The 57,671-nt window shown below is 71.5% G+C and carries 41 protein-coding genes and 1 pseudogene (2 of these 42 running past the window's edge); 21 read left to right on the top strand and 21 right to left on the bottom strand.

Going from position 1 to position 57,671, the window contains the following annotated elements; genetic code table 11:
* Together glyA and AB0B50_RS12190 are read left to right on the top strand one after the other, a co-directional pair.
* A protein-coding gene (gene glyA / locus AB0B50_RS12195) for a serine hydroxymethyltransferase (protein WP_362329043.1) crosses the window boundary here: on the top strand, window positions 1-548 show its 3' end. The gene continues 715 nt to the left of window position 1, outside the view; only the last 548 of its 1,263 coding nucleotides appear in the window; the start codon falls outside the window, past its left edge; the stop codon is at window positions 546-548.
* A gap of 176 nt (window positions 549-724) precedes the next feature.
* Window positions 725-2,095: an L-serine ammonia-lyase gene (locus AB0B50_RS12190; RefSeq protein WP_362329041.1), complete on the top strand. Its 1,371-nt coding sequence runs from the start codon at window positions 725-727 to the stop codon at window positions 2,093-2,095.
* Here AB0B50_RS12190 and AB0B50_RS12185 read toward each other — a convergent pair.
* Window positions 2,082-2,780 (bottom strand): GNAT family N-acetyltransferase, encoded by a 699-nt coding sequence (locus AB0B50_RS12185; RefSeq protein ID WP_362329039.1) that lies wholly within the window; start codon window positions 2,778-2,780, stop codon window positions 2,082-2,084. The two genes, AB0B50_RS12190 and AB0B50_RS12185, sit on opposite strands and share 14 nt — an antisense overlap.
* 81 nt (window positions 2,781-2,861) lie before the next feature.
* Here AB0B50_RS12185 and AB0B50_RS12180 point away from each other — a divergent pair, with 81 nt between their 5' ends.
* On the top strand, window positions 2,862-3,074 hold the full coding sequence (locus tag AB0B50_RS12180) for an EF-hand domain-containing protein (RefSeq protein WP_362329037.1): 213 nt from the start codon (window positions 2,862-2,864) through the stop codon (window positions 3,072-3,074).
* A 69-nt stretch (window positions 3,075-3,143) separates the two neighbouring features.
* On the opposite strand, the gene AB0B50_RS12175 is transcribed toward AB0B50_RS12180, so the two are convergent.
* Window positions 3,144-3,914: an ATP-binding cassette domain-containing protein gene (locus tag AB0B50_RS12175; protein ID WP_362329188.1), complete on the bottom strand. Its 771-nt coding sequence runs from the start codon at window positions 3,912-3,914 to the stop codon at window positions 3,144-3,146.
* 89 nt (window positions 3,915-4,003) lie between these two features.
* On the bottom strand, window positions 4,004-5,779 hold the full coding sequence (gene leuA, locus AB0B50_RS12170) for a 2-isopropylmalate synthase (protein ID WP_362329035.1): 1,776 nt from the start codon (window positions 5,777-5,779) through the stop codon (window positions 4,004-4,006).
* A gap of 304 nt (window positions 5,780-6,083) precedes the next feature.
* Here leuA and AB0B50_RS12165 point away from each other — a divergent pair, with 304 nt between their 5' ends.
* Window positions 6,084-6,776, top strand: a complete 693-nt coding sequence (locus AB0B50_RS12165; protein ID WP_362329033.1) for an FCD domain-containing protein — start codon at window positions 6,084-6,086, stop codon at window positions 6,774-6,776.
* 38 nt (window positions 6,777-6,814) lie between these two features.
* Here AB0B50_RS12165 and bla read toward each other — a convergent pair whose 3' ends face one another.
* Complete coding sequence (gene bla, locus AB0B50_RS12160) at window positions 6,815-7,768, bottom strand: class A beta-lactamase (protein WP_362329031.1); 954 nt, start codon at window positions 7,766-7,768, stop codon at window positions 6,815-6,817.
* A 92-nt stretch (window positions 7,769-7,860) separates the two neighbouring features.
* Complete coding sequence (locus AB0B50_RS12155) at window positions 7,861-8,511, bottom strand: MerR family transcriptional regulator (protein ID WP_362329186.1); 651 nt, start codon at window positions 8,509-8,511, stop codon at window positions 7,861-7,863.
* Between the two features lie 128 nt (window positions 8,512-8,639).
* On the opposite strand from AB0B50_RS12155, the gene AB0B50_RS12150 reads away from it, so the two are divergent.
* Together AB0B50_RS12150 and AB0B50_RS12145 are read left to right on the top strand one after the other, a co-directional pair.
* A complete protein-coding gene (locus tag AB0B50_RS12150) occupies window positions 8,640-9,608 on the top strand; it encodes a hypothetical protein (RefSeq protein ID WP_362329029.1) in 969 nt (322 codons plus the stop codon).
* Window positions 9,605-10,021: pseudogene (locus AB0B50_RS12145) on the top strand (ABA4-like family protein); the annotation flags it as partial. The gene AB0B50_RS12150 and the pseudogene AB0B50_RS12145, both read left to right, overlap by 4 nt.
* 185 nt (window positions 10,022-10,206) lie before the next feature.
* On the opposite strand, the gene AB0B50_RS12140 reads toward AB0B50_RS12145, so the two are convergent.
* The 7 genes from AB0B50_RS12140 to AB0B50_RS12110 all read right to left on the bottom strand — a co-directional run bounded on the left by AB0B50_RS12140 (window position 10,207) and on the right by AB0B50_RS12110 (window position 17,774).
* Window positions 10,207-10,761, bottom strand: coding sequence for a glycoside hydrolase family 25 protein (locus tag AB0B50_RS12140; protein WP_362329027.1), 555 nt, complete (start codon window positions 10,759-10,761; stop codon window positions 10,207-10,209).
* 96 nt (window positions 10,762-10,857) lie between these two features.
* Window positions 10,858-12,057 carry a YncE family protein gene (locus AB0B50_RS12135; RefSeq protein ID WP_362329025.1) on the bottom strand — a complete coding sequence of 400 codons (1,200 nt, stop codon included), beginning with the start codon at window positions 12,055-12,057 and terminating at the stop codon, window positions 10,858-10,860.
* On the bottom strand, window positions 12,057-12,851 hold the full coding sequence (locus tag AB0B50_RS12130) for a polysaccharide deacetylase family protein (RefSeq protein ID WP_362329184.1): 795 nt from the start codon (window positions 12,849-12,851) through the stop codon (window positions 12,057-12,059). The genes AB0B50_RS12135 and AB0B50_RS12130 overlap by 1 nt, the downstream gene beginning before the upstream one ends.
* A gap of 672 nt (window positions 12,852-13,523) precedes the next feature.
* The gene (locus AB0B50_RS12125; RefSeq protein ID WP_362329023.1) at window positions 13,524-14,027 is read right to left on the bottom strand and encodes an ATP-binding protein; all 504 of its coding nucleotides are present in this window, start codon (window positions 14,025-14,027) and stop codon (window positions 13,524-13,526) included.
* A 274-nt stretch (window positions 14,028-14,301) separates the two neighbouring features.
* Complete coding sequence (locus tag AB0B50_RS12120; RefSeq protein ID WP_362329021.1) at window positions 14,302-15,069, bottom strand: enoyl-CoA hydratase-related protein; 768 nt, start codon at window positions 15,067-15,069, stop codon at window positions 14,302-14,304.
* Between the two features lie 91 nt (window positions 15,070-15,160).
* Complete coding sequence (locus tag AB0B50_RS12115; RefSeq protein WP_362329019.1) at window positions 15,161-16,405, bottom strand: Ig-like domain-containing protein; 1,245 nt, start codon at window positions 16,403-16,405, stop codon at window positions 15,161-15,163.
* Window positions 16,406-16,634: 229 nt separating this feature from the next.
* Window positions 16,635-17,774 (bottom strand): Ig-like domain-containing protein, encoded by a 1,140-nt coding sequence (locus AB0B50_RS12110; protein WP_362329017.1) that lies wholly within the window; start codon window positions 17,772-17,774, stop codon window positions 16,635-16,637.
* Between the two features lie 226 nt (window positions 17,775-18,000).
* Here AB0B50_RS12110 and glgX point away from each other — a divergent pair, with 226 nt between their 5' ends.
* The 3 genes from glgX to AB0B50_RS12095 all read left to right on the top strand — a co-directional run bounded on the left by glgX (window position 18,001) and on the right by AB0B50_RS12095 (window position 22,919).
* Window positions 18,001-20,292 (top strand): glycogen debranching protein GlgX, encoded by a 2,292-nt coding sequence (gene glgX, locus AB0B50_RS12105; protein ID WP_362329015.1) that lies wholly within the window; start codon window positions 18,001-18,003, stop codon window positions 20,290-20,292.
* A gap of 156 nt (window positions 20,293-20,448) precedes the next feature.
* Window positions 20,449-21,402 (top strand): LysR family transcriptional regulator, encoded by a 954-nt coding sequence (locus AB0B50_RS12100; protein WP_362329013.1) that lies wholly within the window; start codon window positions 20,449-20,451, stop codon window positions 21,400-21,402.
* Window positions 21,403-21,548: 146 nt separating this feature from the next.
* Entirely contained in the window at window positions 21,549-22,919 is a 1,371-nt protein-coding gene (locus AB0B50_RS12095; RefSeq protein WP_362329011.1) for a carbohydrate-binding protein, read from the top strand.
* Window positions 22,920-22,975: 56 nt separating this feature from the next.
* Here AB0B50_RS12095 and AB0B50_RS12090 read toward each other — a convergent pair whose 3' ends face one another.
* From AB0B50_RS12090 to AB0B50_RS12075, 4 genes are read right to left on the bottom strand one after another with little or no spacing between them, the layout of a single operon-like run.
* The gene (locus AB0B50_RS12090; RefSeq protein ID WP_362329009.1) at window positions 22,976-23,614 is read right to left on the bottom strand and encodes a response regulator transcription factor; all 639 of its coding nucleotides are present in this window, start codon (window positions 23,612-23,614) and stop codon (window positions 22,976-22,978) included.
* Window positions 23,604-24,890: a sensor histidine kinase gene (locus AB0B50_RS12085; protein ID WP_362329007.1), complete on the bottom strand. Its 1,287-nt coding sequence runs from the start codon at window positions 24,888-24,890 to the stop codon at window positions 23,604-23,606. The genes AB0B50_RS12090 and AB0B50_RS12085 overlap by 11 nt, the downstream gene beginning before the upstream one ends.
* Before the next feature lie 19 nt (window positions 24,891-24,909).
* Entirely contained in the window at window positions 24,910-25,689 is a 780-nt protein-coding gene (locus tag AB0B50_RS12080) for an ABC transporter permease (protein ID WP_362329005.1), read from the bottom strand.
* Window positions 25,686-26,588 (bottom strand): ABC transporter ATP-binding protein, encoded by a 903-nt coding sequence (locus AB0B50_RS12075; RefSeq protein ID WP_362329003.1) that lies wholly within the window; start codon window positions 26,586-26,588, stop codon window positions 25,686-25,688. Before AB0B50_RS12075 ends, AB0B50_RS12080 begins: the two co-directional genes overlap by 4 nt.
* Before the next feature lie 176 nt (window positions 26,589-26,764).
* Here AB0B50_RS12075 and AB0B50_RS12070 point away from each other — a divergent pair, with 176 nt between their 5' ends.
* The 5 genes from AB0B50_RS12070 (at window position 26,765) to AB0B50_RS12050 (ending at window position 35,679) form a co-directional block, all read left to right on the top strand.
* A complete protein-coding gene (locus tag AB0B50_RS12070) occupies window positions 26,765-28,633 on the top strand; it encodes an ABC transporter ATP-binding protein (protein ID WP_362329001.1) in 1,869 nt (622 codons plus the stop codon).
* Window positions 28,630-30,573 (top strand): ABC transporter ATP-binding protein, encoded by a 1,944-nt coding sequence (locus AB0B50_RS12065; protein ID WP_362328999.1) that lies wholly within the window; start codon window positions 28,630-28,632, stop codon window positions 30,571-30,573. The genes AB0B50_RS12070 and AB0B50_RS12065 overlap by 4 nt, the downstream gene beginning before the upstream one ends.
* A 4-nt stretch (window positions 30,574-30,577) precedes the next feature.
* The gene (locus AB0B50_RS12060) at window positions 30,578-31,336 is read left to right on the top strand and encodes a hotdog fold domain-containing protein (RefSeq protein WP_362328997.1); all 759 of its coding nucleotides are present in this window, start codon (window positions 30,578-30,580) and stop codon (window positions 31,334-31,336) included.
* 368 nt (window positions 31,337-31,704) lie between these two features.
* Window positions 31,705-33,756 (top strand): M4 family metallopeptidase, encoded by a 2,052-nt coding sequence (locus AB0B50_RS12055; RefSeq protein ID WP_362328995.1) that lies wholly within the window; start codon window positions 31,705-31,707, stop codon window positions 33,754-33,756.
* Between the two features lie 294 nt (window positions 33,757-34,050).
* Window positions 34,051-35,679: a M4 family metallopeptidase gene (locus AB0B50_RS12050; RefSeq protein WP_362328993.1), complete on the top strand. Its 1,629-nt coding sequence runs from the start codon at window positions 34,051-34,053 to the stop codon at window positions 35,677-35,679.
* A gap of 51 nt (window positions 35,680-35,730) precedes the next feature.
* Here AB0B50_RS12050 and glgP read toward each other — a convergent pair whose 3' ends face one another.
* Both glgP and AB0B50_RS12040 read right to left on the bottom strand, forming a co-directional pair.
* Window positions 35,731-38,358 carry an alpha-glucan family phosphorylase gene (gene glgP, locus AB0B50_RS12045; protein WP_362328991.1) on the bottom strand — a complete coding sequence of 876 codons (2,628 nt, stop codon included), beginning with the start codon at window positions 38,356-38,358 and terminating at the stop codon, window positions 35,731-35,733.
* 181 nt (window positions 38,359-38,539) lie between these two features.
* A complete protein-coding gene (locus AB0B50_RS12040; RefSeq protein ID WP_362328989.1) occupies window positions 38,540-38,812 on the bottom strand; it encodes an IPT/TIG domain-containing protein in 273 nt (90 codons plus the stop codon).
* A gap of 1,389 nt (window positions 38,813-40,201) precedes the next feature.
* Between AB0B50_RS12040 and AB0B50_RS12035 the strand changes: the two genes are divergently transcribed.
* The 7 genes from AB0B50_RS12035 to glgB all read left to right on the top strand — a co-directional run bounded on the left by AB0B50_RS12035 (window position 40,202) and on the right by glgB (window position 54,726).
* The gene (locus AB0B50_RS12035) at window positions 40,202-42,820 is read left to right on the top strand and encodes a serine/threonine-protein kinase (protein ID WP_362328987.1); all 2,619 of its coding nucleotides are present in this window, start codon (window positions 40,202-40,204) and stop codon (window positions 42,818-42,820) included.
* Window positions 42,821-42,906: 86 nt separating this feature from the next.
* Window positions 42,907-45,279: a PQQ-binding-like beta-propeller repeat protein gene (locus AB0B50_RS12030; RefSeq protein WP_362328985.1), complete on the top strand. Its 2,373-nt coding sequence runs from the start codon at window positions 42,907-42,909 to the stop codon at window positions 45,277-45,279.
* Window positions 45,280-45,524: 245 nt separating this feature from the next.
* Entirely contained in the window at window positions 45,525-46,739 is a 1,215-nt protein-coding gene (locus tag AB0B50_RS12025; protein ID WP_362328983.1) for a S8 family peptidase, read from the top strand.
* Window positions 46,740-46,979: 240 nt separating this feature from the next.
* The gene (locus AB0B50_RS12020) at window positions 46,980-49,001 is read left to right on the top strand and encodes an alpha-1,4-glucan--maltose-1-phosphate maltosyltransferase (protein ID WP_362328981.1); all 2,022 of its coding nucleotides are present in this window, start codon (window positions 46,980-46,982) and stop codon (window positions 48,999-49,001) included.
* Complete coding sequence (gene treS / locus AB0B50_RS12015; RefSeq protein WP_362328980.1) at window positions 48,998-50,716, top strand: maltose alpha-D-glucosyltransferase; 1,719 nt, start codon at window positions 48,998-49,000, stop codon at window positions 50,714-50,716. The genes AB0B50_RS12020 and treS overlap by 4 nt, the downstream gene beginning before the upstream one ends.
* Window positions 50,717-50,860: 144 nt before the next feature.
* Window positions 50,861-52,303: a maltokinase gene (locus AB0B50_RS12010; protein ID WP_362328978.1), complete on the top strand. Its 1,443-nt coding sequence runs from the start codon at window positions 50,861-50,863 to the stop codon at window positions 52,301-52,303.
* A gap of 26 nt (window positions 52,304-52,329) precedes the next feature.
* Window positions 52,330-54,726 (top strand): 1,4-alpha-glucan branching enzyme, encoded by a 2,397-nt coding sequence (gene glgB, locus AB0B50_RS12005; protein WP_362328976.1) that lies wholly within the window; start codon window positions 52,330-52,332, stop codon window positions 54,724-54,726.
* On the opposite strand, the gene AB0B50_RS12000 is transcribed toward glgB, so the two are convergent.
* The 3 genes from AB0B50_RS12000 to AB0B50_RS11990 form a co-directional block, all read right to left on the bottom strand.
* Window positions 54,701-56,950 carry an AAA family ATPase gene (locus AB0B50_RS12000; protein WP_362328974.1) on the bottom strand — a complete coding sequence of 750 codons (2,250 nt, stop codon included), beginning with the start codon at window positions 56,948-56,950 and terminating at the stop codon, window positions 54,701-54,703. The genes glgB and AB0B50_RS12000 overlap by 26 nt on opposite strands.
* A gap of 189 nt (window positions 56,951-57,139) precedes the next feature.
* Window positions 57,140-57,490 carry a thioredoxin gene (gene trxA, locus AB0B50_RS11995; protein ID WP_362328972.1) on the bottom strand — a complete coding sequence of 117 codons (351 nt, stop codon included), beginning with the start codon at window positions 57,488-57,490 and terminating at the stop codon, window positions 57,140-57,142.
* A protein-coding gene (locus AB0B50_RS11990) for a MerR family transcriptional regulator (RefSeq protein WP_362328970.1) crosses the window boundary here: on the bottom strand, window positions 57,487-57,671 show its end. Its footprint extends 208 nt past the window's final position; the window shows 185 of its 393 coding nt (coding positions 209-393); the start codon falls outside the window, past its right edge — the gene reads right to left on this strand; the stop codon is at window positions 57,487-57,489. The genes trxA and AB0B50_RS11990 overlap by 4 nt, the downstream gene beginning before the upstream one ends.

Below are 57,671 nucleotides of genomic sequence, written 5' to 3'. Positions count from 1 at the left end.
TCCTGGCCCGCAACAAGGACTTCGCGAAGAAGCTGAACTCCGCGGTCTTCCCCGGCTTCCAGGGCGGCCCGCTGGAGCACGTGATCGCGGCCAAGGCCGTCTCCTTCAAGGTCGCGGCCTCGGACGACTTCAAGGAGCGCCAGCAGCGCACCCTGGACGGCGCCCGCATCCTGGCCGAGCGCCTGGTGCAGGACGACGCGAAGGCCGTCGGCGTGGACGTCCTGTCGGGCGGCACGGACGTGCACCTGGTCCTGGTCGACCTGCGCAACAGCGAGCTCGACGGCCAGCAGGCCGAGGACCGCCTCCACGAGGTCGGCATCACGGTCAACCGCAACGCGGTCCCGAACGACCCGCGTCCCCCGATGGTCACCTCGGGCCTGCGGATCGGCACCCCGGCGCTCGCCACGCGCGGCTTCGAGGCCGACGACTTCCGCGAGGTCGCCGACATCATCGCCGAGACCCTCAAGCCGGGCTTCGACGCCCAGGCCCTGAAGGCCCGCGTGACCGCTCTGGCCGACAAGCACCCGCTGTACCCCGGCCTGAAGTAGTTTCGTACGCTTTTGTTCGTACGTACGAAACGTCGGGGCACCCCGCACACTGGACAGTGAGGACAGTGCGCGGGGTGCCCCGCACCGCGTACCGCTTCTTGTAGTTCCTGCACCGCCTTGTACCTCTGCACCACCCGGCAGACAACGGCGTCTACCAACCACCCTTGGAGTGTTCCGTGGCCATCTCGGTCTTCGACCTGTTCTCGATCGGCATCGGCCCGTCCAGCTCCCACACGGTCGGTCCGATGCGCGCCGCCCGCATGTTCGCGAGCCGCCTCAAGAACGAGGGCCTGATGGCCCACACCACGGCGATACGGGCCGAGCTGTACGGCTCGCTCGGCGCCACGGGCCACGGGCACGGCACCCCCAAGGCCGTCCTGCTCGGCCTGGAGGGCGAGTCGCCCCGCACGGTGAACGTCGAATCCGCCGACGACCGCGTCGAGGAGATCAAGAACAGCGGCCGCATCAACCTCCTCGGCATGCACGAGATCGACTTCGATTTCGACGAGGACCTGATCCTGCACCGCCGCAAGGCCCTGCCGTACCACGCCAACGGCATGACGATCTTCGCGTACGACCGTGAGGGCGCCCTCGTCCTGGAGAAGACGTACTACTCGGTGGGCGGCGGCTTCGTCGTCGACGAGGACGCCGTCGAGGGCGAGAACCCGATCGTGCCCGACGACACGGTCCTCAAGCACCCCTTCCGCACGGGTGACGAGCTGCTGCGCCTGGCCTCCGAGACCGGGCTCTCCATCTCCGCGCTGATGCTGGAGAACGAGAAGGCCTGGCGCACCGAGGAGGAGATCCGCGCGGGCCTCCTCGACATCTGGGGCGTCATGCAGTCCTGCGTCTCGCGCGGCATGTCCCGCGAGGGCATCCTGCCCGGCGGCCTCAAGGTCCGCCGCCGCGCGGCCAATTCGGCACGGCAGCTGCGCGCCGAGGGCGACCCGCAGGCCCGCGCCATGGAGTGGATCACGCTCTACGCCATGGCCGTGAACGAGGAGAACGCCGCGGGCGGCCGCGTCGTGACGGCCCCCACGAACGGCGCCGCGGGCATCATCCCGGCGGTCCTGCACTACTACATGAACTTTGTGCCCGGCGCCGACGAGGAGGGCGTGGTCCGCTTCCTGCTCGCGGCCGGCGCGATCGGCATGCTCTTCAAGGAGAACGCCTCGATCTCCGGCGCCGAGGTCGGCTGCCAGGGCGAGGTCGGCTCCGCCTGCTCCATGGCCGCGGGCGCGCTGGCCGAGGTCATGGGCGGCTCCCCCTCCCAGGTCGAGAACGCCGCCGAGATCGGCATGGAGCACAACCTCGGCCTGACCTGCGACCCGGTCGGCGGCCTCGTCCAGATCCCGTGCATCGAGCGCAACGGCATGGCGGCGGTCAAGGCCGTCACCGCCGCGAAGATGGCGATGCGCGGCGACGGCTCCCACAAGGTGTCCCTGGACAAGGTCATCAAGACCATGAAGGACACGGGCGCCGACATGAGCGTCAAGTACAAGGAGACGGCGCGGGGCGGGCTCGCGGTGAACATCATCGAGTGCTGACGGCGCGCCCCTGGTCGTAGCGGGGCTCGGGCGCGAGGAACAGCGCCTCCGAGCCCACCGGGCGGAACCCCGCCGCCTGGAAGACCCGGACGCTGCGTGCGTTGCCCGGCGACTGCTGTGCCCACACCAGGTCGCCGTCCGGTACGAGATGCCGGGCCGCGCTCGCCAGCGCGCGGCCGAGTCCCCGGTGGCGTACGTCCTCCTCGACCTCGATCGCGGCCTCCCAGCGGCCCGCGACGCCTCGGCCGATGACCAGCACGCCGCCGCCGGCGGACGCCCATACGCGCACGTCGTCCCGGCGCACGCGGGCCCGGGAGACGCGGGGGTGGTCCGGGTCGTCGATCTCGCGCAGGGCGAGGGCGGGGTCGGGGGCGCCGGGCAGGGCGGTGGCGACCGTCAGCAGGTCGATGGTGTCGGTCGTGCGGCCCGTACGGTCCAGGAAGGCGCTGTGGAAGCGCGGGTTCATGGTGGCCGAGAGGGCGTCGCAGTCGAGCGAGGCGAGCGCGGCGCGCACCCACTCGGGGTCCTCGTCGGTGAAGACGACGGAGTGCGCTGTGAAGGCGATCACGCCCGCGTCGCGGTGGCTGGGCTGCGGCACGACGGTCGTACTGCCGTCCGGCGGAGGGAAGTCGCCGCGGGCCGCCGCCTCCAGGAGGGCGCCCAGCGCATCAGAGGTGCTGGCCATGGACGTACTCCTTGTGATCCGGTCATCGAACGGCCGTTACCCTAACCCCCGTCAGTAGTGCACCAAGAAGGGGTGGATCCGGTGGCGGACATCGAGGAAGCGCGCAAGACGTTCGAGCAGTTCGACGCGGACGGCGACGGCTTCATCACGGCGGCCGAGTGGAAGAGCGCCATGGCCAGGATGGGCGACTTCTACCAGACCGAGGCGGTGGCCGAGGCCGTGATCAGCGCGAAGGACACCAACGCCGACAAGCGTCTCTCCTTCGACGAGTTCTGGGCGAGCCTGAACAAGTAGGCGGAGAGGGAGGGGCCCGGCGCACATGGTGCGCCGGGCCCCTTTCGCGTTCTCGTCCGTCCCGTCCCCTCAGCGGCGGGCGCGCACGCTCCACCGCCCGTCCGTGCGCTCCAGGCGCACGGGGTGGTCGAAGCACTTGCTGACCTGGTCGCTGGTGAGTACGTCGTCGACGGCGCCGGAGGCGAGCGCGCGCCCTTCGCGCAGGAGCAGCGCGTGCGTCGTGCCCGCGGGCAGCTCCTCCAGGTGGTGGGTGACCAGGACGGTGGCGAGCTCCGGGTGGGTCTCGCGCAGGGTGTCCAGGCTGTCGAGGAGGCGTTCGCGCCCGGCGAGGTCGAGTCCGGTGGCCGGTTCGTCGAGCAGGACGAGGCGCGGACTCGGCATCAGGGAGCGCGCGATCAGGGTGCGGCCGCGCTCGCCCTGGGACAGCGTGGGCCAGCGCGCGTCCGCGCGGTGCGCGAGGCCGAGCAGGGCGATCAGCCGGTCGGCCTGCTCCTCCTGCTGCGCGGTCGGGCGCCACCGCGGCACCGGTTCGATGCTGTTGGTGAGCCCGGTCAGGACGACCGCGCGGACCGTCAGCGGCGAGCGCGGCGCATGGCGCGGGTTCACATGACCGACGTACGCGCGCAGTTCGCGCAGGTCGACGCTGCCCAGGCGGCGGCCGAGCACCTCGACCGTGCCGTGCGTGGGGTGGGTGACGGCGCCGCAGAGGCTGAGCAGGGTCGACTTGCCCGCGCCGTTCGCGCCGAGCAGTGCCCAGTGCTCGCCGGGGCGGACGGTGAGGCTCACCTCGTCGAGGATGGGGCGCCCCTCGCGTACGACGGTGACGTCGTCCGCCTGCAGGACGGGGACGGGGACGGGAACGGGGACGGCGACGGGAACTGGGGCGGGGTGGGTGCCGGGGGCAGCGCCGGGCTGCGGGGTCGCGTGGGTCACCCGGTGGCCCCCGCCCTGTTCACGGCGGCGAGCACGGCCTGCACGGAGGCGGTCAGGACCGAGGTGTCCAGACCCGCGCCCCAGAGGTCGACGCCGCCGACGCGGCAGCGCGCGTAGGCCACGGCCTCGCTGCCGCCGCCCTCGCCGACCGCGTGCTCGGCGTAGTCGAGGATGTCGACGGCGATCCCGGCGGCGGCCAGCGCGTCGACGAAGGCGGACAGCGGGCCGTTGCCCGCGCCCTCGAAGTCCCCTGCCCTGTCCCCCACGTGGAGGGTGCAGACGAAACGGTGCGCGCCGTCGGGCGCCCGGTCGGTGGTCCAGGAGCTCAAGCCCACGTCGCCGTCCCGCCCCGGCGCGACGTACGTCGCGCGGAACAGCTCGTACAGCTCCTTCGCGCTCGCCTCCTGACCGCTGTCGTCGGTGGCCTCCTGCACCACGCGCGAGAAGTCGGGGCGCAGGCCCTGGGGCAGGTCGATGCCGTGCCGCTCCCGCAGCAGGTACGCCATTCCGCCCTTGCCCGACTGGGAGTTGACGCGGATGACGGCCTCGTAGGTGCGGCCGATGTCGGCGGGGTCGATGGGCAGATACGGCACCTCCCACGGCGCCTCGTTCTCCGGGACCCCCGACTCGGCGGCCCTGCGGGCGTGGTGGGCGAAGCCCTTGCTGATGGCATCCTGGTGGGTGCCGGAGAACGCGGTGTGCACGAGGTCGCCCGCGTAGGGGTGGCGGGGGTGCACGGGCAGCCGGTTGCAGTGCTCGACGACCTCGCGCACGGCGTCGATGTCGGAGAAGTCGACCATGGGGTCGACGCCTTGGGCGTAGAGGTTCAGGGCGAGCGTCACCAGGTCCACGTTGCCGGTCCGCTCGCCGTTGCCGAACAGACAGCCCTCGACGCGCTGGGCTCCTGCCAGGACGGCGAGTTCGGCGCAGGCCACGCCGGTGCCGCGGTCGTTGTGGGGGTGGACGGAGAGGATGACGCAGTCGCGCCGGGCGAGGTTCTTGTGCATGTACTCGATCTGGTCGGCGTACACGTTCGGGGTCGCGATCTCGACGGTCGCCGGCAGGTTGTGCGTGACGGGCCGGTCGGGGCTCGCGTCCCACAACTCGGTGAGCCCGTCGCAGACTTCGAGCACGTAGTCGGGCTCGGTCAGGTTGAACGTCTCGGGCGCGAACTGGAAGCGGATGTCGGCGCCGGGCCTCGCGTCGGCGAGCCGCGCCATGTGCGCCGCGGCCTCCTTGACGACGCCGTACACCTCGGCGCGCGACCGCCCGAGCACGACGTCGCGCCAGACGGGCGAGGTGGGGATGTACAGGTGCACGACGGCGCGCGGCAGCCCCTCGATCGACTCGAAGGTGCGGTCGATCAGCTCGGGCCTGGCGGGTGTGAACACGACGACGGTCACATCGTCCGGCAGCGCCCCGCCGCCGCTCGCGCTCAGCTCCGCCAGGTGCCGGACGAACTCGAAGTCGGTCCTGCCGGCCGACGGATAGCCGACCTCGATCTCCTTGAAGCCCATCGAGACCAGCAGATCGAAGAAGCGCCGTTTGCGGCCGGTGTCCATGGGCTCGGCGAGCGCCTGGTTCCCGTCCCGCAGATCGACGGGCACCCACAGCGGCGCCCGCTCGATCCTGGCTCCGGGCCAACTCCGCTCCTGGACGGGGATGTTCACCCGCTCCCGGTAGGGCCGGTAGCGGTGGTGGGGCATGGGGCCGGGGCGCTGGGGATTCCAGTGGTACGTGTTGTCGTACGCGGGGGACGTCGCGGTGGTCATGCGGTTCTGCTCCTGGGCTCGGTCGGGAGACCGGCAGCACGGCATCCCGCGGCGGGGTGCCGGTCGCTTCAGGCCCCGCCACGGCAGCCGAGGAGAAGGAGACCGCGGAAGATCACGGGGGTCACAGTAGCCACACCTCAGCTCCTCAGACAAGTACTCCTCAGACATGTACTCCTCTGAGGAGTACTCCTCAGACAGGTAACTCTGAGACACTGCGGACAGTTGTCAGACGAGCGCCGCTCAGACAAGCAACCCGTCCGACAAGCGCCCCTCAGACAAGCGCCCCTCCCCCGAAAGGCCCCCGATGCCGCTCGGCTCCGTACGCCCCAGCCCCCTCGTCGAACAAGCCGCCGCCCGCCTGCGTGAGCAGATCACCGGCGGTCACTGGCCCGTCGGCACGAAGCTGCCCGGCGAGACGACGCTCGCCAAGGAGCTCGGCGTGGGGCGTTCCACGCTGCGCGAGGCCCTGCGCGCGCTGGCCGGGGCCGGGCTCGTGCGGCCCCGGCAGGGCGCCGGCGTCTTCGTCGTCGCCACGGAACCTGTCGCGGACTGGCCGACCCGGCTGCGGCGCGCGGCGGTCACCGACGTGTACGAGGTGCGGATGCTGGTGGAGGTGCAGGCGGCCAGGCTCGCCGCCCTGCGCCGCACCGACGAGGACGTCGCGGCGATGCGGGCCGCGCTCGACGGCCGCAAGGCGGCCGCCGCCGGGGCCGACGCGGAGTTCGTGGACGCCGACATCGCCCTGCACGCGGCGGTCGTGGCGGCGGCTCGCAACCCCGTACTCACCGATCTGTTCGCGGAGTTCATGCCCGCGCTGCGCCAGGGCCTGATCGACCTGCTGGAACTCACCGACGTGCGCGCCGAGGAGGAGAACCACGGCGACGTCGCGCACACCGCGCTCGTGCGTGCCGTCGAGGCGATGGACGCGGAGGAGGCGGCGCGGGTGGCGCAGGCCGAACTCCAGGAGACGCTGCGGATGTTGCTCACCCAGGACTGAGCCGCGGCCCGCGCCACGCTCCCCCGGCGCGAACCGCGCTACGCGAGCTCGCCCGCCACCGCCTTCGCCGCCGCCGCGATCAGCGCGTCCTTCGGCGGATCGTCGCGCCCAGGGCGGTCGGTCATGACGGCCAGGACGAGCGGGTCGGAGCCGGGCGGCCAGATCAGGGCGATGTCGTTGGCCCTGCCCCAGTTGCCGGTGCCGGTCTTGTCCGCCACCGTCCAGCCCTTGGGGAGACCGGCCCGGACACGGGTCGCGCCGACGGCCGCGGCATTGCGCAGCAGCCAGTCCTTGAGCAGGTCCCGCTTGGCCGCGGGCAGCGCGTCGCCGAGGACGAGCTCGCGGTAGTCGGCGGCGATCGCCCGCGGCGTGGTGGTGTCCCGCGGGTCCTTGGGGCGTACGTCGTTCAGCTCGGGTTCGTAGTTGTCCATGCGGCTGACGGTGTCGCCGAGCCCGCGCAGATAGGCGGTCAGCCGCGCGGGGCCGCCGATGTCGCGCATCAGCAGGTTGCCCGCGGTGCCGTCACTGTGGCGGACGGCGGCGTCGCACAGCTGCCTGATCGTCATGCCGGTCGCGATGTGCTTCTCGGTGACCGGCGAGATGGAGTCGACGTCGGCCGCGGTGTACGTGACGCGCTTGTCCAGATGTCCGAGCGGTTTGTGGTGCAGGACGGCCGCCGCGGCGAGCGCCTTGAAGGTGGAGCAGAACGCGAAGCGTTCGTCCGCGCGGTGCGTCAGCGTGGCGCCGCTTCCGGTCGCGAGGGCGAACACGCCGAGGCGGGCGCCGTGTTCGCGCTCCAGGGCGGCGAACCGCTTCGCGAGGCGCGCGCTGTCCGCGGGCGGCGTGGGGCGGGCGGAGCCGCGACCCGACGCCGAGGACGGGTCGGAGTCCGGCCGGTCCGGGCGGTCGTCGGCACCGCACCCGGCCAGCGGCAGCAGCGCGGCCGCCGCCAGCAGGGCACGACGGGACAGATCATGGGTGCGGGCGGTCAACGGCGGCCTCCGACCGGTGGGCGTACGGACAAACTGCATGCAACCCACCGAGAACGCGCCACGTCAAGATCCTCCGCCCCGGATCAGGCCACTCACGCGCAGCCCTCGGCTCCTCCCCCGCCCCCGTAGAGCCGCGCCGAGGCATCCACGTGCGCGAGCCTGCGCATCGCGTTGAACACCGCCTCGCCGAGCACCGTGCCGACCACCACGCTTTCCACGAGGTCCTCGACCGCGACGCGCCGGTCCACGTATCCGAGGTCGGCGCGGGCGACGAGTTCGGCGGCATCGGCGTACTCGTCGAGGAGCTCCGTGAACGCCCCGTGCCCGATCCGGGACATGGCGGCCAGTGCTCGCGCCAGCTCATCGGCGGCCGCGTTCGAATCATGCGTGCGCCAGCCGCGCCGCGCGATCAGCTCCTCGACGGCGGCGTGCGCGGCGGCCGCCTCGGCGTCGTCCTCCACCTCGCCCTGCGCGCCGAGCCGGCTCGCGGTGGTGCCGAGCACCTTGTGCAGCGGGCGGCCCGGGTCGTCGACGGCGCCGAGCACCTCCGCGATCGCGGCCACCTTCAGACCGCCCACTTCCAGGAGCGCGCGGATCAGGCGCAGCCTGCGCTCGTGCTCCTCGCCGTAGTGCGCCTGGTTGGGGCTGGTCAACTCGCCCTGCGACAGCAGCCCTTCGCGTACGTAGTACTTGATCGTCGGCACCGGCACGCCGGTCCTGCGGCTCAACTCGCCAATGCGCACGGCCTGTCCACGCTCCCGCTCTTCGGTGACCACTTGCCAACCCCTCACCCCATCATAGATAGTCCCACTATCGGATAGCGGACAGCGCCGCTATCCATTCCGGCAGGGGCAACTCAAGGGGGATACTCATGTCCTTTTGGCGTTCATGGCACCGCCCGCTGGTGCTGTTCTCCGCGTCGATGGCCGCCCTGGCCGTCGTCTCCGCGGTCGGACTCGTGGTCGACGACCGGGTCCTCGTGGGGGCGCGGATCTGGTTCAAGCCGTTCAAGTTCTCGGTCTCGTTCATCGCGTACGGGCTCTCGCTGGCCTGGATGCTGTCGCTGCTCGACCGCGGGCGGCGCGCCGGCTGGTGGGCGGGCACGGTGGTCGCGGCGACGAGCGCGATCGAGATGGTGATCATCACCAGCCAGGTGGTGTGGGGAAAGCGCAGCCACTTCAACCACGGAACGCCGCTCGACGAAGCGCTGTTCGACGCGATGGCCGTGACCGTCGTCGTCCTCTGGCTCGCCACGCTCGTCATCGCCGTCCTGCTGCTGCGCGCCAGGATCGCCGACCGCGCGTCCGCGTGGACGATGCGCTGCGGCGTCGCCCTCGCGCTCGCCGGGGCAGCCGTCGGGTTCCTGATGACCCGGCCGGCCCCCGGCCAGGTGCGCGGCGAGTCCCCCGTGGTCGGTGCGCACAGCGTGGGCGTGCCGGACGGCGGGCCCTCGATGCCGCTGACCGGCTGGTCCACCACCGGCGGCGACCTGCGGATCCCGCACTTCTTCGGCATGCACGCGCTGCAGCTGCTCCCACTGCTGCTCATGGCCCTGATGGCGCTCGCGCCCCGCTACGCCCGCCTCGCCGACGGCCGGGTGCGGGCGCGGCTCGTCCTGGTGGCGTCGGGAACGTACGCGGCTGCCTTCACCCTGACCCTCTGGCAGGCCCTGCGCGGCCAGCCGTTGATCCACCCGGACGCGGCGACGCTGACGGCCGCGGGCCTGATCACCGCGGCCGCGGCGGCGGGAACGTACGGCGCACTGCGCCTGCCCACCCCGACAACTCCCCCTCAGGGCAAGGACCTTGAGACCACCCCTCAGAAGGGGCTCACGCCGTGACCGGATTCCTCTTCGAGCTCACCTTCTGGCTGGCGGCGCCGGTCTGGCTCCTCATGATCTTCGCGCCGGGCTGGGGCCCCACGGCTCGGATCGCCGCCTCGCCCCTGACCGTCGTACCGGTCCTGGCCCTCTACGTCACGATGGCGCTGCCCGTCCTCCCCGAACTCTGGGCGGCGGTCAGCGCCCCCGACATCGACGCCTTCCGCGACCTGCTGACGCTCGCCAACGGCGCGGGGGCGATCTGGGCACAGGTGATCGCCTGGGACCTACTGCTGGGCCAGTGGATGTACCGCGAGGGACGACGCCTCGGCGTACATCCACTGGTGATGGGGCCACTGCTGGTCTTCACGATCCTGCTCTCGCCGTTCGCTCTGCTGTTGTTCTTGTTGCTGCGGGCAGCACGCACACGGCGATCTCGAAGCGGAGCCTGCGTCCGCGGCCTCGTCTGTTCCAACTGCAACTCCTACGGCCTCGCCTGGTACGAGGCCCTCCCTCCCCACCTCCGCACCTTCGATCTGCTGAACGAGTACCTCGCCCGACCGCCCGCGCGGCGGCTCCGCGAGGAACCGCCCGCGACCGAGTCGGGATAGCCCAACGGTCAGTCGATCGTCGCCCACTCCCGCAGCGCGTCCTCGCTCTCGAAGTCGGCCACGTTCTTGTCCAGCGGCGTCGACGTGTACTGGTGGATCGTCCACTTCGCCTTGATACGGGGCTTGCCCGCCGTCACGTAGTCGGCGATCCATAGTCCGTCACCCGCGTACGAGGTCACGTCTCGGTTCAACCAGAAGTCGCGGTTCGCGTACAACAGAACCCGGTGCGAGGGCCTCAGCCGCTTCACCTCGCGGATGAAGCGGTCCTTCTCCGCGTTCGACGCGGCCGTGTGATCCCCCGTCCACTCCCAGTCCACCGCCAGCAAGTCCCCCGCCTTCTCCGGGGCCTTGCTCACGAAGTACTCCGCCTGGGCCGTGATGTTGCCCGGCCACAGGAAGTGGTAGAAGCCGACCACGCAGCCGCCGTCACGGGCCAGTTTCGTCTGGGCGGTCAGTCTCGGGTTGATGTACGAACGGCCCTCCGTCGCCTTGATGATGACGAAGGAGAGGCCGTCCGTGTCGAACGTCGACTGGTACGAGCTGACATCTATGCCACGGATCATGGGGCCTCCAGGCGTGGGGTAAGGAGGGGTGGCAAGTCCCGAACTGCCCCTTTGGTGCCCCGTGTCAGCGACCGCCAACCGTCAACCATCCATCGTTCAACGGAAGATCCCCGTGTGCCCGAGGGAGTAGCGGCCCGGCTGCGGATAGACCGCAAGGCCGTGCGGCCCTTCGCCCACGGGGATGCGGGCCAGCTGGACTCCGGTGCGGGTGCCGATGGCGTACACCTCGGAGTCGTAACGCCCGGACAGCCAGAGGGTGTTGCCGTCCGCCGAGACGCCGCCCATGTCGGGGCTGCCGCCCTGGGGCAGTTTCCACTTCTTGGTGAGCTTGTTCTTCGGGAAGTCGAAGACGGAGACGGTACCCTCGCCGCGGTTGGAGACGTACATCTCCTTGGAGTCCCGGCTGACGTACAGGCCGTGGCAGCCCTTGCCGGTGGGGAGCAGCTTGGGCGTCGTGAATGTGTCGCCGTCCAGGACCCACATGCCGTGGGCCATCATGTCGGCGATGTAGAAGGTCTTGCCGTCCGGGGACATCTTCACGTCCTGCGGCATGGCGCCCTCGAAGGGGATCTTCTGCTGGCCGACGATCTTCATCTTCTCCGTGTCGACCTTGAGGAGTTCGCCGGAGAACTCGCAGGAGACGATGAAGTAGCGGCCGTCCATGGAGAAGTCGGCGTGGTTGACGCCCGCGCAGGTGACGGGGACGGTCTTCACGCGGTTCATGGTCTTGGGGTCGCGGAAGACGAGTTCGCGGTCCATGGAGGCCATGACGACGGCGTACTTGCCGTTCGGCGTGAAGTAGAGGTTGTAGGGGTCGGAGACCTCGACGGTGCGGCCGGTCTTGCCGGTGACGGGGTCGAGGGCGGTGAGACTGTCGCCGAGGTCGTTGTTGATCCAGAGCGTCTTCATGTCCCAGGAGGGGACGACGTGCTGGGGCTGGTCGCCGACGGGGATGGTCTCGATGACCTTGAACGTCTTGGGGTCGATGACGGAGACCGTGTCGGACTCGGTGTTGGGGACGTAGACGCGCGGCAGGAACTTCTTGGCGACGGGCTGCAGGGCGTTCGGGCGGTCGGCGGCGTAGGCGTCCTTGGGGTCGAGGACGGGCGGCATGCCGGGCAGGCCGGGGGCGGCCTTGGGTTTGGCGGGTTTGCGGATGCCTTCGGTGCCGAGGGCTTCGTTGGCGCGCTGGTCGGTGCCGCAGCCGGCGAGGACGGCGAGGACGGCACCGGCGGCGAGCAGGGTCGCGGTGCGCCTGGTGAGGTTGTTGAGGGCGGGGGCCGGGATGAGGGACATCAGGTCAGCAGCTCCGTGGTCGTGACGGCGCGCAGGCCGCGGCGTTCCAGTTCTTGCAGGACGGCGGGGAGCGCGGCGACCGTGTCCGCGTACCCGAAGTGCAGGCTCACCACGGATCCTGCGCGGATCTCGGCGGCGAGCTTGCGGGTGACGGCGGGGGCGCCGGGCGAGGTGAAGTCGAGGGAGTCGACGTCGTACGAGAGGACGTGGGGGTAGCCCGCGCGGCGGGCGAGGCGTTCGACGAGGGGGGTCGCCGTCTGCGTGCGGGAGGGGCGGAACCAGGTGCCGATGGAGCCGGTGAGGCGGCGCAGGCGGTGCGCGCAGCCGGTGATCTCGGCGTAGGCGTCGGCCTCGGACATGGCATTGATGTCGAGGTGGTGGTGGGTGTGGTTGCCGAGGTCGTGGCCGCCGTCGAGGATGCGGCGGGCCATGTCGGGGTGCTCGTCGAGCCACCGTCCGACGGCGAGCACGGTGACCTTGGCGCCCGCCTTCTCCGCCTCGGCGAGGAGGGCCTTCGCGGTGGCGGGGTCGCCCTGGCCGTGGAAGGTGAGGGCGACCTGGGGTCGGGTGCGGGGGCCGTGGGTGACCTGGGCGGGCTGCCCGGCGAAGCGGCGGGGCGCGGGGGCATGCCTGGCGGTGGCGAAGGGCTTGGGTGCGGCGGCCTTGTCGCGCGCGGGGGCGGGGCGCACGGCGCTGTCGGCCTCGCCGCCTCCGGAGGAACAGCCTGTGGCCGGCGCGCCGAGGAGCGCCGTGCCCGCGCCGACGGCGGCCAGCGCGGACCCGGCGCGCAGGATCCGTCGGCGTGTGGCCGCGTGGGGGGCGGTCGCGTGGAGGGAGGGGACTGCGACCGAGACGGGCACGGCAGCCGAAGCGGGGACGGCGACCGAGACGGGGACGGCAGCCACGGCGGAGGCGGCGGCCACGGCGGGCACGGCGACCGGGGCGGAGGCGGCAGCCGCGGCGGAGGCCGAGGCGAAGGCGGCGGCCGGGAGGGCGGAGGCGGCAGCCGCGGCGGAGGCCGGAGTGGAAGCCGCAGTCGAGGTGGGGCCCGTCACGTGCTCAGTCACGCGACCATTTAATAGGCGAATAGCCCGATTCATGGAGATTGACCTGATTCAGGACGCCCGCGCGTCCGAAGGCACCAGCCCTCCCACTCCACCTCTCAAGCCTTGCTTATCGCCTGCCACAAGCTCCGCTTAACCAGCGTTTACCAGGCAGGTGTCCCATCTCACCAAGGATTCACCTCTAAAGTGCGATGGTTTATACCGCTATGCCCGGATAGGGACTTTTGGATCGGTGGCCCCCGTCTGCCATAGTCGGGGACACGACCCCCATTGACCCGGGCTCAGGTCGTCATCAGCGGCTGTGGATCACACCCCAAACATCCACCGCGCTTCACGAAAGCCCCCTCGCGCCGGACCTCGGCCGCCGGGGGCTTTCGCGTGGGCGGGACGGGGAGAGCGGCCTCAGCGGTCCGCGACCCGCATTTCGAACCACGTCGTCTTGCCGCGCGGCAGCAGGTCCACGCCCCAGCGGTCGGAGAGCTTGTCGACGAGGAAGAGGCCTCGGCCGCTCAGGTCCATCTCCTGGACCGGCATCAGGCACGGCAACCCCCGCGAGGGATCGCGCACCTCGACGCGGATCCAGCCGCGCCGCCGCTGCATGCGCAGTCCGAAGACGCGGGCGCCGGTGTGCCGCACGGCGTTGCCGACGAGTTCGGAGACGAGGAGGACGACGTCCTCGGTGAGCTTCGGCGACAGTCCCCAGTGACGGAGGACCACGACCTGGGCGAGGCGGCGCGCGATGGCGGCGGACTCCGGGCGCGACGGCAGCGGGACCTCCGCGTCCGTCGGATTCCCGAACAACTCGAGCGCCTTGAGCGCGTGTTCGTCCTCTACCGCCGGCGACCAGCGCGCCGCGGTCGCACTCCCGTGCCTCCGCGGCCGTTCGTCGCCCTCCAGCCCCGCCATGCCCTCCATCATGGCCGCCCAGAGCGCTCTCCGGGGCCGTTCCGGCGGAATGAGCCCCCCGGAACCTACCGTTCCGGGGGGTGGGTTTGTCATATGCCACTGGCAGATAAGGCCTCAAGAAGCTGCCCTGACCTGCGGTAACCACCCGCGCACAGGTGATCACCTAACGCCTCGCACCCGGCAGGGTTAAGGTTCTCTTAAGTCGGCCATAATCCGCCCCTTCGAGGGACGTCCACGCTGACGCTCGTTCAACTGAACGCCCAGGGAAGGCAGTTCAGAGGAACTTCGCCTTGCCCGGACCCTCCTCGACGAAGCTCCGCATGCCCCGCTCGCGGTCCTCGGTCGCGAACAGGCCCGCGAACCACGAGCGTTCGATGGTGAGGCCGGTGTCGAGGTCGGTCTCCAGGCCCGCGTCGATGGACTCCTTGGCCGCGCGCAGCGCGATGGCCGGGCCCTGCGCGAGGCGCGCGGCCCACGCGTGCGCCTGCTCGTACACCTCGGCAGCCGGCACGACGCGGTCCACCAGGCCGATGGCGAGCGCCTCGTCGGCCTTCACCTGGCGCCCGGTGAAGATGAGGTCCTTGGCCTTGGAGGGGCCGACCAGGCGGGCCAGGCGCTGGGTGCCGCCCGCGCCGGGGATCACGCCGAGCAGGATCTCCGGCTGGCCGAGCTTGGCGTTGTCCGCGGCGATGCGGAAGTCCGCGCAGAGCGCCAGCTCGCAACCGCCGCCCAGGGCATAGCCGTTGACGGCGGCGACGACGGGCTTGGGGATGCGGGCGACCGCGGTGAAGGAGTCCTGCAGGGCGCCGGCCCGCGCGATCATGCCCGCGTGGTCCATCACCTGCATCTCCTTGATGTCCGCGCCCGCGGCGAACACCTTCTCGCCGCCGTGGATCACCACGGCGCGTACGTCGTCGCGGCGCGTGGCTTCTTCGGCGAGCTCCTTGAGGCGGTCCTGGGTGGCGATGTCCAGGGCGTTCATCGGGGGACGGTCGAGCCGGATCGTGCCGACGCCTTCGGCTACTTCGAGGTGTGCAGTCATGACAGGCACGTTAGCGGGGGTTAACCACGAAGGGCCCGGTGCACTTGGTCACAGTGCGCCGGGCCCTTCGCGTGCGGGTCTTCGGAAGTGCCTACGCCTTCCACTTCTCCCACGACATGTTCCAGCCGTTGTAGCCGTTCTCCGGCTGGATCTTCTTGTCGGCGGAGTTCTTCACGACGACGACGTCGCCGATCATCGAGTTCTCGAAGAACCAGCCGCCGGGCGTCTTCTTGCTGTAGCCGCCGCGCACGTCGCTCAGGCCGATGCAGCCGTGGCTGGCGTTGGTGTTGCCGAAGGCGCCGCCCGACCAGTAGTTGCCGTGGATGAACGTGCCGGAGGTGGACAGGCGCATCGCGTGCGGGACGTCCTTGATGTCGTACTCGCCGCCGAAGCCGACGGTCTCGCCGTTCATCCGGGTCACCTGGAGCTTCTCGCTGATGACCATTTCGCCGTTGTACGTGGTCGTGCCCGGGGCGCCAGCGGTGATCGGGATCTTCTTGATCTGCTTGCCGTCGCGGACGACCTTCATCTGGTGCGTCTTGGCGTCGACGGTGGAGACCTGGCTGCGGCCGATGGTGAAGTTCAGGGTCTTGGCCTGCTTGCCGTAGACACCCGGGCGGCCCTCGACTCCGTCGAGGTTGAGCTTGACGGTGACCTTCGTGCCGGCCTTCCAGTACTTCTCCGGGCGGAAGTCCAGGCGGTCGTTGCCGAACCAGTGACCCTCGACCGGCACCGAAGGCTCGGTCTTGATGTCGATGGCCTTCTCCACGGCCTCCGGATCGGTGATGCCGCGGGTGAACTTGACCGAGAACGGCATTCCGACACCGACCTTGGAGCCGTCCTCCGGAGTGAACTGGCCGATGAAGGTGTTCTTCGGGGTCAGCGTCGTGAAGGCGATGTCCTTGGCGGAGGCGCGGCCCTCGGAGTCCTTCGCCACCGCGTGGACCTTGTACTTCGTGGCGGCCGCGAGGTGGTGCGCGGGCGTCCAACTGGCGCCGCCCGAGGTGATCTTGCCGGGGACCGGGTTGCCCTTGCTGTCCTCGACCTTCACCTCCGAGAGCTTGCCCTTGTCGGCGGATATCTTCAGGGCGCCGCTGGTGGCCACGGCGTCCGCGCCGTCCTTGGGGGCGATCGTCACGACGGCCGCCGAGGGGGCGTTCTTGTCGGCCTTGTCGTCGCCCTTGCCGTCACTGCCCGAGTCCGATCCGCCTCCCCCGCACGCCGCGACGAAGAGCAGTGCCGCCCCCGACACCGCCGCCGCAAGCCCCCTGGCCCCGCCGCGCCCCGCGCGCCGACGCGCGCCAACCGACGTCCCCGATATCGGTCGCCCGTTCAAGATGTGTCTCCCCTCGCACGGCCTGGTCCAGGCCCGCACCCCAGTGCACCTGCGCGTTTCAGACACGCGCAAGCGATAGATAACCACACGGTCCCGGGCGATGACTCCCCGCCAATGTCACCGTTCAGTCCCAACTGCCCCGGGGGTGCGGGCAGACCATGATCACCTGGTGGTCGTCCGCCGATCACCCGGGGATCACCGGGCGATCACCTGGTGATCTCCCGGGGGATCAGCCGTTCCTCACCCAGTCCTTCCATTCCATGTTCCAGCCGCCGAGGCCGTTGTCAGGAGCGACTTTCTTGTCATTGCTGTTGACCACCTCGACGACGTCCCCGATCAAGCTCCGGTCGAAGAACCAGCCCGCGGGCGTCCGTGAGCTGCCGCCCTTCACATCGCGCAGGCCCACGCATCCGTGGCTGACATTCGTATTGCCAGGAGCGTTCGGCGACCAGTAGTTGCCGTGCAGGAAGGTGCCCGAGGTCGTCAGGCGCATCGCGTGCGGCACGTCGGGGATGTCGTACTCGCCGCCGAAGCCGACGGTGCGGCTGTTCATGCGCGTCACCTCCAGCATCTCCGTCACCACCATCTTTCCGTTGTACGTGGTGGTCTTGGGGGCGCCCGCGGTGATCGGCACGGTGGAGAGCAGCTCGCCGTCGCGGCGTACTTCCATGGTGTGCTCGGCGGCGTCCACCAGGGAGTGCTGGTGGCGGCCGACGGTGAACGTGAAGCTCTTGTCCTGCAGGCCGTAGACCCCGGGGGCGGCCTGGACGTCGCGCAGGCGCAGGCCGACGGTGACCTCGGTGCCGGGCTTCCAGTACTGCTCGGGGCGGAAGTCCACGCGGGTCTTGCCGAACCAGTGCGGGCGGATGTCGACGGCCGGGTGGGCGGTGACGTGGATGGCGCGCTGGACGGCGGCGCGGTTCTCGATCTCCCGGTTGAACTCCAGGGAGACGATCATGCCGGTGCCGACCGTGGCGCGGTTCTCCGGAGTCACGTACCCGATGAAGCGCTCGTCGGGGACGTAGGTGCGGAAGGTGGTGTGGCGGGCCGAGCGGCGGCCGTGGCCGTCCAGGGCGACGGCGTCGACCTTGTACGTGGCGGCGAGCGCGAGGGGGCCCTCGTCCAGGGGCCGCCAGGACATGCCGTCCTCGTCGATGCGGCCCGGCACGTCGAACTCCTGCGCGTCCTGCGTCCGGACGACCTTCACGGACTCCAGGCGGCCGTCGGGGACCTTCACCTCGATGCGTTCGTCGGCCCTGACCCCCTTGCTGTCGTCGCCGGGCGTCACCCGGATCGCGTCCGCGGGCGAGCGCGGCTTGCCGAAGAGTCCGTCGAGTCCGCCGGCGGAGCAGCCCGCCGCCCCGGCCATGAGGCCTGCCCATGTCAATACGGCGGCCAGTGCGGCCCCTGCGCGCCGTGCGCGCCTCGCAACCTGTGTCACGTGGGTCCCAACGACCGTCCCCCGCTTGGGGAAACGTGAGTGCGACGCACGCGGTGGGCAGAACAGTGGGGAGGACGACGTCAGGGGAGCCGCGGCCGGGGCGCCGCACGCCCTTCTTCGCGCGTCGACCGACGGAGCCGCGGGAGGCTGACAGGTGTCGAGCGCACCCAAGCAAGGGGCAGTGCAGGAAGCGCGGGCGACGGCGGGCATCGTGCCCGCAAGGACCGCCCCCACGGTGAACGGCCGTGCGCGTCCGGCGGCGCGCGCGGCGCCCGCGCGGCCCGTGTGGCCGGGGGCGCCGACGCCGCTCGGGGCCCGTTTCCGGATCGGTCCCGACGGAGTCGCGGGCACCAACTTCGCGCTGTGGGCGGGCGGTGCGCAGTCGGTGGAGCTGTGCCTGTTCGACACGGACGGGACCGGGGTCGTCGAGACGCGGTGCCCGCTGACGGAGCTGACGCACGAGATCTGGCACGGCTTCGTGCCGGGCGTGCGCCCCGGGCAGCGGTACGGCTATCGCGTGTCCGGCCGCTGGGACCCCTGGACGGGCGCCCGCTGGAACCCGGCGAAGCTGCTCCTCGATCCGTACGCGCGCGCGGTCGACGGCGACTTCGAGCTGCCCGCCGAGGTGTACGGGCACGTGCGCGACTGGCCCCAGCAGCACGTGGCGGACACGGTGCGCGACGACAGGGACTCGGCGCCGTACGTCCCCAAGGGCGTGGTCGTGCACGACGACGCGCCGGACGACGAGTGGGCGGACGACCGGCGCCCCAAGACGCCGTGGGCGGACTCGGTCATCTACGAGCTGCATGTGCGCGGCTTCACCAAGCTGCACCCCGGGATTCCCGAGCAACTGCGCGGTACGTACGCGGGGTTGGCGCACCCTGCCGCACTCGACCATCTCGTACGTCTGGGGGTGACGGCGGTCGAGCTGCTGCCGGTGCACCAGTTCGCGCACGAGGACCATCTGCTGCGCCGCGGCCTGAAGAACTACTGGGGCTACAACTCGATCGGCTACTTCGCCCCGCACGCGGCGTACGCGGCGTCGGGGACCAGGGGGCAGCAGGTCGGCGAGTTCAAGCGGATGGTGCGGGCGCTGCACGAGGCCGGGATCGAGGTGATCCTGGACGTGGTCTACAACCACACGGCCGAGTCAGGGGAGCTCGGCCCGATGCTGTCCCTGAAGGGCATCGACAACCGCGGCTACTACCGGCTGCAGCCGGGCGACGCGCGGCGGTACGCCGACTACACGGGCTGCGGGAACACGCTGCAGGTCGTCCAGCCGCATGTGCTGCGCCTGATCACGGACTCGCTGCGGTACTGGGTCACGGAGATGGGCGTCGACGGCTTCCGCTTCGACCTTGCGGCGGCGCTCGCGCGCTCCTTCCACGACGTCGACATGCTCTCGCCCTTCCTCGCGGTGATCGCCCAGGATCCGGTCCTGCGGCGCGTGAAGCTGATCGCCGAGCCGTGGGACGTGGGGTCCGGCGGCTACCAGGTGGGGGCGTTCCCGCCGCTGTGGACGGAGTGGAACGACCGCTACCGGGGCGCGGTGCGGGACTTCTGGCGGGGTGCGCTGCCGGATGTGCGGGATCTGGGGTACCGGCTCTCGGGGTCGAGCGATCTGTACGCGTGGGGCGGGCGCAGGCCGTACGCGTCGGTGAACTTCGTGACGGCGCACGACGGCTTCACGCTGCGGGACCTCGTGAGCTACGAGCGCAAGCACAACGAGGCCAACGGGGAGGGCAACCGGGACGGCTCCGACGACAACCGCTCGTGGAACTGCGGCGCGGAGGGCGAGAGCGACGACGAGCGGATCACGGCGCTGCGGCGGCGCCAGCTGCGCAACCTGATGACGACGCTGCTGCTGTCCACGGGTGTGCCGATGCTGGTGGCGGGCGACGAGATGGGGCGTACGCAGGGCGGCTCCAACAACGCGTACTGCCAGGACAACGAGATCAGTTGGGTCGACTGGGGGCTCAGGGAGGAGCCGGGGTGGCGCGAGCTGTTCGCGCTGACGGCGCGGCTCATCGAGCTGAGGCACCGTCACCCGGTGCTGCGGCGGCGGGCGTTCTTCTCGGGGCGGGCGCACTCGGCGGACGGTCTTCGGGACCTTGCGTGGTTCACGGCGGGCGGCGCGGAGATGACGGAGGCCGACTGGTACGCGCCGGCCGCGACGCTCGGCATGTATCTGTCGGGGCGCGACATACCGGGCCGCGACGCGCGGGGCGCCCAGGTCGTGGACGACAGCTTCCTCGCGATCCTGCACGCGGCGGAGCGTCCGTCGAGCTTCGTCCTGCCGGGTCCGCCGTGGGCCGAGGCCTACGAGGTCGTGGTGGACACGTCCTCGGAGGACCAGGCGGCGCCGCCGGCCACCGTGCACCGGGCCGGGGGTGCGGTGACGGTCGCGGGGCGGTCGGTGGTGCTGCTGCGGGTGGTCAGCGGCTGACGGGGGCGTCCGGCCGCGAACAGTGCAGCCGATGCCGCGGTGGCGACCGCGGCGAGTCCCTCGGCCGGTCGACGCATGTGGGTTTCCCCCTGAATGATCACTCATGGTCCGGACCTGAGTCTTGCCCCCGCCCTGAGGGGACCCCAAGCTCACCTTATGGACCTGGAGTTGCGGCACCTCAAGACGATCCGGGCGATCGCCGACGCGGGCAGCCTGACCAAGGCCGCCACCGCGCTCGGGCTCGCTCAGCCCGCTCTGAGCGCGCAGTTGAAGAGAATCGAGCGCGCGCTGGGGGGCGAGCTCTTCGAGCGGGGGCGGCACGGCGTGCGGGCCACCGCACTCGGGGAGTTCGTGCTCGCGCGGGCCCGGGTCGTCCTGCCCGCGGTCAGCGGCCTGCGGGAGGAGGCGCAGCGGTTCGCGCAGGCCTGGGAGGGCGGCGCGGGGTTCCGGCTCGGCGGCATCCACGGGCCGCTGCTCGGCGCCCTGGTGGACCGGCTCGCCGCCGCGCATCCGGGGGTGCCGGTGACCACGCACACCTCCTGGTCGGAGCGGGAGATCGCGTCCCGCACGGCGGACGGGCGCCTCGACTTCGCGCTGGTCGGCACGTGCGGGGCGAGCACTCCGCCGGAGAGCGAACTGCTCGTGTGGCGCGAGGTGGCCCGTGACCCCGTCTTCGTGATGCTGCCCCTCGGCCATCCACTGGCAGGCAGCCAGGAGATCGATCTGGCCGAGCTCGCGGACGAGGCGTGGACGGACGTGCCGGGCGACGGCTGTTTCGGGGACTGCTTCACCGCGGCGTGCGCCCGCGCGGGGTTCACGCCGACGCGTGTGTACGAGACGGACGTCGCATCCTGCGTCCATCTCGTGCAGGTCGGGCGGGCGGTGGGGCTGTGCAGGGCGACTTTTCCGCCGACCCCGGGCCTGGTGACCAGGCCGCTCACGGGCTCGCCGCTGTACTGGCGGCACCTGCTGGGGTGGCATCCAGCGGCCCCGGCCCACGACACCGCCGCGGCGGTGTTCGCGCAGGCCCGCGCCGCCCACGCCGAGGCCGCGGCGCGCAGCGAGAGCTACAAGGCGTGGCTGGCCGCGCCCTCGCCTCAGCAGCCGTGACGCCCGGCCGAAAGGTGCCGCGGGGGGGCGGCGACGGGTTCCATAACGCCGGGGACGGGGGTCGACTGACAGCTTCTGAGGGGCAGTTGAGGCTTCTACGGTATGGGCGATCCCCGCTCGTCCCCGGTACACCGAGGAGACCCCGCATGCTCCCCACCCACCACAGACGCGTCGCCGCGGCGTGTGCCGCGGTCGCCGCGGCCGGTGCGCTGGTCCTCGCCGGGCTGCCCGGCAGCGCGTCCGCCCAGACCGACCCCTCTTCTTCCCCGTCCCTCTCCCCCGCCGAGAGCGCCGCCGTCGACAAGACCTCTCCCGGAGTCTTGCAGGCCATGCAGCGCGACCTCGGCCTCACGTCGGCGCAGGCCGAGGCCCGTCTGGTCAACGAGGCCGAGGCCGGCGCCGTCGCGGGAGCCCTGCGCAACGCGCTCGGCACCACCTTCGCGGGCGCCTGGGTGCACGGCGCCACCTCCGACAGGCTCACCGTGGCCACCACCGACGCCGCCGAGGTCGACGCGATCGAGGCCGAGGGGGCGCAGGCCCGGCTCGTGCGGCACTCCACCGCCCAACTGGACGCGGCAAAGGCCAAGTTGGACCGCGCCGCGAAGAAGACGGCGACGCGTGACGCGCCCGTCTGGTACGTCGACGTGCGCTCGAACGCGGTCGTGGTCCGCGCCGTGCGCGCCTCGGCCGCCGACTCCCTGGTCTCCGCGGCGGGCGTGGACTCCTCGCTCGTACGCGTCGAGAGGACCAAGGAGCGGCCGCGCCCGCTGTACGACATCGTGGGCGGGGACGCGTACTACATGGGAGGCGGCCGCTGCTCGGTCGGCTTCTCGATCACCAAGGGGACCCAGCAGGGCTTCGCGACGGCGGGGCACTGCGGGCGCGCGGGCACGGCGACCACCGGCTACAACCGGGTGGCCCAGGGCACGTTCCAGGCCTCCATCTTCCCCGGCAAGGACATGGCCTGGGTCGCCACCAACTCGCAGTGGACCGCCACCCCGTACGTGAAGGGCCAAGGTGGCCAGCGGGTCGGCGTCGGGGGCTCCACGCAGTCCCCGGTGGGTGCGTCGATCTGCCGGTCCGGCTCCACTACGGGGTGGCACTGCGGCACCATCTCGCAGCACAACACCAGCGTCACCTACCCCGAGGGCACCATCAACGGCGTGACCCGGACGACGGTCTGCGCCGAGCCGGGCGACTCGGGCGGCTCCTACATCTCCGGGAGCCAGGCGCAGGGTGTCACCTCGGGCGGCTCCGGCAACTGCTCAAGCGGCGGTACGACGTTCCACCAGCCGATCAATCCGCTGCTCCAGCAGTTTTCGCTGACGCTGAAGACCACGGGGGGCGGGGGCGACCCCGATCCCGGTGAGCCGGGTGGTACGTGGGCTGCCGGGAAGGTGTACGCGGCGGGTGACTCCGTCACGTATGGCGGGTCGACGTATCGCTGCTTGCAGCCGCACCAGGCCCAGCCCGGGTGGGAGCCGCCGAACACTCCCGCGTTGTGGGAGACCGTGTAGCGGTTACCTGTTGGCTGCGGGTTCGTTGTGGTTGATCGCGCAGTTCCCCGCGCCCCTTACGGGGCTCCGAGAATCCCGCGGCTGAAAGCAGTAGCCACCGCCGCCGCCCGGTCCTTGACGCCCAGCTTGCCGTAGATGTGGGTGAGGTGCGTCTTGACCGTGGCCTCGCTGATGAAGAGTTCGGCGGCGATCGCACGGTTCGACGTGCCCTTGGCGACGAGCGCGAGCACCTCCCTCTCACGGGTGCTCAGCGGCTCGTTGCCGGGGGCACGCACGCGTGAGACGAGGCGGGACGCGACGGCGGGCGAGAGGACGGTGCGGCCCTCGGCGGCGGCGCGCACCGCGGTGAACAGCTCGTCGCGCGGGGCGTCCTTGAGCAGATAACCCGTCGCGCCCGCCTCGATCGCGGGCAGCGTGTCGGAGTCGGTGTCGTACGTGGTGAGGACCAGGACGCGGGCGCGGGCGCCGCGGCGGGTCAGCTCGGCGATCGCGTCGACCCCGCCCCCGCCCGGCATCCGCAGGTCCATCAGGACGACGTCCGGGTCGAGTTCGGCGGCGAGGGCCACCGCCTCGACGCCGTTCGATGCCTCGCCGAGTACCTGGAAACCAGGGGCCGACTGGAACATTCCGCGCAGGCCGTCGCGGACGACGGGGTGGTCGTCCACGACGATGAGAGTGATCGCTTCAGTGCTCATGGCGCACCAACGGTACGCGAGCCGACACCGCGGTCCCGCCGCCCGGTTCGGACTCCACGGTGAGCGAGCCCGCGATGCGTTCGGCGCGGGCCCGCATGCCGTCGAGGCCGAAGCCGCCCGCGCCGGAGCGGGCCGGCAGGGCGAGCGGGTCGAAGCCGCGGCCGTCGTCGCGGACGTCCAGGGTGACCTCGTCGCCCATGAAGGAGAGGGTGACGCCGAGGCGGGCGGCCCCGGCGTGCCGGGCGGCGTTGGACAGCGCCTCCTGGACGATGCGCAGGAGGGTCGCCTCGATCTCGTCGTGCAGGTGCTCGGCGGTGCCGGTGAGGGTGAAGTCGGCGCGCACCCCGGTGCGTTCGGCCCATTCGGCGACCGTCTTCTTCAGCGCCTCGGGGAGCGTGTCGTGCTCCAGGGCCGTCGGGGAGAGGTTGTGCACGGAGCGCCTGGCCTCGCCCAGGCTGTGCCGGGCGAGGGCGGCCGCGCGGTCCAGGTGCTCCTTCGCCAGCTGCTCGTCCTCGGCGTTCGCGACGACCTGGAGCTGGGCGATGATGCCGGTCAGACCCTGTGCGATGGTGTCGTGGATCTCGGCGGCGAGCCTGCGCCGCTCGTCGGCGACGCCCGCCTCGCGGGCCTGGAGGAGGAGTTGGGCGTGCAGGGCGGCGTTCTCGTCCATGGCCTGCTGGAGCGCGGTGTTGGTGCGTTCCAGCTCGATGATGGTGGCGGTCTGGACGCGGGCGCGCTCGTCCTCCTGGGCGGCGAGGTGGGCGAAGACGGTGAGCAGCGCGACGTTCACCGCGATCAGTCCGCCGAAGACGATCCAGCCGAGTTCGCCGTCGGGCGGAAGGCCGCCCGACTGGGAGCCGGACATGGTGACGGCGGTGGCGAAGAGGCCCGGCTTCAACAGGCGCGGGGGCAGCAGCCGCTCGGCGCCGAAGTAGCCGAGTACGGCGTAGAACGCGAAGAACGGGTTGATCCAGGCGAGGGCGAACGCGATGGCCCAGCGCAGGGCGTAGTAGGCGATGGCCGCGGGTGAGGGCTCCGGGGGCGTCGGCGCCGGCCTGCCCCACCACAGCTGGAGCGCGACTCCCGAGCCGACCAGGGCCCAGGAGACGTACCAGTCGCCGCGGCCCATCCCGACGAGGTCGCCCGTGGCGAGGGCCATGACGACGCTGAACGCGAGGAGGGCGTAGGGACCCCAGCGGTGGAACTGGGCCCACCGCTGCTCGATCATCTTCGCGGTGTCCGCCGAACTGGTGCTCACCGCACCAGTGTCCGCCATGGGCCAGGTCACCCTCGGGTCACTCCCACCGGAACCAGCGCGCGGCCGCCGTGGCGAGGACCACGGTCCACAGGGCGAGGATGCCCAGGTGGGACCAGGCGGGCCAGTCGCCGCCCGCCGCTTCGCCCAGGGCCTGCGCGGCGGCGCCGAGCGGGGTGAGCTCCACGACGCGGGCGAGCGCGTCGGGCATCGCCTGCACCGGCAGCCAGACGCCCGCGCTGAACATCATCGGGAAGAAGACGGCGGAGCCGATGGCGTTCGCGGCCTTCGTGGTGCGGGCGAGCGCCGAGACCAGGGCGCCGAGGGCGAGGCCGCTCAGGACGGCGAGGGCCAGCGCGAGCGCGTATCCGAGGGGCTGGCTCGGCAGCTTCACGTCGAAGACGAGGCGGCCCACGGCCAGGGTGAGCAGGGCCGAGGCGAGGGCGGCCGCGCCGTGGATGCCCATCTGCGCGCCGAGCACGGCGGAGGGCCGGACCGGTGTGGTGGACATGCGGCGCAGGATGCCGCGTTCGCGGTAGCCGGTGATGAGCGGCGGCATGGCCTGCAGGCCCGACATGATCAGCGAGAGGAGCACCGAGACGGGGACGTACGTGTCGACCAGGCGCAGACCGCCGAGCGAGGCGTCGGTCTCGCGGAAGGAGGGAATGGAGCCGAGGATCACCAGGAGCAGGGTGGGGAACACCATGATCCAGAAGAGGGCTCCCGGCTCGCGGCGGAAGAGGCGCAGCTCGGCCTTGAGGACGGCGGCCGAGGGGTTGGTCTTCGTGGCGGCGTGCGGTGCGGCGACGGCGGTGGTCATGCCTTGGCTCCCGTCAGATCGAGGAATGCGTCGTCCAACGTGGCGTCGGCGACCCGGAGTTGGTGGGCGGTGATGCGGTGCCTGGCGAGCAGGGTGATCGCGGCGTCCACGGTCGCGTCGGTGCCGCCCAGGGTGTAGCGGCCGTCGCGGTACTCGACGGAGGTGACGGCGGGCAGCGCCGCGAGCAGCCGCTCGTCCAGCGGCGCGGACGGCGTGAAGGACATGACGGTGGAGTTCGCGGCCCGGCTGATCAGGCCCGCCGGGGTGTCCAGGGCGGCGACCTTGCCCTGGTCGATGACCGCGATGCGGTCGCACAGGCGCTGGGCCTCCTCCATGAAGTGCGTGACGAGGAGGACGGTGACGCCGCTGTCGCGTACGTCCTCGATGAGCTCCCAGGTGTCGCGGCGGGCGCGCGGGTCGAGGCCGGTGGTCAGTTCGTCGAGGACGACGACCCGGGGGCTGCCGATCAGGGAGAGCGCGATGAACAGGCGCTGCTTCTGGCCGCCGGAGAGCTTCGCGAAGCGGCTGTCGAGCTTGTCGGTCAGGCGCAGGCGTTCGGCGAGCGGCCGCCAGTCCGCGGGGTTCGGGTAGAACGCGGCGTACAGCTCCAGGGCCTCGCGGACGGTGAGCTTGGGCTGGAGCTCGCTCTGCTGGAGCTGCGCGCCGAGGATGCGGGTGAGTTGTTCGTGGTCGGCGACGGGGTCGAGGCCCGCGACGCGGACGGCGCCGGAGTCGGGGACGCGCAGGCCCTCGACGCACTCGACGGTGGTGGTCTTGCCCGCGCCGTTCGGGCCGAGGATGCCGAAGATCTCGCCTTCCTCGACGGCGAAGGAGACGCCGTCGACGACGGTGCGCCCGGCGTAGACCTTCTTGAGTTCGTGCACTTCGATGAGGGGCATGCGTCGAGAATCGCCGGTGGGCGGGGGTGCGGACATCGCCCGTCGCGCTCGAAGACGCATCAACCGATCGGTTGATGGAGGGGTGCGACCGCACCGGCGGCCGTGCCCGAAACGTCGCTTTGCGCAGAGCAAAACTCGGTGGGCTCTGTCAGTGGCGATCCGTAGGCTCGCTCCTGATGCCGAAATCAGATGCACCTACCAAGGATCGGTCCACCGTCAGAACGCTGCTGCGGCTGTGGCCCTACGTGCGTCCGGTGCGAACTCGCCTGCTCACCGCGGCATTTGTCGCGATCATCGCCTCCTGTACCGGCCTCGTCTTCCCCCTCGTACTGAAGTGGATGGTGGACGGCCCGGTGGCCGACCGGGACCCGACGGGGGTGTGGCTCGGGGCGCTCCTGCTGCTTGTGCTCGGCGTCGCGGAGGCACTGCTCTTCGGGCTGCGCCGGTGGCTGGTGGCGCGGCCGCTCGCGGGCGTGGAGGCCTCGATGCGGGCGGATCTCTTCCGCCATCTGCAGCGGCTCCCCGTGGCCTTCCACGACCGGTGGGCGTCGGGGCAGTTGCTCTCGCGCGGCACCACCGATCTGATGCTGCTGCGGATGTTCCTCGCCTTCCCGCTGACGTTCCTGCTGGTCAACGGCGCGACCATCGTGGTCGGCGTGATCATCCTGCTCGGCCAGGACTTCACGCTCGGCCTGGTGCTCCTCGCGCCCGTGGCGCCGATGGTGATCGTCCTCGCGTACTACGAGGGGCGGTTCACCACCGTGGCGCGGCGCGCGCAGGACCAGGTGGGCGACCTGACGACGGTGGTCGAGGAGAGCGTGCTCGGCATCCGCATCATCAAGGGCTTCGGACGCCACCGCAGCCAGACGCGGGCGTTCCGCGAGCTCTCGCACACGCTGCGCGGCACCGAGCTGGCCAAGGCGCGGATCCTCGCCGCGATCAACGCCGTGATCATGGCGCTGCCGGAGGCCGCGATCGGGGCGGCGCTCGTGCTCGGCACGGTGCGGGTCGCGGACGGCGACCTGTCCGCGGGCACGCTGGTCGCCTTCCTCTCCACGGCGCTCGCGCTGCGCTGGCCGGTGGAGTCGATCGGCTTCCTGATCGCGATGTGCCAGGAGTCGGCGACGGCCACGGAGCGGTACTTCGAGGTGATGGACGCCGAGCCGGAGGACGCCGCGGTCGCCGCCACCGCGCGGGCTTCCGACGACCGGGCTTCCGACGACCGGGCCTCCACCGGCCGGGCTTCCACCGGCCGGGCCTCCGCCGCGAAGGCCGCAGAGGACGGCGGGCTGCGTTTCCACGGCGTGGAGTTCCGCTACCCCGACGCCGCGCCGGACGCACCCCCCGTCCTGGACCGCGTCGACCTGCACATACGCCCCGGCGAGACCATGGCCCTGGTCGGCGCGACCGGCAGCGGCAAGACGACGCTGACCGCGCTGGTGCCGCGGCTGCACGAGATCACCGGCGGCCGCATCACGCTGGACGGCGAGGACATCACGGCGATGGACCGCGAGCGGCTGCGCACGCTGGTGTCCGTGGCCTTCGAGGAGCCCACGCTCTTCTCCGCGACGGTCGGCGAGAACGTCCTGATGGGCGCCGGAAAGGGCGCGGGCGCGGCCGAGTTGGACCGTGCCCTTGACGTGGCGCAGGCCGGCTTCGCCCGCGCACTGCCCCAGGGCACCGACACCCAGGTCGGCGAGCAGGGCCTGAGCCTGTCCGGCGGCCAGCGCCAGCGCCTCGCGCTGGCCCGCGCGGTGGTGGGCCGCCCCCGCTTCCTGGTCCTGGACGACCCGCTCTCCGCACTCGACGTCCACACGGAGGCGCTGGTGGAGGCGGCACTGCGGCGGGTCCTCGCGGACACGACGGCGCTGATCGTGGCGCACCGGCCCTCCACCGTCCAGCTCGCGGACCGTGTCGCCCTGCTCTCCGGCGGCCGCGTCGCCGCCGTCGGCACCCACCAGGAACTCCTGCGGGAGAACGCGGAGTACGCCTGGCTGATGTCGGGAGCCGAAGCCGACCACACTGCCGAGGAGGCTGCCCGATGACCACCTCGTCGACGTCCACGCCGTGGGCCACGGAGCCGGGGCACGAGGAGGGCGCGGACGACGGCGCCCCCGACAAGGCCCCGAAGAGCCCCGTCGGCGCCGAAGACCCGTTCGACAAGGACGAGTTGCCCGCGGCGCCGGGCGCCACACTCAGGCTGCTGCGCTCGCTGCTTTCGCCGCTGCGCGGCCGCGTCGTCCTGGCCACCGTGCTGCTCCTCGTGCAGCAGGCCGCCGTGCAGGCGGGGCCGCTGCTCGTCGCGTACGCCATCGACCGCGGCGTGCCCGCCGTGCGCGCCGACGACTACGGCCCGCTGATCGCCGTCGCCGTCGGCTATCTGCTCTGCGCGGGCGCCTCCGGCGCGCTGCAGTACGCGTTCGTCGTCGCCTCCGCGCGCGTCAACCAGGACGTCCTGCTCGACCTGCGCGGCCGCATCTTCCGGCACGCGCAGGCGCTCAGCGTCGACTTCCACGAGCGGTACACGTCGGGGCGGCTCATCTCCCGCTCGACCACGGACGTCGAGTCGCTGCGGGAGCTGCTCGGCGAGGGGCTTCAGGAGCTCATCACGGTCCTGCTGTCCTTCGTCTACATCTCGGCGATGCTGCTCTGGCTCGACCTCGGTCTCGGCGCGGTGGCCGTGGCGTCGTTCGTGCCGCTCTGTCTCCTCATCCGGCTCTACCAGCGGCGCGCGGGGGCGATGTACCGCGAGCGCTCGACCGCCATCGCCGCCGTCATCGTGAAGTTCGCGGAGACGATGAACGGCATCCGGCCGGTGCGGGCGTTCCGCAGGGAGCGGCCCAACGACGCGGAGTTCGCCGCGCTCAACCACCGGCACGAGCGGACCAACGGCGACGCGATCCTGGAGATGGCCCGCTATGTGGTCGGCTCGCGGCTCGTCGCCAACACCGCCGTGGCCGGCATCGTGCTGTGGGGTGCCCACCGCGTCGCGGACGGCGGGCTCGCGCTCGGTGTGCTCGCCGCCGCTGTGCTGTATCTGCGGCGCCTGTACGACCCGATCGACCGGCTCGGCATGTTCCTCAACTCCTACCAGTCGGCGGCCGCTTCCCTGGAGAAGATCGCGGGCCTGCTCGCCCAGACCCCGACGGTGCCCGAACCGGAGGCTTCGGCGAGCCGCTCCCTGCCCGCCCAGGAGTCCGAGCACCCGGGCCGCGAGGTCCGCTTCGACGGGGTGCGGTTCGCCTACCGCACCGGCGGCGAGGTACTGCCCCGCTTCGACCTGACGCTGCCCGCCGGGCAGACCGTCGCCGTGGTCGGCTCCACCGGCGCGGGCAAGTCCACGCTCGCCAAGCTGCTCGCCCGCTTCTACGACCCTTCCCCAAGCTCTCCGACAAGCTCCGAGCAGGGGAGACCCCATTCGGGCGCCGTCCTGCTCGACGGCGTCGACCTGCGGGACCTCACGGGCGCCGAGCTGCGGCGCGGCGTGGTCATGGTGACGCAGGAGGCGTTCCTGTTCTCCGGGACCGTCGCCGAGAACATCGCGATCGGCAGGCCCGAGGCCACGCGCGAGGAGGTCGAGCGCGCCGCGAAGGCCATCGGCGCCCATGACTTCATCACCTCGCTCCCCGACGGGTACGACACCGACGTACGCAAGCGCGGCGGCCGGATCTCCGCGGGCCAGCGGCAGTTGGTGGCCTTCGCCCGCGCCCTGCTCGCCGACCCCGCGGTGCTGATCCTCGACGAGGCGACCAGCTCGCTGGACATCCCGGGCGAGCGGGCCGTGCAGCGCGCCATGCACACGGTGCTGCGCGGCCGCACCGCCGTGGTGATCGCCCACCGGCTCTCCACGGTGGAGATCGCCGACCGGGTGCTCGTCATGGAGGGCGGCCGGATCGTCGAGGACGGCAGCCCGGCCGAACTGATCGCGGGCACCGGATCGTTCGCGGATCTTCATCGCGCCTGGCGGGACAGTGTGGTGAGCTGATCCCATGACGGAACCGATCACCGAACCCGGGCCCATGTCCACGCCGGACCTCGTCGTCACCGAGCTGTACCAGGGCTATCCGGGGGTCGCCTTCGGCGGGTACGTGGCCGGGCTCCTCGCCGAGCGCGCGACCGCGGAGACGGTGCGGGTGGACTTCCGCGCCAAGACCCCGGTGGGCGAGCCGGTGCGCCTCGCCGGCGGTCCGGGCGGCGGCGCGCTGCTCACCGACCGCGCGGGCACGGCCCTGGCCGTCGCGACGCCCGCGCCCGAAGCGGCCCTCACCGCGCCGCCCGCCCCTTCCTGGGACGAGGCCGCGGCCGCCTCGGAGGCCTACCTCGCGGCGCCGCCCCTGCTCGCCGAGGAGGACGTGGACTGCTTCGGCTGCGGGAAGCGGGCGCCGGGCAGCGGTCTGCTGCAGCACTGCATGCCGGTGCCCGGCCGGGACATGGTCGCCACCGCCTGGGTGCCGCACGCCTCCTTCGCCGACGCCGACGGGGTGTTCAGGCCGGACCTGGTCTGGGCCGCCCTTGACTGCCCGAGCGCGGCGGCCGGCATCCTCCTGGGCGGACTGCGCATGGGCGCGGTGACGGCGGCCCTGACGGGACGGGTACTGCGCCAGGTGACGGCGGGCGAACGCCACATCACGTACGCCTGGCTGTTGCACGAGTCGGGCCGCAAGCACACGATGGGCGTCGCGGTGGCCACGGCGAAGGGCGAACTGTGCGCGCTGGGCGAGGCGTTGTGGATCGACCCGAGGACATAGCAGCCCCGGCCGCATGAATTCAGCCTCTCCGGCGGCTGAGGAACGGGTCCGGGGCGGAGCCCGATTCGGCCACCAGGCTTGCCCGGACCGATCCCCCGTACCGCCGAAGGCCTCCGCATAGCGAACGCCCTCCACCGGCCAACGGACCATTTCCGGCCAACTATTGACGCGCCCCTGACAGCAACACCGCTCTGGTGCCACTCTTCCCCTCAACCGTCGCACGGTCTTCAACAACGTGACGGTTTCTCCGCGCAATGCCCTGTGTGCACCGCCCAGTTCTGCGTTCCGCCTTGCTCTGCCCGGACGGCGACCCAGCCGTCCGGTAGTTCTGGCCGCGCACCCCCGCGGCCGCGCAGAAGGAGTCCGTGTTGAGAAGCACCTCCCACAGACGCACCGCCGCCGTCGGCGCCCTCTCCGCCGTCGCCGCCCTCCTCGCCGTAGCCGTCCAGGCCGGGCCCGCCTCCGCCGACAACCCCGGTTCTGCGGCCGCGACCGCGCCGAAGACCGCCAAGGCCCAGAAGCTCGGGAAGGTCGACCCCGGCGCCCTGGCCGCCAAGCTCACCCCCGCCCAGCGCGCGGAGCTCCTGCGCGACGCCAACGCCACCAAGGCGGACACCGCCAAGGACCTGGGCCTCGGCGCCAAGGAGAAGCTCGTCGTCCGCGACGTCACCAAGGACCGTGACGGCACGGTCCACACCCGCTACGAGCGCACCTACGACGGCCTGCCCGTCCTCGGCGGCGACTTGGTGGTCGACACCGCGAAGTCCGGCAAGACCGAGGGCGTCACCAAGGCCGCCAAGGCGCAGCTCAAGGGCGTCGACCTGAGCGCCGACATCAAGGCGTCGGCCGCCGAGAAGCAGGCGCTGGCCGCCGCGAAGAGCGAGGGCTCGAAGAAGACCGACGCGGACCGGGCGCCGCGCAAGGTCGTGTGGATGGCCAAGGGCGAGCCGACTCTCGCGTACGAGACCGTGGTCGGCGGCCTGCAGCACGACGGGACGCCGAACGAGCTGCACGTCATCACGGACGCCACGACCGGCAAGAAGCTCTTCCAGTGGCAGGGCATCGAGAACGGCACGGGCAACACGCAGTACAGCGGCCAGGTCACCCTGGGCACTGCCCAGTCGGGGTCGAACTACACACTCACCGACACCGGCCGCGGCAACCACAAGACGTACAACCTGAACCGCGGCACCTCGGGCACCGGCACGCTCTTCTCGGGTCCCGACGACATCTGGGGCAACGGCCAGGCCTCCAACGCGGAGACCGCGGGCGCCGACGCCCACTACGGCGCCGCGCTCACCTGGGACTACTACAAGAACGTGCACGGCCGCAGCGGCATCCGCGGCGACGGCGTCGGCGCGTACTCGCGGGTCCACTACGGCAACAACTACGTCAACGCCTTCTGGTCGGACTCCTGCTTCTGCATGACGTACGGCGACGGCGCGGGCAACGCCAAGCCGCTGACGTCCATCGACGTGGCGGCCCACGAGATGACGCACGGCGTCACCTCCGCGACCGGCAACATGACCTACAGCGGCGAGTCCGGCGGCCTGAACGAGGCGACCTCGGACATCTTCGCGGCGGCCGTCGAGTTCGGCGCCAACAACGCCCAGGACAAGGGCGACTACTTCGTCGGCGAGAAGATCGACATCCGCGGCGACGGCACCCCGCTGCGCTACATGGACAAGCCGAGCAAGGACGGCTCGTCCAAGGACTCGTGGTACTCCGGCATCGGCAGCATCGACGTGCACTACTCGTCCGGCGTCGCCAACCACTTCTACTACCTGCTGAGCGAGGGCAGCGGCAAGAAGGAGATCAACGGCGTCCAGTACGACTCGCCGACCTCCGACGGCCTGCCGGTGACCGGCATCGGCCGCGACAAGGCGTCGCTGATCTGGTTCAAGGCGCTCACCACGAAGTTCACGACGACGACCAACTACGCGGCGGCCCGCACCGGGACGCTCGCGGCCGCCGGTGAGCTGTACGGCACCTCCAGCACCGAGTACGCGGCCGTGGCGCACGCCTGGGCGGCCGTGAACGTCGGCAGCCGTCCCGGTGGCGGGACGCCGGGCACCGACTTCGAGAACACCACGGACGTCGACATCCCGGACAACGGTGCCGCGGTCACCTCCTCGGTCAACGTCACCGGCCGCACCGGCAACGCGCCGAGCACCCTGAAGGTCGGCGTGGACATCGTGCACACCTGGCGCGGTGACCTGAAGGTGGACCTGATCGCCCCCGACGGGACGGCCTACGTCCTGAAGGCGGCCAGTGGTTCGGACTCCGCGGACAACATCAAGGAGACCTACACGGTCAACGCCTCGTCCGAGGTGGCCAACGGCACGTGGAAGCTGCGGGTCCAGGACGTGGCCGCGCAGGACACCGGCTACATCAACAGCTGGAAGCTCACTTTCCCGTAGATCTCCGAGATCCCTGCGCAAGCAATCGCGCACCATGACGGCGCCGCCCCGGGTGAATCAACTCCCCGGGGCGGCGCGCTCGTTCCGGATGGATTCCGTTAACAGCCTGTTCGCATTCCGTAAGTTGACCATCGCTCAACGGACGATTTCCGGCCAACATCCAGCCAAGGGATGACATGTACCTGGCTCGAATGACACTCTTCCCTCGCACCGCACAGGAATCACACCCGCACCGCGTCTTTCATGCCCGGGTAGTCCCCCATGCCACCTGGGCCCCCCACAGAAGGAGCCTGCGTGACCCCCCACATATCCCGTAAGCGTTCAACGCTGGCCATAGCCACCGCTGTTGCCGCAGGAGCGCTGCTCACCGCCGGACTGACCACCGGCGCCTCCGCACAGCCGGACAAGAACGCCACCCTGGCCGGCGCGCCCGTCAGCCTCTCGGCGTCGGCCCGCGCGGACCTCCTGCAGGACGCGAGCTCGGACAAGGCCGCCACCGCCGACAGGATCGGTCTGGGCGCCAAGGAGAAGCTCGTCGTCCGCGACGTCGTCAAGGACGCCGACGGCACCACCCACACCCGCTACGAGCGCACCTACGAGGGCCTGCCCGTCCTCGGCGGCGACCTCGTCGTGCACACCGCCAAGAGCGGCAAGCTCAAGGGCGTCACCAAGGCCACGAAGGCGACGGTGAAGGTCGCATCCACCGACGCGAAGCTCGCCAAGTCCTCGGTCGCCCGGTCCGCCGAGAGCACGGCCGCCAAGGCGAAGACGGCCAAGGCCGACGCGCAGCCCCCGCGCAAGGTGATCTGGGCCGCCACCGGCAAGCCCGTCCTCGCGTACGAGACCGTCGTCACCGGCATGCAGAAGGACGGCACGCCGAGCCGACTGCGCATCGTCACGGACGCCGCCACCGGCAAGAAGCTCTTCCAGCAGCAGGAGATCGAGAACGCCACCGGCAACAGCCAGTACAGCGGGAAGGTCGAGATCGGCTCCAAGAAGGGCGGCAGCGGCTTCGAGCTGACCGACGACTCCCGCGGCGGCCACTCCACGTACAACCTGGAGAACGGCCAGGGCGAGGGCAAGATCTTCACGGACGACGACGACACGTGGGGCAACGGCAAGCCGGACGACGTGCAGACCGCCGGTGTCGACGCCGCCTACGGCGCCCAGCTCACCTGGGACTACTACAAGAGCGTCCACGGCCGTGAGGGCATCAAGGGCGACGGCAAGGGCGCGACCTCGCGGGTCCACTACGGCGACAGCTACGTCAACGCCTTCTGGGACGACAGCTGCTTCTGCATGACGTACGGCGACGGCGAGGGCAACAAGAAGCCCCTCACCGAGATCGACGTCGCGGCCCACGAGATGACGCACGGCGTCACCTCGGCGACCGGCAACATGGAGTACAGCGGCGAGTCCGGCGGCCTGAACGAGGCCACCTCCGACATCTTCGCCGCGGGCGTCGAGTTCAACGCCAAGAACACCGAGGACGTCGGCGACTACCTCGTCGGCGAGAAGATCGACATCAACGGCGACGGCACCCCGCTGCGCTACATGGACAAGCCCTCCAAGGACGGCTCGTCCCTGGACAGCTGGAGCGAGGACGCGGGCAACGTCGACGTCCACTACTCCTCGGGCATCGCCAACCACTTCTTCTACCTGCTGTCCGAGGGCAGCGGCGCGAAGGAGATCAACGGCGTCAAGTACGACTCCCCGACCGCCGACGGCTCCAAGGTCGAGGGCATCGGGCGCGACAAGGCCGAGAAGATCTGGTTCAAGGCCCTGACGACGTACTTCACGTCGACCACGCAGTACAAGGACGCCCGTGAGGGCACGCTGAAGGCCGCGTCCGACCTGTACGGTGCGGACTCCGCCGAGTACAAGGGCGTCGAGGCGGCCTGGACCGGCGTCAACGTCAAGTAACCGTACGCAGCGTCGACGGGGGCCCGCGGTCGCGGGCCCCCGTTGCCGTGCTCACCGCATGAGCACCCCCGCCTCCTCCCCCGTGGCCTCGGACGGCACCGCCACGAGCCCCAACTCGGCCCCGCCGGCCAGCAGTCGATGAGAAGGCAGGATCCGCACGGTGTACCCGAAGGGCCCCGTACGATCCAGCGCAAGGGGGCCTTCGTACACGAGCCGCCCCTCCTGATCCGGCCCTGCCGCGGGCTTCAGCGGAACCGAAGAGGCATCGGCGAGGTGGTCCTCGGGGTCCACGCGCCCCGCGAGGACCTGCACCTCCACCTCGTCCGGGGTCAGCTCCCCCAGACGCACCCGCACCCGCAGGGACAGCGTGGCGCCCAGCTCGGCGGTGGCTCCGGTCACCGAGGCCTCCACGTGGTCGACGGCGACGCGCGGCCAGGCGGCGCGGACCCGGGCCTTCCACGCGGCCAGCTCCCCGGCGGCCGTGACGTCAAGGGCCCGGTGGGCGCGGGCGGCGGGGACGTACAACTCCTCGACGTACTCGCGCACCATGCGGCCCGCGAGGACCTTCGGGCCGAGGCGGGTCAGCGTCCTGCGGACCATCTCGATCCAGCGGTCGGGCAGACCGCCGGGGCCGTGCTCGTAGAAGCGGGGGGCGATGCGGCGCTCCAGGAGGTCGTAGAGCGCGGCGGCCTCCAGGTCGTCGCGGCGGTCGTCGTCGGTGGCGGCGCCGTCCGCGGTCGGGATGGCCCAGCCGAAGTCCGGCTCGAACCATTCGTCCCACCACCCGTCCAGGACCGAGAGGTTGAGCGCGCCGTTCAGGGCCGCCTTCATGCCGCTCGTGCCGCACGCCTCCAGCGGGCGCAGCGGATTGTTCAGCCACACGTCGCAGCCGGGGTAGAGCTTCTGCGCCATCGCCATGCCGTAGTCCGGCAGGAACACGATGTGCCGGCGCACCCGCGGGTCGTCGGTGAACCTGACCAGGTCCTGGATGAGGCGCTTGCCGCCGTCGTCCGCCGGGTGCGCCTTGCCCGCGACGACGATCTGGACGGGCCGTTCGGGGTGGCGGAGCAGCTCCATCAGCCGGTCGCGGTCGCGGAGCATCAGCGTGAGGCGTTTGTACGAGGGGACGCGGCGGGCGAAGCCGATGGTGAGGACCTCCGGGTCGAGGACCTCGTCGATCCAGCCCAACTCGGCGGTGGCGGCGCCGCGTTGCCGCCACGAGTCGTACAGTCGCCGCCTGACCTCGTCGACGAGCTGCCCGCGCAGAGAGCGGCGCAGCTCCCAGATGTCGGCGTCCTGGATGTCGGCCACCGCGTCCCAGCGGTCGGAGCCGCCGACGGAGAGGGCGTCCTCGGTGCGCCGTTCGCCGATCTGGCGCGCGCCGAGCCGGAAGACCTCGGGGGCCACCCAGGTCGGGGCGTGCACGCCGTTGGTGACGGAGGTGATGGGGACCTCGTCGGCGTCGAAGCCGGGCCACAGGCCCGCGAACATTTCCCGGCTGACCGCGCCGTGCAGCGTGGAGACGCCGTTGGCGCGGCTGCCCAGGCGCAGGCCCATCACGGCCATGTTGAAGACGTTGGGTTCGCCGCCCGGGTAGGTCTCCATGCCGAGCCGCAGGACGTCGCCGACGTCGATGCGGGGCAGTTCGGCGTCGGGGCCGAAGTGGTGGGCGACCAGTTCGCGGTCGAAGCGGTCGATGCCCGCGGGCACGGGTGTGTGGGTGGTGAAGACGGTGCCGGCCCTGACGGCTTCGAGCGCGGCGTCGAAGTCGACGGGGTCCAGGGCCAGTTCGTGAATGCGCTCCAGGCCGAGGAAGCCCGCGTGGCCCTCGTTGGTGTGGAAGACCTCGGGCTCGGGGTGGCCGGTCAGGCGGCAGTACGCCCGTATGGCGCGGACCCCGCCGATGCCGAGGAGCATCTCCTGGAGGAGGCGGTGCTCGCTGCCGCCGCCGTAGAGCCGGTCGGTGACGTCGCGCTCGCCGGGGTCGTTCTCCTCGACGTCGGAGTCGAGCATGAGCAGCGGCACGCGTCCGACCTGGGCCTGCCAGACGTGCGCGAGCAGTGAGCGCCCGCCGGGCAGGGCGAGGGCGATCCTCGCGGGGGTGCCGTCCGCCTCGCGCAGCAGGGAGAGGGGCAGTTCGTTCGGGTCGAGGACGGGATAGTGCTCCTGCTGCCAGGCGTCGCGGGAGAGCGACTGGCGGAAGTAGCCGTGCCGGTAGAGCAGTCCGACGCCGATGAGCGGGACGCCGAGGTCGCTGGCCGCCTTGAGGTGGTCGCCGGCGAGGATGCCGAGGCCGCCCGAGTACTGCGGCAGGGCGGCGGTGATGCCGAACTCGGGCGAGAAGTAGGCGACGGCGCGCGGGAGTTGGCCGTCGCCGCGGGCGCGTTCCTGGTACCAGCGGTCCCCACTGACGTAATCCCGCAGCTCGTCCGCGACCTCGTCGAGGCGGCGCAGGAAGCCTTCGTCCTCGGCGAGTTCGGCGAGCCGGACGGGCGGCACCCCGCCGAGGAGCCGCACGGGGTCACAGCCGGACGCCGCCCACAGCCGGGGGTCGACGGCCTCGAACAGGTCTCGGGTGCGCGGATGCCAGGACCAGCGCAGGTTGCGGGCCAACTCGGCGAGACGGCCGAGCGGTTCGGGAAGGACGGGACGTACGGTGAATCGACGGATGGCCTTCACAGCGACTCCACCTGTAGGGGGAATGCGTTACGTATCGACCTACGCGTCGAAGGTAGCGGTGACCGCCCCCCGGCAACCACGGCGCACGGCGGCAGGAAGGAGGGGCCCGGCGCGGACCGGGCCCCTCTGCCTTACGGATGCGGTCGGCGGCGGTCGGCCGCCGAGGCCGCGGTGACCGCCGTCAGCCGCTGGTGTAGCGGTAGCGCAGGCCGTTGCTGTAGCCGCCACTGCTCTCGGCGACGACCCACACCGGGCCCTCGGAGTGGGACGGAGTGATGGCGACCAGCTTGGTCGCCGTCTGCTCCTTGATGATGGCGGCGTCGTGGTCGAAGTAGATGTCGATGACGTACTGCAGGTGGTTGCCGTGCACCGTCACCTGCTGGCCACCGTCCACGGAACCCGAGGGGGGCTCGAAGCGGATGAGCTCGGGCCTCGGGTCACTGTCGACTGCCATGTTCTGCTCCCTTGATCGAGGAGGAGGACGATGAGCGTGCATGCGGACCTTCGAATTCTTCCGTGTGCAAAGAGGCACGTCGGCCACGCGAGAACGAAGGTAGCGAGAGAGCGACGCGTCCACAATTGCGGTTATTCCCAACTGGCCAGTTTTTCGGGCGGGTTGTGGGGCTGGCTCGAAGTGCCGGGTTGACGACCTCGATCGCCCCTTCCCCGCTGGTCATGTTTCGGGGCGACGGCACGGCACCCAGGGCGAATTGGCGTGGAGTACACCCGGAGGGCACTCTTCAATTCAATGCGGCGCGCCTGACAATGACCTGAAGAGTTCCGGGCAGAGATTTCTTTGATTTCGGGACCGGGCAGCACGAAAGGGCCCGTGCCCATAAAGGCACGGACCCTTCTGACGCGCGGTCGGCGGCCACACCGGGTCGGCTATGACCAAGGCCTTGGCCGTCCCTCTGAACCGACGGGCGGGGTTCGGCACTCCTCCCTGCGGATCAAGCTGCGTCCCAGGCTCAGCCCTCGCGGACCTTCCCGGGAAACCTGACATCGTGCGCCGGCGTCATGCCCCCCCCGGAGAGAGTTTCTTTGGTAGCACGCCGCCCGGAGGCCGTGAAGCAGGTCGGCGAGGCGCGGAGCGGAATTCAGGACTGGTCTTGGCCGACTCAAAGCGAATGCCTCTTCATATGCCGTTCACGGATCGCGCAACTATAGAACCGTAAACCGCGAAACCCGGGTTCCCTGTTGGGGAACGGGAGGCAGGTGAATCGAATGCCCTGGCTATCGATGACACACTCGCACCAGCTTCACCAAAAGACAGCACCGGAAATTGAGCGATCCAGCGGCGGCGTTTCCACCTGGAAAGGGTGACTTGATTCCTGTGCCGCCCCGCATTCCCGGCAGGAGCGCCATTGCCCGTCGAACTCCGCGCGGTCCACCTTCGGCGGCGGACTTCACCGGCGCCGCGTGCGCACGCCGGAAGCCGGACCTCCGGAGGGGACCGATGACGAGCGGGGCACCCGCACAGCAGGGCACCATCCGCACGCTCGCGGGCACCGGCGTGCAGTACTTCGCCGTGGGCGGTGAGGACGGTCGGGCTCGGCCGGTCGTTCCTGCCGTCGCCATTCACGCCGTCGTCGGTCGTGGCGTCGTCGGTCACGCCGTCGCCGGTCACGCCGTCGCCGGTCACGCCGTCGTCGGTCACGCCGTCGTCGGTCGTGGCGTCGTCGGTCGTGGCGTCACTCGACGCCACATTCGCGCCGTTCCTCAACCGTCACGACGCACCCACCAGGCCCCCGCACCCGCTGTAATCTGCAACTTGCCGCGGCGTCACAGGAGATGGCGACCGGCGACAGCGGCATCGGCAACAGAAGCATCCGGGGGGCGGCTGATGATCGGGCAGTTGCGGGAGTCCTCTCCGCCGCGCGTGGGTCCGTACGAGACGTTGGCCCGGCTGGGGGCGGGCGGTATGGGCGAGGTGTTCCTGGCCTCCCCGGGGCCCCACGAGCCCGGCCGTCCCTACGATCCCGACGCGCTCGTCGCCGTGAAGGCGATCCGCGGGGACATCGCGGGCGACGCGGCCTTCCGCGCGCGGTTCCGGCGCGAGATCTCCGTCGCGGCATCCGTCGACAGCCCCTACGTGGCACGCCTCGTCGCGGGCGACGCGGACGCCGACCAGCCCTGGCTCGCCACGGAGTACGTCGCCGGGCCCACCCTCGCCGCCGCGGTCCGGCGGCACGGACCGCTGCCCGCCGCGGCCGTCGCCGCGCTCGGCGCCGGGGTGGCCCGCGCGCTGGCCGCCGTGCACGCGGCGGGCGCCCTGCACCGTGACCTGAAGCCCGCGAACGTCCTGCTCGGCGCGGAGGGGCCCAAGCTCATCGACTTCGGTGTGGCGCGGGCGCCCGGCGCGACCACGATGACCTCGACGGGCCTGCTCGTGGGCACGCCCGGCTTCATGTCCCCCGAGCATGTGGCGGGCGGCCGCCACGTGGTGGCCGCGTCCGACGTGTTCTGCCTGGCGTCGGTCCTCGCCTACGCGGCGTCCGGCGAGGACCCGTTCGGCGACGGGCCCATGGCGGCGGTCCTCTACCGGGTGTCCCGCGCCGAGGCTCAACTGGACGGCGTACCCGAGCAGTTGCGGGAGCTGCTCACCGCGTGCCTGTCCCGGGAGCCGGACGAGCGGCCGAGCCCTGACGAGGCGGCATCCCGCCTCGCGGAGCTGGAGGGGGAGGAAGACTCCGGGACGGAATCCGCCGCCGCCTGCGCCCCCGCATCCCTCTGGCCCGACGCCCTCATCGGCGACATCGCCGAAGTCCGCCGCGAAGCCGAGCAGTTGTGCGCCTCGCGGCGGCCCCTGCTGCCCCTCTCCACGCAGCCCGGTGACTCCTCGCACCCCGCGACGCAGACGCCCACATGGACCCCGGCACCCGTCGAACCGCACGGCCTGCCCACCATGAGCTCCGCCCCGCCCGCCCCCGCGCCGCCCCGCCGCGGGCCGAGCCGACGCGGCGCCGTCCTCACGGTCGTCGCCGTGGCCGCGGTGGGCGCCGTCGTCGGCGGGCTGCTCGCCCTGCGCGGGCCCGACTCCGACTCGGGATCCGGCTCGGCGGGCGGCGGCTCCAAGACGCCCGGCGCCGAGACGCCCGCCCTCTCCCCCGCCCGCCTCATCGCCACCGCGGGCGTCGACGCCTCCGGCACCGCCGACCGCAGCGGCCAGGTCCCGCAGTACGCGGCGCAGCGCCCCGAGGGCTGGAAGCCGTGGCGCGCCACGTTCGGCCATGCGCCGATGAGTTGTGCGGCCGACACCGAGGCCGTGGTGTGTCTGCTGACCAACGGCACGTACGAGGCGCGCAGTGCCGTCGACGGGCACCGCCTGTGGACCTCGGACGGCCGCTCGGCGCAGGACGGTGACGTGGGCGGCGAGGCGTACATCGGACCGACCGGCGCGTTCTTCATGCCGGGCGACTCACTGGACCCCGCGGTGCGCGGCGGGACGACCGTCATCGCGTACAAGGGGCGCGTGCAGGTCCGCGACTCGGCGAGCGGTGACGTGCGGTGGACGGCCGGTGCCCCGGCCGGCCAGAAGGTGACCTCGGCGCTGCTCACCGACGACCACCTGATCGTGTCCTCGGAAGGCACGCTGGAGGGCACGACGGACGTCACGGACGGGCCGAAGGGTGCCACGGCCCAGGCGTTCCCCGTCGAGCGCGGCGGCGACCCCGTGTGGACGTACGACCTGAGCGCCGAGATCCTGGCCAAGGCCGAGCAGGGCAACTACACGGCCGACCTCGCGCACGACGGCCTCATCTACGCCCACTCCAAGGACGGCGTCATCGCGCTCGGCGAGAAGAAGGGCGACCGCGTCGGCGGCGTCTACGACGACGGCCAGTGCCGCGCCCTCATGGCCGACACCCGCGGCTCCGCCGACACCTCGGACGACCAGCTGCTCTGCACCCAAGTCATCGGCGACAGCGGGGACTTCAACGACCCGACCGCCGATCCACAGACCCGTGTCACGCGCCTGGACGCCCGTACGCTCGCGGTCCAGGGGAAGTTCGGGTTCAAGGCGCCGCCGATCGGCTCCGACGGGCACCCCGGCCTGGACGTCGTGGTGAGCGCGGTCGCTCCCGGTGCCGCGCTCGCGTACGACACGACGGGCGCGAAGCTGCTCGTGGCCGACCCGAAGAACGGCAGGCTCGCGCGCGAGGAGCCGCTGTCCGTGGTCGACTACGTCATCAAACGTCCCGTCTCCTCCGGCGCCCTGGTCATCGGCGACCGCGCCCTGACCGCCGACAACTCCACGCTGCGGACGGTGCCGTTGACCGCGGCGGGCAAGGTCCGCACGGTCAGGGTTCCCGGCGCCCCGGGCAACCGTGACGCGAAGCCCCCGCAGGACACCGGCACGGTGGTCGCCGACCAGCCGAAGCCGCCGACGGTGCTGCCGCTGGGCGGGGTCGCGACGATCGTGTACGACCAGGGGACGGTCGTGTCGGTCGAGCTGCCTTCCTGAGCGGGCCACCCCGCCTCACCGAGCAAGGGCCACGCCCTTCCCCCCTCCCGCCAACGCCCCTACGTACAGCGCTTCTTGGAGGACCCGTGCTCGACCCCCTGTCCGGGCCGCCGCGCCACGTCGGCCCGTACCGGCTGCTCGCACTCATCGGCGCGGGCGGCATGGGCGAGGTCTACCTGGCCCGCGAGCCGAGGCCCGGCGCGCCGCTCGTCGCGGTCAAGACCGTGCGCCCGGACCTGGACATCGACCGGGAGTTCCGGATCCGCTTCCGCCGGGAGATCGCGGCGGCGCGCGCGGTCTCCGGGGCGGGCACGGCCGCCCTGCTCGACGGGGACGCGGACGCCGACGTGCCGTGGCTGGCAACGGAGTACGTCGCCGGGCCCTCGCTCGCCGAGACGGTGGGCCGGTGCGGACCGCTGCCCGCGGACGCGGTGCGCGCGCTCGGCGCCGGGCTCGCCCGGGCGCTCGCCGCGGTGCACACCGCGCAGGTCCTGCACCGTGACCTCAAGCCCGGCAACGTACTCCTCACCCCCGAGGGCCCCACCCTCATCGACTTCGGCATCGCGCAGGCCTTCGACGCGACGGCGCTGACGACGGCCGGCATGGTCGTGGGCACGCCCGGCTTCATGGCTCCCGAGCAGATCGAGGGCAGCCACGCGGTGGTGCCCGCGTCGGACGTCTTCACGCTGGGCGCGGTGCTGTGCTTCGCGGCGACGGGGCGCGGCCCGTTCGACGACCAGGAGCTCGCCTCGGTCATCTTCCGCATCACGCAGGGCGACGCGGATCTGTCCGCCGTGCCCGACGCGCTGCGCGAGGTGGTCGCCCGCTGTCTGCGCCCGGAGCCCGGCGACCGGCCCACGGCGGCGGGTCTCGCCGAGCGCCTGTCGAGCGGCGCCGCGGCGTCCGTGCCGTGGCCCGCGCCCGTGCTCTCGCTCTTCGCGGAGCACAGGGAGGCGGTGGCACGGTGCGAACGGGCCGTGGCGCGGGGCTCGTTCGCGGAGGCGGAGACCACGACGGGCGCGGGCGTCCGCGCCCCGCACCTGCCGACACCGCCGCCTCCCGCACCGCCCCCGCTCCCCGCGCCCACCTCCGCCGATCCGGCCACGCCCCGCCGTCGCCGGACCTGGATCGCCGCCGCGGCGGTGGCGGCGGCCGCGGTGACCGTGGCGGCGATCCTGATACCGGGCAACGACCGGGGCGGCTCCGGCTCCGGCTCCGGCTCCGGCTCCGGCGGGAACGAGGCGGGCGGCCCGCCACGCGCCTCCTCCCCCTCCGACAAGGACTCGGCCAAGAATTCCCCCCGCATCACCACGGAGTACGGAAACCCCGACCACAGCGGCGACTTCGGCGCCGCGACGACCCGCGCCTCCGCCCGCCCCGAGGGCTGGAAGCCCTGGTCGGTGCAGCGCCCGAAGAGCCTGGACGAGCAGGGCAACGGCTGTGTCCTGGTCGCGTCGACGCTGGTGTGCCGGGACGGCAAGGGCGCAGCGACGGCCCTGGACGCCGCGACCGGCGGCCACCGCTGGACATCCCGAGGCTTCGACGCGGGCCCCGACGACCTGCAGGGAGTCCAGGAGCTGCCGCCCGAGAGCGACGGCGAGCGCGTCTACGTCCCCAGCGAGCGCGGCGTGATCGCGATCGACCTCTCCTCCGGCGGCGAACGCTGGCGCAAGCCCACCGCCTCCGACACGGCGGTGATGGCACTGACGTACGCCGAAGGCGTCGTCTACACCGCCGAGTTCAGCTTCACGGACGAGGCGAGCGGCCCGAGCAGCGCCCATGTCAGGGCCCGCCGCGCGAAGGACGGCCACGAGCTGTGGAAGTCGCCGCGGCTGCCCGCCAAGGTCCAGCACGCGCTCCTCGTCAAGGGCGAGCGGGTGTACGCGGCGGTCGAGGGCGAGGGCGTCCTCACCCTCTCCACCGGGAGCGGCAAGGTCACCCGCCGCGCGCCCGGCCGGTCCTGCTACGGACTCCTCGCGCACCGTTCGTCGATCCTGTGCTGGGACCACGGCACCGCAGGAGTCCGCGAGCTCGACCCCACGACGCTCGCCACGCGCCGCACCCTGGCCCCCGGCCTGGAGCCCGCCCTGCCGCCGGTCGTGGGCGAGGCGGACGTCCTCGTGGTGGCCACCCGCAGCCCCGACCCCGACGACCCGGTCACGCACCGCATGACGGCCTTCGACTGGCGCACCGGCAAGCGCCTGTGGCACTACGGCGCCCCGCAGGACACGGTGGCCCTGGCGCTCGCGGGCAAGCGGGTCCTCGCCGTGGGGCTCTACGAGATGTGGGGCCGGTCGACGGACGACGACATGAACTCCTACCGCAGGAAGGACGTCCCCCTCCCGGACGGCGGCACGGAATTCGACGACCGCAGCGCGTTCGGCTATCCGCTGTACGCGGGCGGCGCCCTGTTCACCGCGACACACGACGGCAGAATCCTGTCGGGCTACGCGCCCTGACCCCCGCGGCACGCCTGCGCACCGGCGGTTATCGGACCTCGTCCCGTGCCCTCGCGGTGCGCGACCCGGCCAGGGGTTCGCCCCCGCACCTGCCATTCCGTCCGGAAATCGCCGCAACCCCCACCCATCCGTCACGGGCGATATGGCCGATTCCGCCCCCTCGTACGGTCTTGTAGCCCTTCACACCGCACGAGAGGCTGCCAAGTGTCCTTTTGGGGAGGGAAGTTGGGGAGGGAAGCCAGCGTATGACTCTGTCTCGAACCAGGCGTCTGCGGTGGACGGGAGCCTTCACCGCCGCCACCACGGCCGCGGTGCTTTCGGCCATCACGTCACCCGCGCACGCCGACCCCGCCGAGGCTCCGGCGGGACGCGTCCTCGGCGCCGGGGCGCCCGGATCCATCAGCAACAGCTACATCGTCACGCTCAGGGGAGGGACGAAGGCGCCGTCCGACGCGGGCAAGGACGTCGCCGAGAAGTACGGGGCGAAAATACGCCACACTTACAGCAAGGCGCTCAACGGCTATGCGGTGAAGGTCGGTTCGGCGAAGGCGAAGCGGCTCGCCGCCGATCCGCGGGTCGCCTCGGTCGTCCAGGACAGCGCGGTCTCCCTGCGGCACACGCAGAAGAACCCGCCGTCCTGGGGCCTCGACCGCATCGACCAGAACGACCTGCCGCTCGACAAGTCCTACACCTGGCCGGAGTCCGCGGGCTCGGGTGTGACCGCGTACGTCATCGACACCGGCGTACGCACCACGCACCAGGACTTCGGCGGCCGCGCGAGCAGCGGCTGGGACTTCGTCGACAACGACGCCACCGCGCAGGACGGCAACGGCCACGGCACCCATGTCGCGGGGACCGTCGCCGGTGAGAGCTACGGCGTCGCGAAGAAGGCGAACGTCGTGGGCGTGCGGGTGCTCGACAACGAGGGCTCCGGGACGACCGCGCAGGTCATCGCGGGCATCGACTGGGTGACGAAGAACGCCTGCAAGCCCGCCGTCGCCAACCTCAGCCTCGGCGGCTACGCCAACGCCCAACTGGACGCGGCGGTACGCAATTCCATCGCGTCCGGCGTGACGTACACCGTGGCGGCCGGCAACGACGGGCTACCCGCGAGCCTGTACTCGCCCGCCCGGGTCCGCGAGGCGGTCACGGTCGGCGCGAGTGACGAGAAGGACGCGCGCGCGAGCTTCTCCAACTGGGGTTCCGCACTCGACCTGTTCGCCCCCGGCGTGCGGATCACGTCGGCGTCGAACGCGAGCGACTCCGCCAAGGACACGTTCTCCGGTACGTCGATGGCCTCGCCGCACGCCGCGGGCGCGGCCGCGCTGTACCTCGCCGACCACCCGACGGCCCGCCCGGCCGAGGTCGGCAAGGCCCTGGCCGACCGCGCGGTCCCCGGCAAGGTGACGGGCGGCGGCCTCGGCTCCCCGAACAAGATCCTTCAGGTGAACAACCCCTGAGGCATATGCGAACCACTCGACCGCCCTCAGGGCATATGCGAATTCGGACCGGTCTCGCCATTCTTGGCGGGACCGGTCTTGCATGCGCCCTTACGCACTAGTAGTTAACAAAGCGCCGGATTGCCCACCCGAAGGGGGTGGGAAGGCTCCTCCGGTACGCACTCCGGCTCACCACCGGCACACACCGCGAAACCTCTCCATACCCCCGTATCCGTGCACGCGGACAGGAGCGGTCAGACCATGCCCCTTGGCACACCCTCGCAGCCCACCATTCCCGTACTGGACGTCCGACCCGCCGTCCACGGCGGACGAAAACCGGCGAAGGCCGTCCCCGGAGAAACCTTCCGGGTCACCGCCACCGTCTTCCGCGAAGGCCACGAAGCGGTCGCCGCCAACGTCGTCCTGCGCGACCCCGAGGGACGCGCGGGCCCCTGGACCCCGATGCGGGAGCTCGCGCCCGGCACCGACCGGTGGGGCGCGGACGTCACGCCGGACGCCGAGGGGCGCTGGACGTACGCCGTGGAGGCGTGGGGCGACCCCGTGACGACCTGGCGGCACCACGCGCGGATCAAGATACCCGCGGGCATCGACACCGAGCTGGTCCTGGAGGAGGGCGCCCGGCTCCACGAGCGCGCCGCCACCGGCGTCCCCCGCCCCGAGCGGGCCGGCGTCCTCTCCGCGGCGCAGGCACTGCGCGATACGGGCCGCTCACCGGCGGCCCGTCTCGCTGCCGCCCTCACCCCGGAGGTGGAGTCGGCCCTCGCCCGCCACCCCCTGCGCGAACTCGTCACCATCTCGGAGGAGTTGCCGCTGGTCGTGGAGCGGCGAAGGGCCCTCTTCGGCTCCTGGTACGAGTTCTTCCCGCGCTCGGAGGGCGCCGAGGTCAAAGAGGGCGCCCCGCCCGTCTCCGGCACCTTCCGCACCGCCGCCGCGCGGCTTCCCGCCATCGCCGAGATGGGCTTCGACGTCGTCTATCTGCCGCCGATCCACCCCATCGGCACCACCTACCGCAAGGGCCCCAACAACTCCCTCTCCCCCGGGCCGCACGACGTGGGCGTGCCGTGGGCGATCGGCTCCCCCGAGGGCGGCCACGACGCCGTCCACCCCGACCTCGGGACGCTCGACGACTTCGACGCGTTCGTCGCGCGGGCCGGCGAGCTCGGCCTCGAAGTCGCCCTGGACTTCGCGCTGCAGTGCTCCCCCGACCACCCGTGGGTGGAGAAGCACCCCGACTGGTTCCGTCACCGGGCGGACGGCTCCATCGCGTACGCCGAGAATCCGCCGAAGAAGTACCAGGACATCTATCCGCTCGCCTTCGACAAGGACATGCCGGGGCTGATCGCGGAGACCGTGCGGCTGCTGCGCTTCTGGATGGGCCACGGCGTCCGCGTCTTCCGCGTCGACAACCCGCACACCAAGCCCGTGGTGTTCTGGGAGCGGGTGATCGCGGACATCAACGGCACCGACCCGGACGTCATCTTCCTCGCCGAGGCGTTCACGCGCCCCGCGATGCTGCGCACGCTGGCCGCCATCGGCTTCCAGCAGTCGTACACGTACTTCACCTGGCGCAACGGCAAGGACGAACTCACCGACTACCTCACCGAGTTGTCCCAGGAGACCGGGCACTTCCTGCGCCCCAACTTCTTCGTGAACACCCCCGACATCCTGCACGCCTACCTCCAGGACGGCGGCCGCCCCGCCTTCGAGGCGCGGGCCGTGCTCGCCGCCACGCTGTCGCCGACCTGGGGCGTGTACAGCGGGTTCGAGCTGTGCGAGAACACGCCCGTGCGGCGCGGCAGCGAGGAGTACCTGAACTCGGAGAAGTACCAACTCCGCCCCAGGGACTGGGAGTCGGCCGCGCGCAGAGGCGACACGATCGCCCCGCTGATCACCGCGCTCAACCGCGTCCGGCGCGCCAACCCCGCGCTCCAGCAACTGCGCGACCTGCACTTCCACACCACGGACAAGGAATCGGTGATCGCGTACTCGAAGTCCGCCACCGGCGCGGACGGCTCGAACATGGTTCTGGTGGTCGTCAACCTCGACCCTCACCACACCCAGGAGGCCACGGTCTCGTTGAACATGCCGCAACTCGGCCTCGACTGGCACGAGACCGTGCCGGTGCGCGACGAGCTCACCGGCGAGACCTACCACTGGGGCAGGGCCAACTATGTGCGCCTCGAACCGGGCCGAGCGCCCGCGCACGTCTTCCGTGTCCTGCGACCGTCCTCACCGTTGATCGGAGGGTCACCCACACCATGATCGTCAACGAGCCCGTCCAGGACACCTTCGAGGACACGCCCACCAAGGACCGTGACCCCGACTGGTTCAAGCGCGCCGTCTTCTACGAGGTGCTCGTCCGCTCCTTCCAGGACAGCAACGGCGACGGCATCGGCGACCTCAAGGGCCTGACCGCCAAGCTGGACTATCTGCAGTGGCTCGGCGTGGACTGCCTGTGGCTGCCGCCGTTCTTCAAGTCGCCGCTGCGCGACGGGGGGTACGACGTCTCGGACTACACGGCCGTGCTCCCCGAGTTCGGGGACCTCGCCGACTTCGTGGAGTTCGTCGACTGCGCGCACCAGCGCGGCATGCGCGTGATCATCGACTTCGTGATGAACCACACCAGCGACCAGCACCCGTGGTTCCAGCAGTCCCGCAGCGACCCCGAGGGGCCCTACGGCGACTACTACGTCTGGGCGGACGACGACAAGCAGTACCAGGACGCCCGGATCATCTTCGTCGACACCGAGGCCTCGAACTGGACCTTCGACCCGGTCCGCAAGCAGTACTACTGGCACCGCTTCTTCTCCCACCAGCCGGACCTCAACTTCGAGAACCCGGCCGTCCAGGAGGAGATCGTCTCGGCGCTGCGGTTCTGGCTGGACCTCGGCATCGACGGGTTCCGGCTCGACGCGGTCCCCTATCTGTACGCGGAGGAGGGCACCAACTGCGAGAACCTCCCCCGCACCCATGAGCTGCTCAAACGCGTCCGCGCCGAGATCGACGCCCACTATCCGGACACGGTCCTGCTCGCCGAGGCCAACCAGTGGCCCGAGGACGTCGTCGACTACTTCGGCGACTTCGAAGAGGGCGGCGACGAATGCCACATGGCGTTCCACTTCCCCGTCATGCCGCGCATCTTCATGGCGGTGCGCCGCGAGTCGCGCTATCCGGTCTCGGAGATCCTCGCCAAGACCCCGGCCATCCCGTCCGGCTGCCAGTGGGGCATCTTCCTGCGCAACCACGACGAGTTGACGCTGGAGATGGTCACGGACGAAGAGCGCGACTACATGTACGCGGAGTACGCCAAGGACCCGCGAATGCGCGCCAACATCGGCATCCGGCGCAGGCTGGCCCCGCTCCTGGACAACGACCGCAATCAGATCGAGCTGTTCACCGCGCTGCTGCTGTCCCTGCCGGGATCGCCGATCCTCTACTACGGCGACGAGATCGGGATGGGCGACAACATCTGGCTCGGCGACCGCGACGCGGTGCGCACGCCGATGCAGTGGACGCCCGACCGCAACGCGGGCTTCTCGTCCTGCGACCCGGGCCGCCTCTACCTCCCGACGATCATGGACCCGGTCTACGGCTACCAGGTCACGAACGTCGAGGCGTCGATGTCGTCGCCGTCCTCGCTGCTCCACTGGACGCGCCGGATGATCGAGATCCGCAAACAGAACCCGGCGTTCGGGCTCGGCTCGTACACCGAACTACCCTCGTCCAACCCGGCGGTGATCGCCTTCCTGCGCGAGGCTCCGTCGACGGAGGAGGAAGGGGACGACCTGGTGCTGTGCGTGCACAACTTCTCGCGCTTCGCGCAGCCCACCGAACTCGATCTCCAGGCGTTCAACGGCCGCCACCCCGTGGAGCTCATCGGCGGGGTGCGCTTTCCGGCCATCGGCGAGCTGCCCTACCTCCTCACCCTGGCGGGGCACGGGTTCTACTGGTTCCGGCTGCGCAAGGAAGCGGCGTAGGCTCCGGCAGCACGAGCCCCCAGCGGGGCACCCTCACGAGGCTCCTTCGCGGGGCGGTTTCCACCGCCCCGCCCTGGGCACTCCTACGCACAACCGGCACTCCCGCACTCTGCCTTGTCCGCGACGCGGAAAGGACGCGACGCCATGTCGGAAGCCGCAACGCGCCCCGGTGCGCACGCCACCGCGCTGCTCGCCTCGCTCGATCCGCTGCTGCGCGAGTGGCTGCCCCGGCAGCGGTGGTTCTCCGGGAAGGGCCGTCCGATCGGCTCCCTCGAAGCGGTGGCGGCGACCGAACTCCTGCCGCGCAGCTCGCCGTCGGGCCTGCTGCACCTCCTGCTGCGGGTCCGGCACGCGCTCGTTCCCGTACAGGACACCGCACTTGAGGGCGGAGCGGCCGAACGGACCGGCGACTGCTACCAGTTGCTGATCGGTGTACGCCGCAGCCTGCCCCCGCACCTGGCGCCCGCCCTGATCGGCCACGTCACCGAGGGCCCGCTCGCCGGGTTCACCGCGTACGAGGCGCTGCACGACCCGCGCCTCACCGCGCTGCTCCTGGAGCGGCTGCGGATGCCGGGGCGGCACGGGGTACTGCGCTTCGAGCGCGACCCGGCCACCGAGATCCCCTCCGGGCTCGCGCCGCGCCTGCTCGCCGCCGAGCAGTCCAACTCCTCGGTCATATACGGGGATACGTTCATTCTGAAGCTGTTCCGCCGCGTCGTGCCCGGCGTCAACCCCGACCTGGAGCTCCCGCTGCACCTGGCCGTGCAGGGCTGCGCACGCGTGCCCGCGCCCGCCGCGTGGTTCCTCGCGGACCTGGCGACGAGCGTGGCGTCGGCGGGCGAGGCGTGCGGGCTCGGGGTGCTCCAGCCGTATCTGGCCGGGGCGGACGACGGCTGGGAGCTCGCCCTGCGGACGCTCGGCAAGGGCGAGCCCTTCATCGACGAGGCGCGGGCGCTCGGCCGCGCCACGGCCGAGGTGCACGCGGCGCTCGCGGCGGCGCTGCCGACCGTCTCGCTGGGCCGGGCCCAGGTGGAGCTCATCGCCGACGGCATGGCGGAGCGGCTTGCCGCGGCGGCGCAGGCGGTGCCCGCGCTGCGGCCCTTCGCCCCCGGCCTTCTCACGGCCTTCGAGGCGCTGGCCGACCTGGGCGGCGAGGGCCAGTCGTGGACGGCCCAACGCGTCCACGGCGATCTGCACCTGGGGCAGTGCCTGCGCTCCCCCGACGGCACCTGGTCGCTGATCGACTTCGAGGGCGAGCCCGCGCGCCCGCTCGCCGAGCGCCGCCTTCCGCAGCCGCCGGTCCGCGACGTCGCGGGCATGCTGCGCTCCTTCGACTACGCGGCGCGCTCGAACGACCCCTGGGCCCTTGAGTGGGCCGAGGACTGCCGGGCCGCGTACTGCGTGGGGTACGCGGAGGTCTCGGGCCGCGACCCGCGCATGGACCCGGTGCTCCTGCGCGCACACGAGACGGACAAGGCGGTCTACGAGGTCCTCTACGAGGCCCGCCACCGCCCCGACTGGCTGCCGGTCCCCCTGGCAGCGGTCCGCCGCCTCGCCGCGAACGGCTCCGCCGACGACGCCCTCTGACCACTCCTCGCAAGGAGGCCTTCCCCGTGACCCCGCGTCCCCGCAAACCGTCCGACAAAGCCACCGCACCCCCAGCACAGCCCCGGAAGGACGCGGCGAGCGGAAAGATCCCGAAGCCCGCGAAGGCCAAGGCCAAACCCGAGGCCAAGCCCGCGCCCACGGCCGCCCCTGTCACCGAGCAGCCCGTCACCGAACCGTCCGTCACCGAACCACCCGCCACCGAGCAGCCCGTCACCGAGTCCCCCGTCCCCGAGGACGACCGCGCCCGCCTCCTGAGCGGCACCCACCACGACCCCCACGGCGTGCTCGGCGCCCACCCCGTGCCCGGAGGCATAGCCTTCCGCGTGCTGCGGCCCTACGCGCTGGGCGTCGCCGTGGTCGCCGAGGAGCTGCGGGCCGAGCTGCGGGACGACGGGGGCGGATTCTTCTCCGCGGTACTGCCGCTGCGGGCCGTGCCCGAGGGCTATCGGCTCCATGTCACGTACGAGGAAACGGAGTTGGAGGTCCATGACGCCTACTCCTTCCTGCCCTCGCTCGGCGACTTCGACCTGCATCTGATCGGCGAGGGACGGCACGAGCGGCTGTGGGAGGCGCTCGGGGCGCGGCCCATGACACACCAGGGCGCCACCGGCACCCGCTTCACCGTGTGGGCGCCCAACGCCCGCGGCGTGCGGATCGTCGGGAACTTCAACTACTGGGACGGCACCGGCTTCCCGATGCGCTCGCTCGGCGCCACCGGCGTCTGGGAGCTGTTCGTGCCCTCGATCGGCGAGGGCGAGCTGTACAAGTTCGAGATCACCCGGCCCGACGGTTCCACGACGATGCGCGCCGACCCGCTCGCCCGCCGCACCGAGGAGCCGCCCGCCAACTCCTCGGTCGTGCACGAGTCGCACCACGAGTGGCACGACCAGGAGTGGCTCGCGCGCCGCGCGGACGTGCCGGTCCACCGCGCGCCGTTCTCCGTGTACGAGGTGCACCTGTCGTCCTGGCGGCCCGGACTCACCTACCGCCAACTCGCCGACCAGCTCCCTCCGTACGTCGCCGACCTCGGCTTCACGCACGTCGAGCTGATGCCCGTCGCCGAGCACCCCTTCGGCGGCTCCTGGGGCTACCAGGTCACCGGCTTCTACGCGCCGACCGCCCGCCTCGGCACCCCCGACGACTTCAAGCACCTGGTCGACGCCCTGCACCGCGCCGGCATCGGCGTCCTGATGGACTGGGTGCCCGCGCACTTCCCGCGCGACGACTGGGCGCTGGCCGAGTTCGACGGCAGGCCCCTGTACGAACACGAGGACCCAGGCCGTGCCGCGCACCCGGACTGGGGAACACTGGAGTTCGACTACGGCCGCAAGGAGGTGCGCAACTTCCTGGTCGCCAACGCCAGTTACTGGTGCGAGGAGTTCCACATCGACGGCCTGCGCGTGGACGCCGTCGCCTCCATGCTCTACCTCGACTACTCCCGCGAGCACGGCGAGTGGACCCCGAACGTGCACGGCGGGCGCGAGAACCTCGACGCCGTCTCCTTCCTCCAGGAGATGAACGCCACCGTCTACCGCCGCAGCCCCGGCGTCGTCACCATCGCCGAGGAGTCCACGGCCTGGGACGGCGTGACCCGCGCCACCCACCACACGGGCCCCGGCGGCTTCGGCGGCCTCGGCTTCGGCCTGAAGTGGAACATGGGCTGGATGCACGACTCCCTCGGCTACGTCTCGAAGGAGCCGGTGCACCGCAAGTACCACCACAACGAAATGACGTTCTCGATGGTGTACGCCTACAGCGAGAACTACGTCCTGCCCATCTCGCACGACGAAGTCGTCCACGGCAAGCGGTCGTTGGTCTCCAAGATGCCCGGCGACTGGTGGCAGCGACGCGCCAACCACCGCGCGTACCTGGGCTTCATGTGGGCCCACCCCGGCAAGCAACTCCTCTTCATGGGCCAGGAGTTCGCCCAGGGCGCGGAGTGGTCGGAGGGCCACGGTCCCGACTGGTGGCTGCTCGACCCGGCGTACGGGGCCGAGCCCGACCACAGGGGCGTACGCGACCTCGTACGCGATCTGAACACGCTCTACCGCGGCGAGCCCGCCCTGTGGCAGCGCGACACCGACCCCGGCGGCTTCGCCTGGGTGGACGGCGACGCGGCCGAGGACAACGTGTTCGCCTTCCTGCGCCTGGACGAGCAGGGCGCGCCGCTGCTCGCCGTGTCGCACTTCTCACCGGTCGTGCGGCACGGCTACCGCCTGGGCGTGCCGGACGAGTTCGGCGCCTGGCAGGAGGTCCTCAACACCGACGAGGCCCGCTACGGCGGCAGCGACGTCACCAACCCCGACCCGCTCAAGCCGGAGCCGGTGGCGTCGCACGGCCGTCCCGCGTCGCTGCGCCTGACCCTGCCACCGCTGGCTACGGTGTGGCTTCGACCTGCTTGAGCGCCGCCGGCAGCTCCTCGGTGTGCAGAATGCCGAGCCGCTGCGTGGCCCGGGTCAGCGCCACGTACAGGTCGCTCGCGCCGTACCGCGCGGGCTCGACGACCAGGACCGTGTCGAACTCCAGGCCCTTCGCCTGACGCGGGTCGATCAGGACGACCGGCCGCGTCAGGTCCGGGGCCTCCCCGGCCGTCACCCCGGGGAGCTGTGCGGCGAGCTCCGTGTGGAGCTCGCGCGGGGCGATCACCGCGAGGCGGCCCTCGTCCCTGGCGTCCGCCGCAACCGCCGCGACCACGGCGGCGGCGAGGTCGTCGGCGCGGCGCGCCCAGGGCCGTACACCCGTGGACCGCACCGAGCTCGGCGGCCGGAAGTCCGGGTCCCCCGCGGCACGCGGCACCTCGGCCGCCACGTCCATGATCTCCACGGGCGTGCGGTAGTTGACGCCGAGCCGGGTGTACTCCCAGCGGTCCTCGACATGCGGCGCGAGGATGCTCTCCCACGAGCCGCAGCCGCCCGCCTCCGCGGTCTGCGCGGGGTCGCCGACGAGCGTCATGGAGCGGGTCGGGCAGCGCCGCATGAGCAGCCGCCAGGCCATCGCGGAGAGCTCCTGGGCCTCGTCGACGATGATGTGCCCGAACGCCCAGGTGCGGTCGGCCGCCGCGCGCTCGGCGGCGCTGCGGTGGTCGGCCTCCTCGTGCCGCTCGGCCATCCGCTCGGCGTCGATGATGTTGTGCGCGAGCAGGACCTCGGCGTCGTCCTCGTCCTTGTCCTCGAACTCGTACGTCCGCGAGGCGCGCGAGACGTCGAGGACGCCCTGCGCGTACGCGATCTGGCGGGCCCGCTCGGCCTCGGCGGCCGCGCGCTCGGCGCTGTCGTCGTGGCCGAGCAGCTCGGCGGCCTCGTCGAGCAGCGGGATGTCGCCGGGCGTCCACGCGGAGCCGCGCGGGCGACGGATCGCCGCGGCGTCGTCCTCGGCGAGGCCCGTCGGCTCCTCCAGGTAGGAGGTGACGAAGCTCTGCGGGGTGAGCGTGGGCCACAACTCCTCGATGGCGGCGTGCACTTCGGGGCTGGCCGCGATGCCCTTGCCGAGCTGCGCGATGTCGTCGGGGCCGAGGAAGTTGGGCCCGCCGTACGGGTCGGCGCCGATGCGGTCGGCGAGCTGCCGGGTCAGCGCGTCGATGATCCGGAAAGCGAAGTGCGGGCGCCCGAGGTTGTGCGGCACGTCCACGGCGCGGGCGGCCTCGCGGGCCTGGTCGGCGATCGTCCAGTCCAGGATCAGGTCGCCGTCGTCGTGCTCGATGACGACGGGATCGCCGGGCTCGGGGGTCCGCTGCCGGTCGCGGACCGCCCCGGCGAGCACGTCCGCCATCTCCGCTCGGCCCTTCACCTCGGCCGCGGCGGGGCTGTCGGTGCCGGTCGCACTCACGCCGGGGAACAGTTCGCCGACGGTGGAGAGCAGCACGCCCGTCTCGCCGAGCGCCGGCAGGACCTCGCTGATGTAGCCGAGGAAGGCCGGGTTGGGCCCGACGATCAGCACGGCCCGCTTGGCGAGCAGCTCGCGGTGCGCGTAGAGCAGGAAGGCGGCGCGGTGCAGCGCCACGACGGTCTTGCCGGTGCCGGGCCCGCCCTCGACCACCAGAACACCGCGGTGCGGGGCGCGGATGATGCGGTCCTGCTCGGCCTGGATGGTCTGCACGATGTCGTGCATGCGTCCGGTGCGCGCCGAGTCGAGCGCGGCGAGCAGCACCTCGTCGGCGTCGGCGCCCTCGTGGCCGGTGCGCGTGGTGTCGCTGAGGTCGAGGAGCTCGTCGTGCAGCTGGGTGACCTCGCGGCCCTCGGTGGTGATGTGCCTCCGCCGCCGCAGGCCCATCGGCGTATGACCCGTCGCGAGATAGAAGGGGCGCGCGACATCGGCACGCCAATCGATCACGAGCGGGGTGCGTTCGGTGTCGGAGGCGCGGATTCCGATGCGCCCGATGTGGTGATCGCGGCCGTCGCGGAATTCGAGCCTCCCGAAGCAGAGACCGTTCTCACCCGCGTCGAAGGCGGCGAGCAGCCCGGACCGCTCCGCCACCAGCACATCACGCTCCAGGCGCGCCTGGAGACCGTTGCCGACCTGCGACAACGACGCCTGCACGGCCGCCTCGGCCTCCTCGCGCAGCGCGTCGAGGCGCGCGTACAGCCCGGAGACGAATTGCTGCTCTTCCCGCAATTCCTCGGTTGACAATTCAGCCCCTCGCCAGTTACAGTGCTCTTATTGAACTTCTCGTGAAGCCGTCACGCCTAAATGGACAGAGCTTCGCGAAAGAATCCAATATACGCAGAGAAATGCCCCGGGCGTCAATTCGTCCGGGGTATTTTTCTTGATTCGTGCGGCTCGGGGTCCGTGACCCTTGGAGCTGGGGGCCCGTGCCCGTCAGAGCACGTCGGCCAGGTCCGCGAGGAGCTTGCGCTTGGCCCGCGCGCCCACCATCTGTTTCACCGGCTCACCGCCCCGGAACACGATCATGGTCGGGGCCGAGAGCACCTTGTAGGTGATCGCGGTCTGCGGGCTGCGGTCCACGTCCAGCTGCACGATCTTGATGCGGTCCGCCTCCTCGCGCGCCAACTCGCTGAGCACCGGCGCCAGTTGCCTGCACGGTCCGCACCAGTCCGCCGTGAACTCCACGAGCACCGGGCGGTCGGCCTCGCGCAGCACCTCCCCCTCGAAATCGGCGTCCGTCACCTCGGCCACGCCTGCTGCCTTCACTGCCGTCACACTCCTCATCCCGTCAGTTCGCACCGCGGCTCGGGACCGCCGTCGAGTGCCGCCTCGGCGCGCACGAGCTGCGCCCCGACCTGTGCGCGCACCGCGTTCAACTCACCGATCAGAGCGTCGAGTTCGGTGAGCTTGCGGCGGTACACGGCGAGCGAGGCGGGGCAGGAGTCGCCCTCCGGATGACCGGAGC

The sequence above is a fragment of the Streptomyces sp. NPDC041068 genome (genome assembly GCF_040647455.1).
Taxonomy (GTDB): domain Bacteria; phylum Actinomycetota; class Actinomycetes; order Streptomycetales; family Streptomycetaceae; genus Streptomyces.
Note: the sequence above shows the minus strand (reverse complement) of the source record. Positions and strands in the feature narration are given on the sequence as shown.

Excerpts from the sequence above, each read along its gene's own strand:
- AB0B50_RS12185 (WP_362329039.1), bottom strand. The coding sequence starts at position 2,780 with ATGGCCAGCACCTCTGATGCGCTGGGCGCCCTCCTGGAGGCGGCGGCC.
- leuA (WP_362329035.1), bottom strand. The coding sequence starts at position 5,779 with ATGACCACCGCGACGTCCCCCGCGTACGACAACACGTACCACTGGAAT.
- AB0B50_RS12165 (WP_362329033.1), top strand. The coding sequence starts at position 6,084 with ATGCCGCTCGGCTCCGTACGCCCCAGCCCCCTCGTCGAACAAGCCGCC.
- AB0B50_RS12150 (WP_362329029.1), top strand. The coding sequence starts at position 8,640 with ATGTCCTTTTGGCGTTCATGGCACCGCCCGCTGGTGCTGTTCTCCGCG.
- AB0B50_RS12140 (WP_362329027.1), bottom strand. The coding sequence starts at position 10,761 with ATGATCCGTGGCATAGATGTCAGCTCGTACCAGTCGACGTTCGACACG.
- AB0B50_RS12135 (WP_362329025.1), bottom strand. The coding sequence starts at position 12,057 with ATGTCCCTCATCCCGGCCCCCGCCCTCAACAACCTCACCAGGCGCACC.
- AB0B50_RS12125 (WP_362329023.1), bottom strand. The coding sequence starts at position 14,027 with ATGGCGGGGCTGGAGGGCGACGAACGGCCGCGGAGGCACGGGAGTGCG.
- AB0B50_RS12120 (WP_362329021.1), bottom strand. The coding sequence starts at position 15,069 with ATGACTGCACACCTCGAAGTAGCCGAAGGCGTCGGCACGATCCGGCTC.
- AB0B50_RS12110 (WP_362329017.1), bottom strand. The coding sequence starts at position 17,774 with ATGGCCGGGGCGGCGGGCTGCTCCGCCGGCGGACTCGACGGACTCTTC.
- AB0B50_RS12100 (WP_362329013.1), top strand. The coding sequence starts at position 20,449 with ATGGACCTGGAGTTGCGGCACCTCAAGACGATCCGGGCGATCGCCGAC.
- AB0B50_RS12095 (WP_362329011.1), top strand. The coding sequence starts at position 21,549 with ATGCTCCCCACCCACCACAGACGCGTCGCCGCGGCGTGTGCCGCGGTC.
- AB0B50_RS12090 (WP_362329009.1), bottom strand. The coding sequence starts at position 23,614 with ATGAGCACTGAAGCGATCACTCTCATCGTCGTGGACGACCACCCCGTC.
- AB0B50_RS12085 (WP_362329007.1), bottom strand. The coding sequence starts at position 24,890 with ATGGCGGACACTGGTGCGGTGAGCACCAGTTCGGCGGACACCGCGAAG.
- AB0B50_RS12080 (WP_362329005.1), bottom strand. The coding sequence starts at position 25,689 with ATGACCACCGCCGTCGCCGCACCGCACGCCGCCACGAAGACCAACCCC.
- AB0B50_RS12075 (WP_362329003.1), bottom strand. The coding sequence starts at position 26,588 with ATGCCCCTCATCGAAGTGCACGAACTCAAGAAGGTCTACGCCGGGCGC.
- AB0B50_RS12070 (WP_362329001.1), top strand. The coding sequence starts at position 26,765 with ATGCCGAAATCAGATGCACCTACCAAGGATCGGTCCACCGTCAGAACG.
- AB0B50_RS12065 (WP_362328999.1), top strand. The coding sequence starts at position 28,630 with ATGACCACCTCGTCGACGTCCACGCCGTGGGCCACGGAGCCGGGGCAC.
- AB0B50_RS12060 (WP_362328997.1), top strand. The coding sequence starts at position 30,578 with ATGACGGAACCGATCACCGAACCCGGGCCCATGTCCACGCCGGACCTC.
- AB0B50_RS12040 (WP_362328989.1), bottom strand. The coding sequence starts at position 38,812 with ATGGCAGTCGACAGTGACCCGAGGCCCGAGCTCATCCGCTTCGAGCCC.
- AB0B50_RS12035 (WP_362328987.1), top strand. The coding sequence starts at position 40,202 with ATGATCGGGCAGTTGCGGGAGTCCTCTCCGCCGCGCGTGGGTCCGTAC.
- AB0B50_RS12025 (WP_362328983.1), top strand. The coding sequence starts at position 45,525 with ATGACTCTGTCTCGAACCAGGCGTCTGCGGTGGACGGGAGCCTTCACC.
- AB0B50_RS12020 (WP_362328981.1), top strand. The coding sequence starts at position 46,980 with ATGCCCCTTGGCACACCCTCGCAGCCCACCATTCCCGTACTGGACGTC.
- treS (WP_362328980.1), top strand. The coding sequence starts at position 48,998 with ATGATCGTCAACGAGCCCGTCCAGGACACCTTCGAGGACACGCCCACC.
- AB0B50_RS12010 (WP_362328978.1), top strand. The coding sequence starts at position 50,861 with ATGTCGGAAGCCGCAACGCGCCCCGGTGCGCACGCCACCGCGCTGCTC.
- trxA (WP_362328972.1), bottom strand. The coding sequence starts at position 57,490 with ATGAGGAGTGTGACGGCAGTGAAGGCAGCAGGCGTGGCCGAGGTGACG.